General features: G+C 70.8%; 47 protein-coding genes and 4 tRNA genes. 32 read left to right on the top strand and 19 right to left on the bottom strand.

The features are described 5' to 3' along the window. Nucleotides 1-50: 50 nt before the first annotated feature. A complete protein-coding gene (locus EPD65_RS11880) occupies nucleotides 51-707 on the bottom strand; it encodes a response regulator (RefSeq protein ID WP_131584400.1) in 657 nt (218 codons plus the stop codon). Further along, a complete protein-coding gene (locus EPD65_RS11885) occupies nucleotides 704-1,945 on the bottom strand; it encodes a sensor histidine kinase (RefSeq protein WP_131584402.1) in 1,242 nt (413 codons plus the stop codon). The genes EPD65_RS11880 and EPD65_RS11885 overlap by 4 nt, the downstream gene beginning before the upstream one ends. 172 nt (nucleotides 1,946-2,117) lie before the next feature. Here EPD65_RS11885 and EPD65_RS11890 point away from each other — a divergent pair, with 172 nt between their 5' ends. The 6 genes from EPD65_RS11890 (at nucleotide 2,118) to EPD65_RS11915 (ending at nucleotide 9,325) form a co-directional block, all read left to right on the top strand. After that, nucleotides 2,118-2,612: a hypothetical protein gene (locus tag EPD65_RS11890; protein ID WP_131584404.1), complete on the top strand. Its 495-nt coding sequence runs from the start codon at nucleotides 2,118-2,120 to the stop codon at nucleotides 2,610-2,612. Continuing rightward, nucleotides 2,612-5,581, top strand: a complete 2,970-nt coding sequence (locus tag EPD65_RS11895; RefSeq protein WP_131584406.1) for an efflux RND transporter permease subunit — start codon at nucleotides 2,612-2,614, stop codon at nucleotides 5,579-5,581. The genes EPD65_RS11890 and EPD65_RS11895 overlap by 1 nt, the downstream gene beginning before the upstream one ends. A 19-nt stretch (nucleotides 5,582-5,600) precedes the next feature. Next, the gene (gene purD, locus EPD65_RS11900; RefSeq protein WP_131584408.1) at nucleotides 5,601-6,899 is read left to right on the top strand and encodes a phosphoribosylamine--glycine ligase; all 1,299 of its coding nucleotides are present in this window, start codon (nucleotides 5,601-5,603) and stop codon (nucleotides 6,897-6,899) included. Between the two features lie 184 nt (nucleotides 6,900-7,083). Next, complete coding sequence (gene purB, locus EPD65_RS11905; protein ID WP_131584410.1) at nucleotides 7,084-8,502, top strand: adenylosuccinate lyase; 1,419 nt, start codon at nucleotides 7,084-7,086, stop codon at nucleotides 8,500-8,502. 110 nt (nucleotides 8,503-8,612) lie between these two features. Continuing rightward, complete coding sequence (locus EPD65_RS11910) at nucleotides 8,613-8,939, top strand: Rieske (2Fe-2S) protein (protein WP_131584412.1); 327 nt, start codon at nucleotides 8,613-8,615, stop codon at nucleotides 8,937-8,939. Beyond that, nucleotides 8,939-9,325, top strand: a complete 387-nt coding sequence (locus tag EPD65_RS11915; RefSeq protein WP_131584414.1) for a nuclear transport factor 2 family protein — start codon at nucleotides 8,939-8,941, stop codon at nucleotides 9,323-9,325. The genes EPD65_RS11910 and EPD65_RS11915 overlap by 1 nt, the downstream gene beginning before the upstream one ends. Before the next feature lies 1 nt (nucleotide 9,326). Here the strand turns inward: EPD65_RS11915 and EPD65_RS11920 are convergent, their stop codons facing one another. The 5 genes from EPD65_RS11920 to EPD65_RS11940 all read right to left on the bottom strand — a co-directional run bounded on the left by EPD65_RS11920 (nucleotide 9,327) and on the right by EPD65_RS11940 (nucleotide 15,653). Next, on the bottom strand, nucleotides 9,327-9,644 hold the full coding sequence (locus EPD65_RS11920; protein WP_131584416.1) for an antibiotic biosynthesis monooxygenase family protein: 318 nt from the start codon (nucleotides 9,642-9,644) through the stop codon (nucleotides 9,327-9,329). 58 nt (nucleotides 9,645-9,702) lie between these two features. Then, nucleotides 9,703-10,926, bottom strand: a complete 1,224-nt coding sequence (locus EPD65_RS11925) for an oxygenase MpaB family protein (protein WP_131584418.1) — start codon at nucleotides 10,924-10,926, stop codon at nucleotides 9,703-9,705. 122 nt (nucleotides 10,927-11,048) lie between these two features. After that, entirely contained in the window at nucleotides 11,049-12,623 is a 1,575-nt protein-coding gene (locus tag EPD65_RS11930; protein WP_131584420.1) for an AMP-binding protein, read from the bottom strand. 14 nt (nucleotides 12,624-12,637) lie between these two features. Next, the gene (locus EPD65_RS11935; protein ID WP_131584422.1) at nucleotides 12,638-14,329 is read right to left on the bottom strand and encodes an aldehyde dehydrogenase family protein; all 1,692 of its coding nucleotides are present in this window, start codon (nucleotides 14,327-14,329) and stop codon (nucleotides 12,638-12,640) included. A gap of 121 nt (nucleotides 14,330-14,450) precedes the next feature. Further along, nucleotides 14,451-15,653, bottom strand: coding sequence for a DUF2306 domain-containing protein (locus EPD65_RS11940; protein WP_165872987.1), 1,203 nt, complete (start codon nucleotides 15,651-15,653; stop codon nucleotides 14,451-14,453). 144 nt (nucleotides 15,654-15,797) lie between these two features. Between EPD65_RS11940 and EPD65_RS11945 the strand changes: the two genes are divergently transcribed. The 8 genes from EPD65_RS11945 to EPD65_RS11980 all read left to right on the top strand — a co-directional run bounded on the left by EPD65_RS11945 (nucleotide 15,798) and on the right by EPD65_RS11980 (nucleotide 25,463). Further along, entirely contained in the window at nucleotides 15,798-16,430 is a 633-nt protein-coding gene (locus EPD65_RS11945) for a TetR/AcrR family transcriptional regulator (protein WP_165872988.1), read from the top strand. 151 nt (nucleotides 16,431-16,581) lie between these two features. Further along, the gene (locus EPD65_RS11950; RefSeq protein ID WP_207891530.1) at nucleotides 16,582-18,504 is read left to right on the top strand and encodes a fatty acid desaturase; all 1,923 of its coding nucleotides are present in this window, start codon (nucleotides 16,582-16,584) and stop codon (nucleotides 18,502-18,504) included. Between the two features lie 92 nt (nucleotides 18,505-18,596). Beyond that, entirely contained in the window at nucleotides 18,597-19,088 is a 492-nt protein-coding gene (locus tag EPD65_RS11955) for an SRPBCC family protein (protein ID WP_131584430.1), read from the top strand. Between the two features lie 33 nt (nucleotides 19,089-19,121). After that, entirely contained in the window at nucleotides 19,122-20,012 is an 891-nt protein-coding gene (locus tag EPD65_RS11960; RefSeq protein WP_131584432.1) for a phosphoribosylaminoimidazolesuccinocarboxamide synthase, read from the top strand. A gap of 185 nt (nucleotides 20,013-20,197) precedes the next feature. Next, nucleotides 20,198-21,319, top strand: a complete 1,122-nt coding sequence (locus EPD65_RS11965; RefSeq protein ID WP_131584434.1) for an oxygenase MpaB family protein — start codon at nucleotides 20,198-20,200, stop codon at nucleotides 21,317-21,319. Then, the gene (locus EPD65_RS11970) at nucleotides 21,316-23,043 is read left to right on the top strand and encodes an aldehyde dehydrogenase family protein (RefSeq protein WP_131584436.1); all 1,728 of its coding nucleotides are present in this window, start codon (nucleotides 21,316-21,318) and stop codon (nucleotides 23,041-23,043) included. The genes EPD65_RS11965 and EPD65_RS11970 overlap by 4 nt, the downstream gene beginning before the upstream one ends. Before the next feature lie 51 nt (nucleotides 23,044-23,094). Beyond that, entirely contained in the window at nucleotides 23,095-23,799 is a 705-nt protein-coding gene (locus EPD65_RS11975) for a TetR/AcrR family transcriptional regulator (protein ID WP_165872989.1), read from the top strand. A 92-nt stretch (nucleotides 23,800-23,891) separates the two neighbouring features. Continuing rightward, on the top strand, nucleotides 23,892-25,463 hold the full coding sequence (locus tag EPD65_RS11980; RefSeq protein ID WP_131584440.1) for a long-chain-fatty-acid--CoA ligase: 1,572 nt from the start codon (nucleotides 23,892-23,894) through the stop codon (nucleotides 25,461-25,463). A gap of 144 nt (nucleotides 25,464-25,607) precedes the next feature. On the opposite strand, the gene EPD65_RS11985 is transcribed toward EPD65_RS11980, so the two are convergent. Next, nucleotides 25,608-26,504 carry an alpha/beta fold hydrolase gene (locus EPD65_RS11985; protein ID WP_131584442.1) on the bottom strand — a complete coding sequence of 299 codons (897 nt, stop codon included), beginning with the start codon at nucleotides 26,502-26,504 and terminating at the stop codon, nucleotides 25,608-25,610. A gap of 119 nt (nucleotides 26,505-26,623) precedes the next feature. Here EPD65_RS11985 and purS point away from each other — a divergent pair, with 119 nt between their 5' ends. From purS to EPD65_RS12000, 3 genes are read left to right on the top strand one after another with little or no spacing between them, the layout of a single operon-like run. Next, the gene (purS, locus tag EPD65_RS11990) at nucleotides 26,624-26,881 is read left to right on the top strand and encodes a phosphoribosylformylglycinamidine synthase subunit PurS (RefSeq protein ID WP_131584444.1); all 258 of its coding nucleotides are present in this window, start codon (nucleotides 26,624-26,626) and stop codon (nucleotides 26,879-26,881) included. Further along, nucleotides 26,878-27,546 (top strand): phosphoribosylformylglycinamidine synthase subunit PurQ, encoded by a 669-nt coding sequence (gene purQ / locus EPD65_RS11995; RefSeq protein WP_131584446.1) that lies wholly within the window; start codon nucleotides 26,878-26,880, stop codon nucleotides 27,544-27,546. The genes purS and purQ overlap by 4 nt, the downstream gene beginning before the upstream one ends. Continuing rightward, entirely contained in the window at nucleotides 27,546-27,878 is a 333-nt protein-coding gene (locus EPD65_RS12000; protein WP_131584448.1) for a DUF3817 domain-containing protein, read from the top strand. Before purQ ends, EPD65_RS12000 begins: the two co-directional genes overlap by 1 nt. A gap of 78 nt (nucleotides 27,879-27,956) precedes the next feature. On the opposite strand, the gene EPD65_RS12005 is transcribed toward EPD65_RS12000, so the two are convergent. Continuing rightward, entirely contained in the window at nucleotides 27,957-29,351 is a 1,395-nt protein-coding gene (locus EPD65_RS12005; RefSeq protein ID WP_131584450.1) for a glycoside hydrolase domain-containing protein, read from the bottom strand. A 235-nt stretch (nucleotides 29,352-29,586) separates the two neighbouring features. On the opposite strand from EPD65_RS12005, the gene purL reads away from it, so the two are divergent. The 4 genes from purL (at nucleotide 29,587) to EPD65_RS12025 (ending at nucleotide 34,151) form a co-directional block, all read left to right on the top strand. After that, nucleotides 29,587-31,860 (top strand): phosphoribosylformylglycinamidine synthase subunit PurL, encoded by a 2,274-nt coding sequence (gene purL / locus EPD65_RS12010; protein ID WP_131584452.1) that lies wholly within the window; start codon nucleotides 29,587-29,589, stop codon nucleotides 31,858-31,860. Nucleotides 31,861-31,978: 118 nt separating this feature from the next. Next, nucleotides 31,979-33,277 carry an MFS transporter gene (locus tag EPD65_RS12015; RefSeq protein ID WP_131584454.1) on the top strand — a complete coding sequence of 433 codons (1,299 nt, stop codon included), beginning with the start codon at nucleotides 31,979-31,981 and terminating at the stop codon, nucleotides 33,275-33,277. After that, nucleotides 33,270-33,692, top strand: coding sequence for an alternative ribosome rescue aminoacyl-tRNA hydrolase ArfB (gene arfB / locus EPD65_RS12020; protein ID WP_131584456.1), 423 nt, complete (start codon nucleotides 33,270-33,272; stop codon nucleotides 33,690-33,692). The genes EPD65_RS12015 and arfB overlap by 8 nt, the downstream gene beginning before the upstream one ends. 99 nt (nucleotides 33,693-33,791) lie before the next feature. After that, a complete protein-coding gene (locus EPD65_RS12025) occupies nucleotides 33,792-34,151 on the top strand; it encodes a sterol carrier family protein (RefSeq protein WP_131584458.1) in 360 nt (119 codons plus the stop codon). A gap of 27 nt (nucleotides 34,152-34,178) precedes the next feature. On the opposite strand, the gene EPD65_RS12030 is transcribed toward EPD65_RS12025, so the two are convergent. Continuing rightward, a complete protein-coding gene (locus EPD65_RS12030) occupies nucleotides 34,179-35,573 on the bottom strand; it encodes an MFS transporter (protein WP_131584460.1) in 1,395 nt (464 codons plus the stop codon). 113 nt (nucleotides 35,574-35,686) lie between these two features. On the opposite strand from EPD65_RS12030, the gene EPD65_RS12035 reads away from it, so the two are divergent. From EPD65_RS12035 to EPD65_RS12060, 6 genes are all read left to right on the top strand, one after another. Further along, nucleotides 35,687-36,247, top strand: a complete 561-nt coding sequence (locus EPD65_RS12035) for a TetR/AcrR family transcriptional regulator (protein WP_131584462.1) — start codon at nucleotides 35,687-35,689, stop codon at nucleotides 36,245-36,247. Nucleotides 36,248-36,294: 47 nt separating this feature from the next. Further along, nucleotides 36,295-37,647 carry a dipeptidase gene (locus EPD65_RS12040; RefSeq protein ID WP_131584464.1) on the top strand — a complete coding sequence of 451 codons (1,353 nt, stop codon included), beginning with the start codon at nucleotides 36,295-36,297 and terminating at the stop codon, nucleotides 37,645-37,647. 62 nt (nucleotides 37,648-37,709) lie between these two features. Further along, nucleotides 37,710-39,287 carry an amidophosphoribosyltransferase gene (gene purF / locus EPD65_RS12045; protein ID WP_131584485.1) on the top strand — a complete coding sequence of 526 codons (1,578 nt, stop codon included), beginning with the start codon at nucleotides 37,710-37,712 and terminating at the stop codon, nucleotides 39,285-39,287. A gap of 26 nt (nucleotides 39,288-39,313) precedes the next feature. Further along, nucleotides 39,314-40,384: a phosphoribosylformylglycinamidine cyclo-ligase gene (gene purM / locus EPD65_RS12050; protein ID WP_131584466.1), complete on the top strand. Its 1,071-nt coding sequence runs from the start codon at nucleotides 39,314-39,316 to the stop codon at nucleotides 40,382-40,384. Between the two features lie 215 nt (nucleotides 40,385-40,599). Then, nucleotides 40,600-40,788: a DUF3073 domain-containing protein gene (locus EPD65_RS12055; RefSeq protein WP_131584468.1), complete on the top strand. Its 189-nt coding sequence runs from the start codon at nucleotides 40,600-40,602 to the stop codon at nucleotides 40,786-40,788. A gap of 221 nt (nucleotides 40,789-41,009) precedes the next feature. Further along, nucleotides 41,010-41,207 carry a BldC family transcriptional regulator gene (locus tag EPD65_RS12060; protein WP_131584470.1) on the top strand — a complete coding sequence of 66 codons (198 nt, stop codon included), beginning with the start codon at nucleotides 41,010-41,012 and terminating at the stop codon, nucleotides 41,205-41,207. Here EPD65_RS12060 and EPD65_RS12065 read toward each other — a convergent pair. The 3 genes from EPD65_RS12065 to EPD65_RS12075 all read right to left on the bottom strand — a co-directional run bounded on the left by EPD65_RS12065 (nucleotide 41,159) and on the right by EPD65_RS12075 (nucleotide 45,609). Next, nucleotides 41,159-42,493 (bottom strand): glycoside hydrolase family protein, encoded by a 1,335-nt coding sequence (locus EPD65_RS12065; RefSeq protein ID WP_131584472.1) that lies wholly within the window; start codon nucleotides 42,491-42,493, stop codon nucleotides 41,159-41,161. The genes EPD65_RS12060 and EPD65_RS12065 overlap by 49 nt on opposite strands. A 22-nt stretch (nucleotides 42,494-42,515) precedes the next feature. Then, nucleotides 42,516-45,440, bottom strand: coding sequence for an SCO7613 C-terminal domain-containing membrane protein (locus EPD65_RS12070; RefSeq protein ID WP_131584473.1), 2,925 nt, complete (start codon nucleotides 45,438-45,440; stop codon nucleotides 42,516-42,518). 92 nt (nucleotides 45,441-45,532) lie between these two features. Next, nucleotides 45,533-45,609: transfer RNA gene (locus tag EPD65_RS12075), tRNA-Phe, on the bottom strand. Between the two features lie 111 nt (nucleotides 45,610-45,720). On the opposite strand from EPD65_RS12075, the gene EPD65_RS12080 reads away from it, so the two are divergent. The 3 genes from EPD65_RS12080 (at nucleotide 45,721) to EPD65_RS12090 (ending at nucleotide 46,608) form a co-directional block, all read left to right on the top strand. Then, a tRNA-Glu gene (locus EPD65_RS12080) sits at nucleotides 45,721-45,793 on the top strand. A gap of 206 nt (nucleotides 45,794-45,999) precedes the next feature. Beyond that, nucleotides 46,000-46,073, top strand: a tRNA-Asp gene (locus tag EPD65_RS12085). A 193-nt stretch (nucleotides 46,074-46,266) separates the two neighbouring features. After that, nucleotides 46,267-46,608, top strand: a complete 342-nt coding sequence (locus EPD65_RS12090; RefSeq protein ID WP_207891529.1) for a metallopeptidase family protein — start codon at nucleotides 46,267-46,269, stop codon at nucleotides 46,606-46,608. 164 nt (nucleotides 46,609-46,772) lie between these two features. Here the strand turns inward: EPD65_RS12090 and EPD65_RS12095 are convergent, their stop codons facing one another. The 3 genes from EPD65_RS12095 to EPD65_RS12100 are packed head-to-tail and all read right to left on the bottom strand — an operon-like array spanning nucleotide 46,773 to nucleotide 48,447. Further along, nucleotides 46,773-47,096 carry a fluoride efflux transporter FluC gene (locus tag EPD65_RS12095; RefSeq protein ID WP_131584477.1) on the bottom strand — a complete coding sequence of 108 codons (324 nt, stop codon included), beginning with the start codon at nucleotides 47,094-47,096 and terminating at the stop codon, nucleotides 46,773-46,775. Further along, complete coding sequence (locus tag EPD65_RS16320; protein WP_165872990.1) at nucleotides 47,096-47,512, bottom strand: fluoride efflux transporter FluC; 417 nt, start codon at nucleotides 47,510-47,512, stop codon at nucleotides 47,096-47,098. Before EPD65_RS16320 ends, EPD65_RS12095 begins: the two co-directional genes overlap by 1 nt. Then, complete coding sequence (locus EPD65_RS12100) at nucleotides 47,509-48,447, bottom strand: ATP-binding protein (protein ID WP_165872991.1); 939 nt, start codon at nucleotides 48,445-48,447, stop codon at nucleotides 47,509-47,511. Before EPD65_RS12100 ends, EPD65_RS16320 begins: the two co-directional genes overlap by 4 nt. A 197-nt stretch (nucleotides 48,448-48,644) precedes the next feature. Here EPD65_RS12100 and EPD65_RS12105 point away from each other — a divergent pair, with 197 nt between their 5' ends. Beyond that, complete coding sequence (locus tag EPD65_RS12105; protein WP_131584479.1) at nucleotides 48,645-50,090, top strand: NAD(P)/FAD-dependent oxidoreductase; 1,446 nt, start codon at nucleotides 48,645-48,647, stop codon at nucleotides 50,088-50,090. Nucleotides 50,091-50,183: 93 nt separating this feature from the next. Here EPD65_RS12105 and EPD65_RS12110 read toward each other — a convergent pair whose 3' ends face one another. From EPD65_RS12110 to EPD65_RS12120, 3 genes are all read right to left on the bottom strand, one after another. After that, nucleotides 50,184-54,059, bottom strand: a complete 3,876-nt coding sequence (locus EPD65_RS12110) for a coiled-coil domain-containing protein (RefSeq protein ID WP_131584481.1) — start codon at nucleotides 54,057-54,059, stop codon at nucleotides 50,184-50,186. A gap of 230 nt (nucleotides 54,060-54,289) precedes the next feature. Then, nucleotides 54,290-54,751 carry a DUF5994 family protein gene (locus EPD65_RS12115; RefSeq protein ID WP_131584483.1) on the bottom strand — a complete coding sequence of 154 codons (462 nt, stop codon included), beginning with the start codon at nucleotides 54,749-54,751 and terminating at the stop codon, nucleotides 54,290-54,292. Between the two features lie 122 nt (nucleotides 54,752-54,873). Continuing rightward, nucleotides 54,874-54,949: transfer RNA gene (locus tag EPD65_RS12120), tRNA-Lys, on the bottom strand. Between the two features lie 334 nt (nucleotides 54,950-55,283). Here EPD65_RS12120 and EPD65_RS12125 point away from each other — a divergent pair. After that, entirely contained in the window at nucleotides 55,284-55,487 is a 204-nt protein-coding gene (locus EPD65_RS12125; protein WP_107698594.1) for a cold-shock protein, read from the top strand. Nucleotides 55,488-55,570: the final 83 nt, after the last annotated feature.

Consider the following 55,570-nt stretch of genomic DNA (forward strand, 5'->3'; position numbering starts at 1 on the left):
TGTGCCCGGCACAGGCCCCGTCTCGGCGCGGCACAAGGCCCGTCTCGGCGTTACTGGGGGCTGACGACGCCGGCGTCGAAGGCGTACACGATCGCGGCGGCGCGGTCGCGCAGGTCGAGCTTGGTGAAGATCCGGCCGACGTGGCTCTTCACGGTCACCTCGGAGATGACCAGTTCGTCGGCGATCTCGCCGTTGGACAGGCCGCGGCCCATCAGCCGGAGTACGTCGATCTCGCGCGCCGTCAGCTGGTCCGGCGTCACGCCGGGCGCGGCGAGGCCGGTGCCCTCGCGGTAGGCGGCCAGGACGCGCGCGGTCACAGCCGGATCGAGCAGCGCCTGCCCGGCAGCGACTGCGTGCACAGCGCGCACCAGGTCCTCGGCGGGGGAGTCCTTCAGCAGGAATCCCGCGGCGCCGGCCCGCAGCGCACCGGACAGCAGTTCGTCGTCGTCGAACGTCGTCAGCACGAGCACCGGGGGCGAGTCCTGCGCAGCCCGGAGCCGCTTGGTCGCCTCGATGCCGTCGACGCGGCGCATCCGCAGGTCCATCACGACGACATCCGGGGACAGAGACGCGACCGCAGCCGGCACCTCGTCGCCGTCGCTGCACTCGCCGACGATCTCGAAGCCGTCCTTGCGACGCAGGATCCGGCGCAGGCCGGAGCGGACCAGCTCCTGGTCGTCGACCAGCAGCACGCGTACGTCGTTCACCGGGTCTCCGTTGCGCTCGAGGCCAGCGACTGCAGGCTCCTGGTCGACAGCCCCTTCGACGGGATCCCGAGCCGGCACCGCAGGGCGGACGGCGTCTGGAGCTCGACCAGCCAGCCGTGATCAGCCGGGCCTGCTGTGAGGGCGCCGCCGAGCTGCAGTGCCCGCTCCTGCATGCCGCGGATGCCGGCACAGTCCGGACGGGGCGCCCCGACCGGGCCGGTGAGGGAGTTCCACACGCGGACTCGCTGCCTGGTCCGGCGTACGTCGACGACGACGCGGGCCGAGGAAGCGGGAGCGTGCTTCGCGACGTTCGCGAGCGACTCCTGGACGATCCGGTAGAGCCCGAGGCCGACGGCTGGTGTCACGAGAGCGGGATCGCCGGTGAGGTCGAGCGTCACCTGCAGGCCGGCGTCCGCGAACTGCTGGACGAGTGCCGGGATGTCCCGCGCGTCCGGTGTCGCGTGGACCTGGCCGGCAACGACCCCGAGCAGGCCGACGGTCTGGCGGATGTCGGCCATCGCCTGACGCCCCGTGGACTCCGCGTCGCGCAGCGCGTCGGTGGCCTCGGCGAGATCAACGTCGTCGTCCTCGAGCGAACGCCGGGCGGCCGACAGGTGCAGCAGGGTCACCGAGAGCGAGTGCGCGATGACGTCGTGCACTTCGCGGGCGATGCGCTGCCGTTCGGCGAGGACGGCCCGCGACTGGCGATCGGAAGCGGCCCGCTCCTGCTCGTCGATCCGGAGTTGCTGGAAGCGCATGATGAAGCCGATGTCCCAGCCGATGACGAGCGTGGTCAGCCAGAAGCCGACACCCGGCAGGTGCCCGGTCAGGCTCAGCCCGACGAACGTCGCGGCCATCAGGCCGACGCCGATCGCGCTGTCGATGAAGCGCTCGAGCGAGCCGAGGTGCCCCGCGAGCATGACCAGGGCGAAGAGCGCGAAGTCGTAGTCGACCGGGTAGAGCACCGTCAGCACGGCGACCGGGGCGGTGGCCAGGACGACGGTGGGCAGCCAGTGCAGGCGGCCGCCGAGGGCGTCGACGAGCCAGGGAAGCGAGGCGACCGCGACGAGCCCCCAGGCGGGGAGGACGGCGTCCTGCCCGGCGCGCTGCACGATCGCGGCGACGAAGGCGAAGGTGCTCGAGACGTACATGACGGCAGGGATCCACCAGACGAACTGGGGGTAGCCCTGACGCGCCCACCGGTCGGCGAGCGAGGCAAGGAGGGTCCGTGCGGTCACCGCTCCAGCGTAGGGGCGCACGCCGGCGGTCACATCCGTCCGTGGGAGGAGGATCACGTCGGCTCCTCCGCCTTCAGGAGGACGCGCAGAACCCGTCCGTGGAACGCTGTGTCACGCACAGTCGGCTCCGTAGCGTCCGGGACATCGAGCCGTCCCCGACAAAGGAGTCGTCATGAACGCCTGGGAGATCCACCACCGCCGCACCGCCGCACTCGGCGACGTCATCACCGTCGTCGACGCGGGTGCCGACCTGCCGTGGTCCGATGACCTGGCTGAGGTCTTCGGGGACCGCGCCGGCCTTCTGGTCGAGCTGCACGGGCTCTTCGCTCGTCGCGTCACCGGCCGGATCGAGCTCGCGCTCGACCTGCACGACCTCCCCGGCGCCTCGGTCGCCGAGGCCTGGCAGGCCGTCGTCGCGGAGTTACCCGGCGTCCACCGCACCCTCCAGGCGTACGCCGACGAGCCGGCCCTCGCGCGCCCGGTCGCCAACCTGCACCGCACCGTCGCGGTCGCGGTCGGCCTCGCGGCCCTGGACGCACCCCTCGCGATCGCCGCCGACGCCGGCCGCGCGTTCGTGGCCAACGCCGCCCACATCGACATCCCGGCCCGCCGCGACGGCTGGCTCCGGGAGCGCCTCTCCTACCGACTCATGAAGGCCACTGCCTGATGCACAACCTTGCCCGCCTCGCCGTACGCCGAGCGCCGTTCGTCATCCTGCTGTGGCTGGCGGTGATCGTCGGTCTCAACACCGCCGTGCCGCAGCTCGAGGACGTGATCGCGCGCGACAACACGGCGTTCGTGCCGGACTCGGCTGCCTCGATCGCGGCCTACCGGCACATGGACGACGCCTTCGGCACGGGGACGACGAACTCCGTCGTCTTCGTCGCGGGTGAGCGCCCGGGCGGGCTCACTGCGGCCGACCGGCAGTGGTTCGGCGAGCTGTCGCAGCGGATCCGGGCCAAGGACTCCGATGTCACGCAGGTCGCCGACCTCGAGTCGGAGCAGATCTGGAAGGGCACGGTCAGCCGCGACGGCGAGGCCGTCTACCTGCAGGTCGGCTTCCCCGGACAGGTCGGTACGCCGCAGAGCGCGCGCGAGATCCACGAGCTCCGCGAGACGGTCGATGCGCAGGTCCCCGACGGGCTCTCCGTGGCCGTCACCGGACCGGCCGCCACGATCACCGACACGCAGGACACCATCGAGCACGACCTCGGCCGGATCACCGCCATCACCCTCGTGCTGATCGGCATCATCGTGCTGCTGCTCTACCGCTCGGTGGCGACGCTGGCCGTGATCCTCGGGTTCATCGGCGCCTGCCTCGGCGCGGGACGCGGCATCGCGGCGACGGCTGGTCACCTCGGGTGGTTCCACGTCTCGACGTTCACCGCGTCGATGCTGACCGCGATCGTGCTCGGTGCGGCCACGGACTACGCGATCTTCCTGCTGAGCCGCTTCCACGAGCTGCGTCGTGAGGGCTTCGAGCCGAAGGACGCGGCCGAGATCGCGACCCGTCGCGTGGGCTCGATCATCGTCGGCTCTGCCGTGACGGTGGTCCTGGCGACGGCCGCCATGGGCCTCGCGCAGATCGGCTTCTTCAACACCGTCGGCCCGGCGATCGCGCTGGCCGTCACGCTCTCGCTCTTCCTTAGCCTCTCGCTGCTGCCGGCGGTCATCGCGCTCATCGCACCGCGCGGCTGGCTCGACCCGCGGCCCTCCCGCCGCGACGGTGCCGGATGGGCCGGCGTGGCGGCGTACGTCGTCGCGCAGCCCGCGAAGGTGCTCGCGCTGGGTCTGCTGCCGCTGATCCTGCTCGCGTCGGTCTTCCCGCTCATGGATCTCGGCTACGACCAGCGTCGCGTCCAGCCGCACGACACCGAGAGCAACGTCGGCTACCGGCTGCTCGCGGACCACTACCCGGCCAACGAGGTGCTCGCGGACTACGTCCTGATCACCAGCGACCACGACATGCGCAACGCCCGCGACATCGCGGCGATCGAGCAGGCGGCGGCCTCGGTCGCCCGGCTGCACGGCGTCGAGTCGGTCCGCACCATCTCCCGCCCCCTCGGTACGCCGATCAAGCAGGCCTCGCTCGGCTACCAGATGGGCGTCGCCGGCAAGCGCCTCGGCAAGGCCTCCGACCAGGTCAGCTCTGGTGTGAACGACGCCTCGCGCCTCGACCGCGGTGCCTCGAAGCTGAGCGACGGCGCGGGCCAGGTGGCGTCCGGTGCCTCACGTGCCGTCGACGGCGCCGACCGCTTGCTCGCGGGGGCGAATGACCTGTCGAGCGGCATCTCCCGCCTTGCAGCTGGTGCCGACGACGCGCACGCCGGATCGCAGCGACTGCGCGCGGGTGCCGCCCGCCTCGCCGACGGGCTCTCCGACGGCCTCGACAACGCCCAGATCGCGGTCGACGGCCTCGGCATGGCCTACAACGCGCTGAAGACCAAGAGCCTGACCTGCAACGTCGACCCGGCGTGCCGCAAGGCCCGCGACGGGATCTATCAGATCTGGGTCGGCGAGCGGGACCAGCTGATCCCGGGCCTCCGCGACGCTGTTGCCGGTGCGCGTGCCATCGCGTCCGGCTCCGTCGACCTCGAGACCGGTCTCGCCCGGATCCAGGCCGGCCTCGACAAGGCCGACGCCGGTGCCGCCCAGCTGCGCGCCGGTCAGGCCACGATGGCGGACAAGCTCGGTGACCTGTCGTCGGGCGCTGGCAAGGTGGCCGATGGCTCCCGCCAGGTCGCGGACGGCACCGGCCAGATCGCCGGCAAGATGGGCGAGCTGGGCAGCGGCCTGGGCGACGCGTCGGCGTACCTCTCGAAGACGGCGGAGGCGACCGGCGACGGCTCGATCGGCGGCTTCTACCTGCCGCCGGCGGCGTTCAACGACAAGCGGTTCGCGCTCGCGCGGGGGCTCTTCATGAGCAAGGACGGCCACTCCGCCCGCATGGTGGTGGTCGGCGCGACGGACGCCTTCGGCAACGCCTCGCTGGACCGCACCCGCAGCCTCCGTACGACGACCGAGGACGCCCTCTCGGACGGCCCGCTCGCCGGGGCGACCGTGGAGTCGGCCGGCATGCCGTCGAGTCTCGACGACATCCGCCACCTCTCGACGATCGACTTCCGCCTCGTCGCGGCGATCGCGCTCGCGGTCGTGCTGCTCGTGCTGCTGGTCCTGCTCCGCAGCATCGTCGCGGCGGTCTTCCTGCTCGGCACCGTCGTGCTGTCGTACGCCGCTGCGATGGGCCTCGGCACGCTCGTGTGGCAGGTCCTGCTCGACAAGCCGCTGGACTGGTCGGTGCCGTCGGTTGCCTTCGTCGTGCTGGCCGCCGTCGGAGCGGACTACAACATGCTGCTGATCAAGCGGATCCACGAAGAGTCGCCCGACGGCTCGCCCGCGGGCGTGGCCCGCGCACTGGCGGTGACCGGCTCCGTCATCACCGCGGCCGGCCTGATCTTCGCCGCGAGTGTCTTCGCGATGATGTCCGGCCACGTGATCACGCTGATGCAGGTCGGCTTCACGATCGGCATGGGCCTGCTGCTCGACACGTTCGTCGTGCGGACGCTCGTCGTGCCCGCGTTCGCGGCCCTCGTCGGCCCGCGGCTGTGGTGGCCGGGAGCGCCCAAGGCGCACTGACACGTAGACTCCCGCGCTTGTGAAGACCCTTGTCATCGGCACCGGCGGCCGCGAGCACGCGCTCGCGCTCGCACTCTCGCGCGACCCCCAGGTGAGCGAGGTGCACGCTGCTCCGGGCAACCCGGGCATCGGCGCGATCGCCACGCTCCACGACGTCGACCCGATGGACGGCGACGCGGTGGCGGCGCTGGCCGTGCAGATCGGCGCCGACCTGGTCGTCGTCGGTCCCGAGGCGCCGCTCGTCGCGGGGGTTGCCGACGCCGTCACCGAGGCCGGCATCGCGGTCTTCGGTCCCTCCAAGGAGGCGGCACAGCTCGAGGGCTCCAAGGCCTTCTCCAAGGGCGTCATGGAGGCGGCCGGCGTACCGACCGCGCGGTCCTTCACCTGCACCACGGTCGACGAGGCCGCCGCGGCGCTCGACGAGCTCGGTGCGCCGTACGTCGTCAAGGACGACGCGCTCGCTGCCGGCAAGGGTGTCGTCGTGACCAACGACCGCGCCGAGGCGCTTGCCCACGCGGAGGCGTGCGGCCGGGTCGTCATCGAGGAGTTCCTCAAGGGCCCCGAGGTCTCGGTCTTCGCGGTCTGCGACGGCGCCACGGCGTACGCGCTCCAGCCGGCCCAGGACTTCAAGCGGATCTTCGACGGCGGCCGTGGCGGCAACACCGGCGGCATGGGCTCCTACAGCCCGCTGCCCTGGGCGCCGGCCGACCTGCGCGAGACCGTCATCGCCGAGGTGGTCCAGCCGACCCTCGACGAGATGGCCCGCCGCGGCACGCCGTTCCGTGGCTGCCTGTACGTCGGCCTCGCGCTCACCGACGCCGGCCCCCGCGTGATCGAGTTCAACGTCCGCTTCGGCGACCCGGACATCCAGCCGGTCCTCGCGCTGATCGAGTCGGGCGTCGGCGAGCTGCTCAAGGCCGCTGCTGAGGGCCGCCTGCACGAGGTCGACGCGCCTGTCTTTGCTGACGGTGCTGCGGTGACGGTCGTGCTCGCCTCCGCCGGCTACCCGGAGTCCTCCTCCAAGGGCGACGTCATCTCGGGCACCGGCAACGCCAACGGTGTCGACTCGGTGGACGTCATCCACGCCGGCACCGAGATTGTCGCGGCGCCGTCCGCGGCCGAGCCGGACCACAAGCACCTGGTCACCGCCGGCGGCCGCGTCCTCGCGGTCCGCGCGACCGGATACGACATCGCCGACGCCCGCGCCCGCGCGTACGCCGCCGCGGACCTGATCACGTTCCCCGGAATGCAGCGCCGCTCCGACATCGCCGCCGAGCCGCTCGGCGTCATCGAAGGTGCCGCCGTCCTCGAAGGCTGACCTGTCACCGCCCAGGCGGGCGGAGCCGGGCAGTGCAAGGAACGTAAGGGGGCTTGGCCGCGGCGCGCGCCGCGAAGAGTGACCAGGCAGGTGTCGTCCGCGCGACGCGCCGCCCCAGTGACGGCACTGTCCGGCGCAGCCCGGCGGAGCCGGGCGCGCGGGCCATCGTGGGACAATTGCGTCCGTGACTGTGCCCAACGTTCTCGCCACCCGCTACGCCGCCGCCGACCTCGCCGCGATCTGGAGCCCCGAGCACAAGATCGTGCTCGAGCGTCAGCTCTGGATCGCCGTGATGAAGGCCCAGAAGGACCTCGGCATCGAGATCCCGGACGGTGTCATCGAGGCGTACGAGGCCGTCGTCGACAAGGTGGACCTCGACAGCATCGCCGCGCGTGAGCGGGTCACCCGCCACGACGTGAAGGCGCGCATCGAGGAGTTCTGTGCGCTCGCCGGACACGAGCACATTCACAAGGGCATGACCTCCCGCGACCTCACGGAGAACGTCGAGCAGCTCCAGGTCATCTCCTCTCTAGCGATCGTCCGCGACCGCGCCGTCTCCACGCTGGCCCGCCTCGCGCGCCTGGCCGCCGAGCACGAGACCACCGTCATGGCCGGCCGCAGCCACAACGTCGCCGCGCAGGCCACGACCCTTGGCAAGCGCTTCGCGACGATCGCCGACGAGATGCTCGTCGGCGTCCAGCGCATCGAGGAGCTCATCGCGCGCTACCCGCTCCGCGGCATCAAGGGCCCGGTCGGCACCGCGCAGGACATGCTCGACCTCCTCGACGGCGACGCCACCAAGCTGGCCGACCTCGAGGGCCGCGTCGCCGCGCACCTCGGGTTCAACAACGTCTTCACGAGCGTCGGTCAGGTCTACCCGCGCTCGGTCGACTTCGACACGCTCTCCGCGCTGGTGCAGATCACCGCGGGCCCGTCCAACCTCGCCACGACGATCCGCCTGATGGCCGGCATCGAGCTCGTGACGGAGGGCTTCAAGGAGGGCCAGGTCGGCTCCTCCGCGATGCCGCACAAGATGAACACGCGCTCCTGCGAGCGCGTCAACGGCCTTGCCGTCATCACCCGCGGCTACCTCTCCATGATCGGCGAGCTCGCCGGTGACCAGTGGAACGAGGGTGACGTCTCCTGCTCCGTCGTACGCCGCGTGGCCCTGCCCGACGCGTTCTTCGCGGTCGACGGTCTCTTCCAGACCTTCCTCACGGTGCTCGACGAGTTCGGCGCGTTCCCGGCGGTCATCCAGCGCGAGCTGGACCGCTACCTGCCGTTCCTCACGACCACCAAGGTCCTCATGTCCGCCGTCCGCAACGGCGTCGGCCGCGAGACCGCCCACGAGGTCATCAAGGAGGCCGCCGTCGGCACCGCCCTCGCGATGCGCCAGGGCCAGGTCGAGAACGACGTCTTCGCCAAGCTCGCCGCCTCCGAGGAGCTCGGCCTGACCCGCGAGCAGATCGATGCGCTCGTCGCAAACCCGATCGAGTTCACCGGTGCCGCCGTCGACCAGGTCAAGGCGGTGGTCGCCAAGGTCGAGGCGCTCGTCGCGCGCTTCCCCGAGGCAGCCGCCTACAACCCGGGCGCCATCCTCTGACCCCAGACGTACGACGAGGGCCCCGGCGCGATGCGTCGGGGCCCTCGTGCTTCGTGGCTGGTGCGGCTACGGTGCTGATCACACCGTTATCGCCCGCCCTGGAGGCTGCCGTGGCCATCGTCCGTATTCGTCTGCCCCTGCCGCGCAAGGTCGTGACCCGCGTGGGCATGTGGGCTGTTGGCAACACCGGCGAGGAGCACTTCGCCGTCGACCGCGTCTGCCGCCACCTCGGTGGGCCGCTCGACAAGGGGGCGATCAACCGCGACGGCTGCCTGGTCTGCCCCTGGCACGGCGCGGCGTACGACGTGCACACGGGCCGGATGGTCCGTGGGCCGCAGGGGATCTTCGCCAAGATTCCGGGGCTCGGAGCCGCCTTCCGTGGACTCAGTGCCGTGGTGCCGCTGCGCCGCGCCACCGTCGAGATCGAGGGCGAGTGATGCAGGCGTTCCGTGAGGCTGTCGAGGCCGGAGACCACGCGCGCATGGCGGCGCTGCTCGCCGACGACGTGCGTTTCACCAGCCCGGTTGCGTTCGCGCCGTACGACGGCAAGCCGATCACCGCGGCGATCCTGGCTGGCGTGATGCGGGTCTTCGAGGACTTCCGCTACGTCCGTCAGATCGAGGACGGTGCCGACTCCGCGTTGGTGTTCACCGCCACGGTCGACGGCAAGGCGGTCAACGGCTGCGACTTCCTGCATGTCAACGACCACGGCCTGATCGACGACTTCCTCGTCATGGTCCGCCCCCTGTCGGGTGCGCAGGCCCTGGCCGCCGCCATGGGTGCCCAGTTCGAGCAGATCGTCGCGGACGCGACCGCCGGCTGAGTCAGGCCGGCTTCACGTCCAGGACGACCTCGAACTCGAGCAGGTCAGCACCCGTGGCAACGGGACGCTTCGGCGCCTCGCCCGGAGCGGTCGCGTGCGCGGTGCGCGCGTCGCCGTCGCGCCAGGCGGCGAACGCCTCCTCCGACTCCCACTGGGTGACCACGAAGTAGCGGTCGTCGCCCGCGACGGGGCGGAGCAGCTGGAAGCCGAGGAAGCCGGCGGACTTCTCGACCGCGCCGGCTCGCGCAGCGAAGCGCTTCTCGAGCTCGGCGCCGGCCTCGGCGGGGACGTGGATGGCGTTGATCTTCACGACGGACATGACCTCAGCCTAGGCAGGCCTGCGGCAGGTACAGCGTCGTGTCGCGCGCGGGTCGAGATCAGGCTGCCGGACGCGCGCCCTCGTCTGTGGGCGTGCCGGCGACCGGCGTGCCGCGGTACTCCGGCTTCACGCCACCCAGGCCCTTGTTCACCACGCCCTCGAGGATCCGCATGCTGTAGCGGTCGTAGAGGCTGCGGACGAGCGGAATCCGGATCACTTGATGCACGTTCCGCAGGACGAAAGCGAGCACGGAAATGAGTGCCTGGGAGCGGAGGTCTCGCTTCACGCCAAGGTCTGTCGGGACGTCGTGGAGCGGCAGGAGTTCAAGCATCTTCGGCTGCATGATGTTGCGGACGACCGCAGCATGCATCCGAGCCGACAGGGGAAAGGCCTTCATGCTGGCCGAGCCACGGATCAGGTCGGCGGTCAGGGTGGCGGCCTTTGTGGACTTGCCGTAGAGGAATTCGTGGTTGGCAGCCTGGAGGGCGTACTGCTCTTCACGGGTTCGGCCCAGAAGCTGGTTGTTGCTGCCCTCGATCCGGGCGACCCAGCGCCACATCAGGTTGAAGCTGTCGGCCTCGGCGTCGCTGACCGGGCCGCCGAAGTAGCGGATGATGTTGACCCGGTAGTACCCGAAGATGTGGGCGGTGCCCGCCGAGGCGACCTGACTGATCGGAGTCGCTACATCACCGCGGGCCCATCGACCGCTGCGGTGGATGCCGAGCCGGATCATGGTGTGCAGGAAGCGGATGCGGACCCACTGGATCCAGCGCTCGCCGCCCGGCTTCATCCCCTCCACGTCGAGTGCTCCCACGAAGCCGGTGGCCGTTTCCCAGAAACGACGCTCGTAGTCTCCGCCGCGTGCAAAGCGGCCGGTAGCACCCATGACCTCGGCGGTCGAGGGGTCGATGTAGGTGTACGGCAGGCCGCCGTGCATGCCGAAGATCATGCCGATCGGGTTGCGCCTGGCCATGGTGGCGCCGAGGTGCAGGGCATCGAAGTCGAGCCATGACGGGATCGTCTCGACATCCTTGAAGAACGCGACCGCCTCGGCGACGCCCTCGGTCTCGAGCCTGCGTGCATTGGCGTAGAGGTCGCCACCCATCAGCTTGCGCTCACGCATCAGCGTGATCAGCGCCTCGCAGAGCGGGTCGCCGACGTGGTTCCACGCCTCGAGGTCGAGCTCGTCGGCGGGCACGTAGACCTCGGCTCCCGGCGTCGCTGCGAGGGCGGTGAGCGTGTCAACCCGGGCCTGGAGGTCGGGGGCGAGCGTCGTAGTCATGACACTGTTATATCCGGGTCGTGGAGTCGCGCACAACCGCCTGAGAGCAACGGCACAGACCAGGCCCGTGGAACGCGAAACGGGGCGGTCGCTGCGTGCAGCAACCGCCCCGTGCCGCCCCCTCAGGGAAGCGGAAGGACCTTCAGGTCCTTCCGCAGGATCTTGCCTGCGGCGCTCTTCGGGATCGCGTCGATGAACTCCAGGAGTCGAATGCGCTTGTGCGGCGCGACCTTCGCGGCGACGTATGCCATCAGCTCCTCGCCAGTCGCAGTGGCTCCGGCCTGGCGGACGACGAAGGCCCGCGGGATCTCGCCGGCGTCTTCGTCCGGGTAGGGGACGACGGCCGAGTCGGCGACGGCCGGGTGGGTCAGCAGGATCGCCTCGAGCTCGGCCGGCGGCACCTGGTAGCCCTTGTACTTGATCAGTTCCTTGAGCCGGTCGACGACGTAGACCTCGCCCTTGGGTCCGACCTCGACGATGTCGCCGGTGTGCAGGAAGCCGTCGGCGTCGACGGTCTCGGCGGTGGCTGCGTCGTTACCGAGGTAGCCCTTCATGACGCCAGGGCTGCGCACCCACATCTCGCCGGGCGCCGTACGACCGCCGGGGGCCTCGGCCACCTCCTCGCCGGTTTCGACATCGACGACCTTGAACTCGACGTTGGGGATCGGCAGGCCGATCGAGCCCACCGGCATGTCGGGGTCGTCCCACGGGGTCACGTGCGAGACCGGGCTGAGCTCGGTCATGCCGAATCCCTGCAGCAGGTGCGAGGGGATCCGGGTCGTGAGGGCGCGGCCCAGGGCGTCGTCCATCGGCGCGGCGCCGCAGACGATGACCTTGACCGACGAGGTATCGAAGCCGTCGACCAGCGGGTGCTTGGCCAGTGCGACGGCGATCGGCGGCGCGATGAAGAGGTACGACGCCCGGTGTACCTGGATGGCGTTGAGGAACTGCTCGAGGTCGAACTTCGGCATCGAGACGATCTTCGCGCGGTGCCGCAGCGAGAGGTTCATGATCACGTTCATGCCGTAGATGTGGAAGAACGGCAGGATCGCGATCACTGTGGCCGCGCCATCGATCCGCAGGGCGGGTGTGCACTGGGCGATGTTGGCCACCAGCATGCGGTGGGTCAGCATGACGCCCTTGGCCTTGCCGGTGGTGCCCGACGAATACGGGAGCACCGCGAGCGAGTCGGGGTCGACGGTGACCTCGGGAGCCGCCCGGCCCTCGCCGAGCACGTCGGCGAGCGAGGCGTAGCCCTCGGCGCCGTCCAGGACGATCACTGTCGTGATGCCCGCCTGCTCGCAGGCGGGAATCGCGGTCGGCATCAGCATCGACAGCGTGATGTACGCCGACGCCCCGGAGTCGGCCAGCTGGCTGGCGATCTCGCCCGGCGAGTAGAGCGCGTTGACGGTGGTCGCCGTCGCGCCGCTGCGCAGGATGCCGTGGAAGGCGATGACGAACGCGGCGCTGTTGATGCAGTGCAGGGCGACCACGTCGCCGACACCGATACCGCGCGCGGCGAGGCCGCCGGCGAAGGCGTCGACGCGCGCCCGCAGCTCGGCGTACGTCAGGGTGGTGCCGGTGGCCGTGTCGACAATGGCGACCGTGTCGGCGTCGGTGGCGGTCAGGGTGCCGAAGACCTCGTCGTAGACGGAGCCGCTGGGCAGGACGACGTCAGCAAAGGGGCTGGTGTACATGGCGGATGGTCCTCTCAGCCCTTGAACGCATGGGCGAAGATGCCGGGCAGCTTGCCCCAGCCGGGCTTGGCCGCGAATTGCGTCAGGCGCTTGCTCACCTGGTCGCCGGTCTTCGCGGTCACGAACCAGGCCGGCTTGGGCGACAGCGCGAATTCGCCATGCGTCAGCGCGCGGTGCGCCGGGCGGAACGGGCCCCACAGAACGCTGCGCTCGACGTCCTCGAGCAGGTGGGCGTTGTGGACGATGCCGATGCCGGAGCCGACCGCCTCGAGCGGGTTGCCCGGGTAGGCGCCCCACGAGAGCGACGGCACGAGGAAGCCGATGGCGCTCCAGACGTTGACGCCGATGGTGCCGTACCGCAGCTCGGCGAGGATGCCCTCGAACCGTCCGCCCATCTTCTTCCGGTCAGACGGCTTCACGATGATGCTGGCGCCGAGGGTGCCGTCGAGGCGCTCGTTGGCGAAGTCGACCGCGTTGGCGAAGAACTCCTCGCCCATGCCCGGCAACTCGGTGTAGCCGAGGACGGGGCCGAAGTACTCGGTGGTCAGCAGGTCCTGCGAGGTCGACCCGTCGACCTTGATCAGCGTGCGACCGTTGATCTTCGCGGCCTCGGGATACGACGCGTCGGCCAGGGCAATCTTCTTGTCCGTGCCCGGGTACCACGGGTCCCGCGGAGCGAGGCTGGCGAGCACCTCACCGATGACCTTGATGAACTCGTCCTTCTGGGCCCAGTCCTTGCTCAGGACCAGCGCCTGACCGGCGATGCAGTTGTGGCCGCCGTTGTGCAGGCGCTGCGTGACGACGTGCTCGGCCTGGAAGCGCAGGTCGGCCTTCGACCAGTTGCCGGGCACGACGATGATCGGGGAGACGCCACCGAGCTCGGAGCTGATCGGCTTGTCCAGCTTGCGCTCGCTCTTGTCGGTGGTCGAGCCGAAGACGATCATGTCGTGCGTCAGGCCGGATCCGGTGATGTGCACGTGGCAGATGCCCGGGTGCGACGTGAGGTACTGGCCGACCTCGGCCGCGCCGTTCACGATCCGGAGCACGCCGGCCTCGATGAGCGGCGCGAACGCCTTCTCGTACGCCGCGGTCAGACCGCCGAAGGTCGGGTTCAGCTTGAGGACGCTCACGCGGTTGAAGGCGAGGAGCTCGTACAGAACGTCGAGCGGACCGATCGCGGAGATGTTGCCCGCGCCGAGGACCAGGCCGACACCACCGTTCTCGCCGAGGCGCTTCTGGCCCAGGCCCGCCTTCTCGACCGCGAGCTCGGGCGCGACGCCCGGCGTCAGCCACAGGTCTGCGGAGAAGCCGTGGAAGAGGTTGTACTCGAAGAGGTTGCTCGGCAGCATCCGGAACTTCGTGCGGCCGCCGGCTGCCTTGCCCGCCTTGAGGCCAGCGGCCGGCGACTTGCCCGTGGCCATCTGCTCAAGCGTCTCCGCGGCCGCGGCGAACCCGGAGAGGGACGCGTACGGACCCGACATCCACTCCTCGCCCTCGAGGGAGCCGCGCGGGGTGCCCTTGGCGACGACGGCCGCCTCGGTCCACTCGTCGGCCGCGGCGGCGATGGCGGCGTGGGTCCGCTTCATCAGCTCGGCGCGCTCGTGGAGGCTCTTCGCGGCCCAGCGGGCCGCTCCCTGCGTGAGGGCTTCGATGTCGGCGTCGATCTCCGCCTCGGTGGCGAACTCGAACGTCAGGGCGGCGGTCATGCGGGCTCCTCGGGAAGTGGCTGCTACAACACTGTTATACCCGGGATGGCGTGGCCCCCGCCACACCTGCCAATGCAGACGGCGCCGCCCCACAAGGGACGGCGCCGTTCGTGGTCGTGCATCAGGCTGGCTGCAGCTCCTGCGTCAGGGCGGGCTTTGTGACGGCCTTCTTCGCCCAGCGTGTCGTGATGGTCGCGTGGGCGGCGTACGCGATCACCAGGCCGACGCCCCACAGGTAGCCGACCATGAACCAGGCCTGCTGCAGCGGCATGCCGTGGATGCCCCACGCGAAGCCGAGGCCGAGCGCCCCGATCGCAGGACCGGCGAGGCCGCCGACGAGGTACGTACGCCACGCGGCGTGGGCCGCGACGTCGCCGCGGCGGCCGGCGCGCGCTGCCATCCAGGCGAGCCAGAGCGTGTGCAGTGCCCAGGGGATGACGGCCCCGATCACGATCGGCCACGGGCCGGCGGTGAACCAGTTCGGGTGTGCGGCGTGCCAGTCGGTGTTGGCGGCGACGATCGCCAGCACGACGACGCCGCCGACGCCGGCTGCTGCAGCGATGCGGACCGCCTTCGACGAGGCGAGGGGGCTGTCGGCGCCACGCTTGCCGCGCCAGAACTTCCGCACGTAGACCATCGCGCAGGTGATGAGGAACGCCGCGGCGAACTGGATGCCGAAAAGGTTGTCCATCTCCTTGCCCATGTGGGCGACCGGCTCGACGGTGAGCCACATGGCGCGCAGCCAGCCGGCCGAGCAGATCAGCGCGAACGCGGCGGTGGCGAACTCGCGGTGCGCGACGAGGTCGCGGCGCCGGATCGAGACGAAGGCGAGGATCGCCAGGCCGCCTGTGCCGGCCGCGAGGATCCAGAGCACCTCCTCGAAGGCAGCGCCCGAGAAGACCAGGCGCGAGTCCGTCTGCAGCAGGTACGACGAGGCCGTGGCGAAGACGCCGAGGCAACCGAGGATGAAGACCTTGCCGAGCGTGCGGTGCAGCTTCATGTTCCACCGGCGGAGGCGCTCGGAGAACTGCGACAGGCCTGCGACGAGCGTGAGCGAGCCGATCGTCGAGTGCAGCCACATCGTCGTGTACGTCGTCGCGAACGTCTCGAAGTGTGCCGGCGAACCATCGGCGCGCAGGTCGTGGCCCGACCCCAGGCCGAACGCGAAGCGCGGCGAGATCAGGAACTCGAAGATGTGGTCCTGGAGGTTCGGGCCGGCGTGGCCGTTCCAGAAGTAGGTGGCGGTCATCGGGGCGTAGAACGCGACGAGGGCGACGAGGAGCCACCCTGCGGCGGTGCGGGTTCGTGCGGCGAGCCTGGACATTCTGAGCCTCCGGATAACAGTGCAATGCGCATGCCAAGGGTATGCGTTGCGCGGCGTACCAGATACCTTGAACGACGTGGTGCTGGGCACAGTCGCGGTGTGCTGCGCCACACCGCTGCGACCGCCGGCACTAAGGTCCATCGTGTGACCACCGCACCCGAGAACCGCCGGCAGGAGCTGACGCGCATCGCGATGAACCTGCTGGAGGCGGAGGGTCCCGAGGCGGTCTCGACGCGCAAGGTCGCTGCGGCGTATGGCGCCTCGACGATGGCTGTCTACTCCGAGTTCGGCTCCTTGGGCGGCCTGGTCTCCAGTGTCGTCGACCAGGGCTTCCGGTTGCTTGAGGCGACTGCCCGTGGCGTGCCTGGCACGGATGACCCGGTGGCCGACCTGGCGAGACTGGCCAGCGCCTATGTGGCGTTCGGGCGCGAGCACCCGCACCTCTACCGGGTGATCTATGCGGTCTCGCCGCTGGCCGGGCATCGGCGCTCGGGAGAGGAGCTGCTCCAGGGAGCAGAGGCATTTGCGGCGTGGGGCGAGACCGTCGCCCGTGCGTACCGTGCGGGAAGGCTGAGTCGTGGTCGTCCGTACGACGCCACGATGCAGCTATGGCTCGCACTTCATGGGCAGGTGCTGGCAGAGCTTGCAGGCTATCTCGGCGCGATGCGGATGCCGGATGAGCCGCTGGTCGACGGGCTCGTCCACGCGCTGGTGATTGCGTACGGGGACGACCCTGCCGCGACGGCCGTCTCGCTGGCCACGGCGCGCAAGGCCTGATCTGCACTCGCCCGGAGCGGCGGCGTGTGGGCTGCGCGGGCATGGCCCCCACGCTCGGCTTTACAAACAGCAGGCATTTGTCGACACTGCCGAGGTGTCGACACGCGAAGTCTCCCCGTCGGTCCAGCCTTCTGGCGTTGCCCGGCAGCCTGTGCTGGGCTTGCCGGACCCCGGGGAACGGGTGCCCGCGCTGGCGTGGCCGACGGTCCTTCTGTGGGGCGCAACCCTCGCGCTCTTCGTGGGCGAGATCGCCGGCATCAGGGCCGGCTGGTCGCCTCTGGCGATCGTCCCGGTCGGTGCCGCCGTCACGTTCCTGATGTTCACTGTGCTTCACGAGGCGACACATCACGCGGTGAGCACCAGCACCCGCGTCAACGATCTTTTCGGGCACCTGTCGATGCCGTTCGTGGCGCCGTACACGATCTTCCCGATGCTCAAGTTCGTGCACATCGAGCACCACCGCAACACCAACGAACCGAAGCTCGTCGACCCTGACCACTGGACCAGCGAGGGTCCGTGGTGGCAGTTGCCGTTCCGCTGGATGACGCTCGACCTCTGGTACGTCGTCTTCTACGTGCCCCGACTGCTCCAGCGGCCGCGGCGTGAGGCCGTGGCCACGCTCGCTGTCTTCGTCGGCGTGCTCGGCGGCTTCGGCTGGCTCGCAACCCATGGTCACGGCGCTGAGCTGCTGGTGTGGGCGATCGGGCAGCGGCTCGGCGTCGCGATCCTCGCCTGGTGGTTCGACTACCTGCCGCACCACGGACTCACCTTCACGCAGCGCCAGGACAAGTACCGGGCGACCCGGGTGCGCGTGGGTGGCGAGTGGTGGATGACTCCACTCTTCGTCTACCAGAACTACCACCTGGTGCATCACCTGCACCCGAGCGTGCCGTTCTACCGCTACCTGATTGCGTGGCGGCGCAACGAGCAGGCCTATCTGGACCGCAACGCTGCGATCTCGACGTGGTTCGGGCGCTCGCTCACGCCGACGGAGTACCGCACCTGGCGACGGGTCACCGAGGACTACGCGCTGACCCCGGACCGCGCGTCGGCGCAGCGGCCCGTCTTCCACCCGCTGCGCGTCAGCGCGGTCGAGCGCCTCACGGATGACAGCGTCACACTCACCTTCGACGTCCCGTCCGACCTCGCCCACGAGTACCGCTACGTCCAGGGCCAGCACCTCACGCTGCGCGGCATGGTCGACGGCAACGACGTCCGCCGCAGCTACTCGATCGTCGAGCCGGTCTCAGCGAGCACCCTGCGGGTCGCGGTGAAGCAGGTGGAGGGCGGTGTCTTCTCGACCTACGCCAACACCGTGCTGCAGCCTGGCGACATCCTTGACGTGATGTCGCCGACCGGTCGGTTCCACACCGCGCTCGAGTCTGGCAGCCGACGGCAGTACGCCGGGGTGGCGGCGGGCTCGGGCATCACGCCGCTGATGTCGATCATCGCCACCACCCTCGAGGTCGAGCCCGAGAGCACATTCACGCTGGTCCTCGGCAACCGCACGCCCGAGAGCACGATGTTCCGTCAGCGGCTGGCCGAGCTGGAGGAGGAGGCCGGCGACCGGTTCACCGTGCACCACGTCCTCTCGCGCACTCCGGAAGCGCCGCGCGCAGGCCGGATCAGCGCCGAGCTGGTGCGCGAGCTCGTCCCCGGGCCGATCGATGCGTGGTTCCTCTGTGGGCCGCAGCAACTGGTCGACACCCTGGATGACGAGCTCGGCAGCACCGAACGGGTCTTCACCGAGGTCTTCCACACCGAGCGCGTCCTTGCGGGCGAGATCGTGGACATCGACAGTCAGGTCACCGTGGCGCTGGACGGTGTGGAGACGACGTTTGCGCTGAACTCGACAGGCGACACCGTCCTCGACGCTGCGCTCCAGGCGGGGATCGACCCGCCGTACTCCTGTGCAGGCGGCGCGTGCGGGACGTGCAGGGCCAAGGTCCTGCTGGGCCGTGCGGTGATGGACCAGAACCACGTCCTCGACGACGCCGAGGTGGCCAGCGGCTATGTGTTGACGTGCCAGGCCCACCCGGTGACGGACGAGGTCCGTCTCGACTACGACGCCTGATCTCCGGATTCCGTTCGCCACCTGACGCGACGCGACGTACGCCACGGGCCCGGTGACTGCCCGTGGCGGCGCGGCTCTGCCACGATGCACCCATGCCGTCGTTCTCGCTGCAGCCCGTGACCGACGCCGACTTCGAGGTCGGCCGCCCGTTCACCCACCGCTTCACGGTTCGCACCAGCCGCTCTGCGGACGAGGTCTTCCGCGAGATCCACGGCAGTCGCCCGCTGCACTGGTGCACCGGCATCCGCCGGATCACCTGGCAGAGCCCGAAGCCCTTCGGGGTCGGCACCGAGCGTGAGGTCGCCGTCTCCAGCGGCCTGGTCGTGCAGGAGCGCTACTTCCTGTGGGACGAGGCCACGCGGGTCACGGCGTTCCTGGTCGAGTCGGCGAACCTCCCGCTCTTCCGCCGCTTCGGCGAGCGCTACACGGTGACGCCGACGTCCGACGGCGGCTGCGAGTTCCTGTGGGAGTTCGTCGTCGAGCCCAAGGTGCCGGGTCCGCTCCAGGGCCTCGTGCTCGGTCTCGTGAAGCGCCTCGACCTGGCACGTCTCGAGAAGGACACCCGCGCGTACTTCCCTGCCTGAGTCCCGGGGCTCGTGCGCGGATAGGCTGCGCGCATGCTGAACATCCCCGAGGCCCCGGCGATCGAGGGCACCACGCACCTCCACTCCGGCAAGGTCCGTGACCTCTACCGGATCGACGAGGGCGCGTACGCCGGCAACCTGCTGATGGTCGCCAGCGACCGCATCTCGGCGTACGACTTCGTGCTGTCGTCGACGATCCCGGACAAGGGCGAGATCCTCACGCGCATGTCGCTGTGGTGGTTCGACCAGCTCCAGGAGATCGCGCCGAACCACCTCGTCTCCACCGACGTCCCGGAGGCCGTCAAGGGTCGCGCGGTGATCGTGCAGAACCTCGAGATGTTCCCGGTCGAGTGCGTCGCTCGCGGCTACCTGACCGGCTCGGGCCTGAGTGACTACAACGCCACCGGCGAGGTCTGCGGCATCGCGCTGCCGGCCGGTCTGGTCGACGGCAGTCGCCTCGAGGAGCCGCTGTTCACCCCGGCGACGAAGGCCGAGGTCGGCGACCATGACGAGAACGTCTCCTACGAGGCCGTGGTCGCGACCGTGGGGGAGAAGGCCGCCGCTGCCCTCAAGCACCAGACGCTGCTCGTCTACAAGCGCGCCGAGGCGATGGCCCGCGAGCGCGGCATCATCCTGGCCGACACGAAGTTCGAGTTCGGCAAGCTCAAGGACGGCACGCTCGTGCTGGCCGACGAGGTGCTCACGCCGGACTCCAGCCGCTTCTGGCCGGCCGCGGAGTGGAAGCCGGGCCAGACCCAGCCCAGCTTCGACAAGCAGATCGTCCGCAACTGGCTGACCTCCCCGGCATCCGGCTGGGACAAGAGCTCCGGCGAGCAGCCCCCTGCGCTCCCGGCTGAGATCATCGAGAAGACGCGCGCCAAGTACATCGAGGCCTACGAGCTGCTCACCGGCGAGACCTTCTGACCGGACGCAGCGCCTCGTGAGAAGGCCCCGATTCCCTTGCCTGCAAGGGGATCGGGGCCTGTTCCGCCTGTTGTCGATGTGACGAGCGCCGCGCCATCAACGGGTATCCGCGTCGTCCTGTACCGCTTATCTTGGTACGCGGTGCGATTCGCACCGGGAACTTCGCTGGACACAAGGAGACTGACATGACCGAGGCGTACGCCGGCAACACGGTCGAGGCGCGTGACGCGGTCACGCCGATGCGCGACAACGGATTCTTCGCGGCGGACTCGGTCGCTCGCCGGGTCTGGATCTACCCGACGTCGTTCCTGATCGGCTTCGCGCGCGCCGTCACCATCGAGCACCTCGACCCGCACCTTGCCGCCGCTGTCGTGGCCTCGGGTCAGGTCAAGCAGCGCACGCCGCTTCGCTTCGACCGCACGATGCAGTACTTCGCGACCATCCTGTACGGCGACGCGCAGTCCGTGCTGAAGTCGTCCGACATCCTGATGAAGGTGCACAAGCGCGCCATCGGCATCGACCCGGTCACCGGCCAGGAGTTCTCGGCCAACAACCCCGAGTCGCAGAAGTGGATCCTGCTCACCGCGTGGCACTCGATCCTGATCACCTACGAAATGTTCGGCCCGGGCAAGCTCTCGGAGGCCGAGGAGCTGGAGTACTGGCGCGAGTGCGCGGTCGCCGCCCAGTTCCAGACGATCGACATCGACTCGATGCCGCGTACCCGTGCCGAGGTCGTGCAGTACTTCGAGGACTTCCGCCCGAAGATGGTTGCGTCCGAGCCGGCGCTCGACATGTTCGAGTTCCTGGTCAACCAGTACCGCTCGTCGCTGCCGCACTCGATCCCGCTGCCGATCCGCAACGTGGTCAACGCCTTCACCAGCCGCGCCGTGCTCGCCACGATGCCGCAGTGGATGCGCGAGATGGGCGGCACCCCGCAGAGTCCGGTGACCGACGTCGCGATCCGCGCCGTGATGAAGCCGGCCCTGTTCGCGCTCCACAACGCCGGCCCGCTCAAGGTCGCCGCGGTCAAGTTCATGACGCCGCGCACCTTCCCGATCGTCGCGCCGTACGTCATGGACGTGGCGCCCGACAGTGACACCGTCTGGGACCTCGACGCCGCCCGCAAGGAGTTCGGCTTCCCCGACGCGCCGCGCGACATCTGGCTCCAGCAGGTCGAGGAGCGCAAGGCAGGCAAGATCAAGGGTTACGAAAAGAACCACAAGGACGAGATCATCGCCTTTGACACCGCTGGCGAGTCCGGCGGCACCATTCGCAACCGTGAGCAGAAGGACAAGGTCGCCCGATGACCGCTGAGGCCGTTTACGACATGAAGGCCGCGACCACCGACGAGCTCGACGTCGCCATCGCCGAGCTCGCCACGGGCGCTGCCACCTGGGCCGAGCTCGACCTCCAGACCCGCGCCGACCTGCTCCGCGCTACGCAGGCCACCATTGCCGCCAACGCCGGTGTGTGGGCAGGCGCTGCCGCCACCGCCAAGCAGGTGCCGTCCGGCGCCTACGAGGGCGAGGAGTGGATGAGCGGTCCGGCCGCCACCGCCCCGATGTTCGGCGAGTACGCCATCTCCCTCGAGAAGCTGGCCAAGGGCAAGTCCCCGATCGATGGCCTGAAGATCACCGAGGGTGCCGGCCGCACCAAGGTCCGCGTCCTGCCGGAGGACCTCAAGGACACCCTCCTCTTCAACGGCTTCGTGGCCGAGGTCTGGCTGCAGCCGGGCGTCACCGCGGAGCAGGCCAAGGCGAGCGCCGGCCTCGGCGCCCGGGTCGCGGGCGAGGCGCCCGAGAACACGCACGGCGTCGGCCTGGTCCTCGGTGCGGGCAACATCTCCGCCATCGCGCCGCTCGACGCGGCGTACGAGCTGGTCGCCTTCAACCGCGCGTCGATCATCAAGCTGAACCCGACGTTCCAGCACCTCAAGCCGGTGTACGACGCCGCGCTCGCGCCGCTCATCGCCGCTGACCTGGTCCGCGTCGTCAACGGTGGTGCCGAGGCGGGCAGCTACCTGGTCGGCCACCCGGGCATCAACCACGTGCACATCACGGGCTCGGCGCGCACCCACGACGCGATCGTCTGGGGCGTGGGCAAGGACGCTGAGAAGAACCGCAAGGCTGGTGCCCCGAAGATCGCCAAGGAGATCACCTCGGAGCTGGGTGGTGTCTCGCCGATCATCGTGGTCCCCGGCAAGTGGGCCAAGAGCGACCTCGTCTACCAGGCCGAGCACGTCGTCACGCAGCGCCTGCACAACGCGGGCCACAACTGCATCGGCGGCCAGGCCCTGCTGATCTCCTCCGACTGGGAGCAGAAGGACGCGTTCCTCGAGGCGATCCGCACCGTGCTCGGCGAGATCACCCCGCGCGCCCCGTGGTACCCCAACGCGCAGGCGTCGATCGACCGGGCCAAGGCGACGTACGGCGACGCGGCCGAGCAGGTCGGCAGCTGCACCATCGTGACGATGGGTGCGGACAGCCCCACCGAGCTGTACGACGGCGAGTACTTCGCCGCGGTCCTCGGCATCACCGAGCTCCCGGGCCTGGGTGCCGAGTTCCTCGCCAACGCGGTGGAGTTCTCCAACGACCGGCTCGACGGCACGCTCGGTGGCTCGATGATCGTGCACCCGCGCGACATCAAGAAGATGGGCGCCCGCTTCGATGAGCTCGTCGCGGACCTCCGCTATGGCGCCGTCGGCATCAACGTGTGGAGCGGCATCGCCTTCCTCCTCGGCGGCGCGACGTGGGGTGCCTACCCGGGTCACACGCTCGAGCAGGTCGGTTCGGGCATCGGCGTCGTCCACAACACGCACCTGATCGCGGACTCGGAGAAGACGGTCGTGCGCGGCCCGTTCCACCCGTTCCCGACGTCGTACTTCAAGGGCGAGTTCACGATGGCTCCGACCATGCCGTGGTTCGTCACCGCCAAGACGGCTGCGAAGTCCGGCAAGGCGCTCGCGGCGTACGGCGGCAAGCGGTCGTGGGGCAACCTGCTGAAGATCTTCCCGCCGGCCCTCCGCGGCTGATTTGGTTCACCGCTGAAGCAACCAGGGGGCACGCGTGGCAGACTGCCACGCGTGCCCCCTGTCGCTTCCTCCGTCGAGCCGATCCGCGACGGCCGCAACGCGCGCTGGGACGCACACCGCGAGCAGCGCCGTCGCCTGATCCTCGACGCGGCGAGCGCGGTCGTCGAGGACTCTCCGGTCGGGGCCGAGCTCACGCTGCAGGACGTCGCCGAGCGGGCCGGCCTGGTGCGCACGGTCGTGCAGCGCCACTTCGGCGGTCGGGTGCAGCTGGTCCGGGCCGTCCAGGCCGATGTGCTGGACCAGGCCTTCGCGCTGATCACGGGACCCGTCGACTTCACCGGCACGCTGCGCGAGGTCGTCGCGCACATGGTCGGCACCGCCGTCGACTGGGCGGTCGGGCATCCCGCGCTCCACGCCCTGGTCGAGCGCGAGCTGGGCGACGGCGAGGTCAGCGAGCTCAACCGGATCATCGCGACGTACGCCGAGTACCTCTCCAGCATCCCGCGCGGCGTCGCTGCCGGTCGTGGCATCGAGCTGGCGGACGAGTCGGTCGCCGAGATGCAGCTCGTCTTCGCTGGCGTCATCGGGCAGGTCCGCGCGACGCTCGGACACTGGATGGGGCAGCACCCGCAGCTCGTCTCGCGCGACGGCGTGGTGAGCGTGCTGGCGGATGCGATCGCGGCCCAGATCGCGCAGCGTTCGCGGGTCTACGGTCTTGACCTTGATGCGGACTCGCCCCTGCTGCCCGCGACCTGACGGATCCTTCGCCGCCGTAGTAAGTGGTGCGCTCCGTCTCGGACAATACGGATGGCCCGCGCCGTGCGGTGGGTCACGTTAAAGTGCCCGCCATGGCCACCCTGAACCTCGCGTCGATCCTCGACGACTCCGCTGCGGCGTACCCGGAGCGCACCGCGCTCGTCCTCGGTGACACCCGTCTGTCCTACGCCCAGCTCAACGGCGCCGCCAGCCAGGTCGCGAACCTGCTGGTGGAGCGCGGCATCAAGCCGGGCGACAAGGTCGCGCTGAGCTGCCCGAACCTGCCGTACTTCTCGATCGTCTACTTCGGCATCCTCAAGGCCGGCGCGACCGTCGTCCCGCTCAACGTCCTGCTCAAGGGCCGCGAGGTGGCCTACCACCTCAACGACTCGCAGGCGAAGGCCGTCTTCGCCTTCCAGGGCACCCCGGACCTGGCCATCGGTGCTGAGTGCTTCGAGGGCTTCAACGGCGCCGAGGGCTGCGAGCACTTCTTCATGATCACGGCCGACCCGACGGCGGCCTCGCCGATCGAGGGCACGGAGACGCTCGGCCAGGGCATGGCCGGCAAGTCGCCCGTCTTCGAGACCGTCGCGACGGACGAGGACGACACCGCGGTCATCCTCTACACGTCCGGCACGACCGGTCAGCCCAAGGGCGCCGAGCTGCGCCACAGCAACATGTTCTCCAACCAGGCGACCAGCCAGGAGCTCTTCGGCTTCGACGCCGAGCGCCCCGAGACCGGCCTGTGCGTGCTGCCGCTCTTCCACTCCTTCGGCCAGACGGCGATCCACAACGCGACGATCGCGACCGGTGGCACGCTCGTGCTGCTGCCGCGCTTCGAGCAGAACGCCGCCCTCGGCCTCATGGTCAAGGAGAAGGTCACCCTCTTCGGTGGCGTCCCCACCATGTACGTCGGCCTGCTGGCCGCCGCTGCGGAGAACCCCGACGCTGCCGCCCACGTCAAGGACACCCTGCGTGCCGCCGTCGCCGGTGGCGCTGCCCTTCCGGTCGCCGTGCACCAGCAGGTCGAGAAGGTCTTCGGTGTGACCGTGCTCGAGGGCTACGGCCTCTCCGAGACGTCGCCGGTCGCGTCGTTCTCGCCGTACGGCGAGCCGGTCCGCCCGGGCTCGATCGGCGTTCCGATCAAGGACGTGTCGATGAAGCTCATCGACCCCGAGACGGGTGCGGACCTTCCCGACGACCCCGACACCGTCGGCGAGATCGCGATCAAGGGCCCCAACGTCATGAAGGGCTACTACAACCGCCCGGAGGCGACCGCCGAGGCGATCGACGCCGACGGCTGGTTCCGCTCCGGCGACCTCGCCAAGAAGGACGCCGACGGCTGGTTCTACATCGTCGACCGCTCCAAGGACATGATCATCCGCGGTGGCTTCAACGTGTACCCGCGTGAGCTCGAAGAGGTCCTGCTGACCCACCCGGCGATCGCGCTGGCCGCCGTCATCGGCGTCCCGCACGACACCCACGGCGAGGAGATCAAGGCCGTCGTCGTGCTCAAGCCGGGTGCCGAGGCCGACGCCGAGGAGATCAAGGCCTGGATGAAGGAGGAGGTCGCGGCGTACAAGTACCCGCGCATGGTCGAGATCGTCCCGGCGCTGCCGATGACGGCCACCGGCAAGATCCTCAAGCGCGAGATCCCGCGCTGACCTGACCTACGTCGAAACCCGGGTTTTGGTCCGCCGAAACCCGGGTTTTGGCGTCTCCAGACGCGGGTTTTGGCGCCACGACCCGGGACTCAACGTGCCAAAACCCGGGTTTCGACGGGGAAAAACCCGGGTCTCGGCGGAGGGTCAGAAGAGCGGGCGGTCGGCCTTCCCGGAGTTCTCGTCGACGAACCGCGTTACGTGGGCGGCGATGACCTCGGGGGAGTGCTCGACAACCCAGTGGTTGCCGTTGACCTCGTGCGTGGCGAGCGACTCGCACCACGGTGCGGGAGCGGTGCGCTGCATCTCGGAGTCGACGTGCAGGTCGCCGGTCGGCGCGAGCACCTGCACCGGCACCGTCGTACGTCGGGGAGCCGGCCGCACCAGTCGCGGCACGAAGTTGGCCCGATAGAGCGCGAGCCCACGCTCCGCGTCCGACCGGCTCTTGTCGCGCACCGTCGCGCCGGCGGACAGGCCGTGCAGGGCCGAGTGCCGCACGAGTCGGTCCAGCACGCCGATCCGGATCACCGCCTCGGGGAGCAGCGGCAGCTGGAAGAGCGCGACGTAGTAGGAGTCGAGCAGCTGGCGGGCGATCGCGCGCGGGCGCTGGCGGATGCCACGCAGCCAGACGCCGACCATGTCGAGGTCGGGGCCGGAGACGGACGTGTAGGACAGGATCCGGTCGGCCCATGCCGGGTCGGTCACCAGGCCCCAGGTCTGGATCGAGCCCCAGTCGTGCGCCAGCAGATGCACCTGCTCATCGCCGACGACCTCGGAGATCACCTCGCCGAGGTCGGCTGCCAGCCGGGCGATCGTGTAGTGACGGCGGCCCGAGGGCGTCTCCGACGAGCCGGCACCCCGCACGTCGTACGTCACGACGTGGAAGCGGCCCGCCAGCCGCTCGGCGACGCCGTCCCAGACGTGGTGGTCGTCGGGGTAGCCGTGGATCGCGACGACCGTCGGGTTCGCCGCGTTGCCCCGCTCCTGCACCGCCAGCCGCACGCCGTCGGAGGTCGTCAGGGTTCGCTGTCGCGCCACAGTCATGGCGTCATCCTGCCAACCGGGGCCGGGTGCTGAGCACCACACCCGACCGGTGGGCGCGCGCCCGTAGGATGAGCGTGCCCGGAACCACGGGCACAGCCGCACTTCTCTAGGAGCTCATCGTGGCCCGTGTCGTCGTCGACGTCATGCTCAAGCCGGAAATCCTCGACCCGCAGGGCAAGGCCGTCCACGGCGCGCTGCCGCGCCTCGGCTTCTCGGGCGTGACCGACGTCCGCCAGGGCAAGCGGTTCGAGCTCGAGGTCGAGACGGCCGACGAGGCCACGCTCGCCGAGATCGAGAAGATGGCCGAGACCCTGCTGGCCAACACGGTCATCGAGGACTTCGTCGTCCGCGTCGAGGACGAGGCGAGCGCCAAGTGAAGATCGGCGTCGTCACCTTCCCGGGCACGCTCGACGACGTCGACGCCTCCCGCGCCGTCACCATCGGTGGCAACGAGGCGGTCGCGCTCTGGCACGGCGACCACGACCTGAAGGGCGTCGACGCGGTCGTCCTGCCGGGTGGCTTCTCCTTCGGCGACTACCTGCGCTGTGGTGCGATCTCGCGCTTCTCGCCGGTCATGACCGAGGTCATCGAGGCGGCCCACAAGGGCATGCCCGTGCTCGGCATCTGCAACGGCTTCCAGATCCTCACCGAGGCGCACCTGCTGCCCGGCGCGCTGATCCGCAACGACCACCGCAAGTTCGTCTGCCGCGACCAGAAGCTCCGCATCGAGAACAACGCGACCGCCTGGACCAGCGCCTACGCCAAGGACCAGGAGATCACCGTCGTCCTCAAGAACGGCGAGGGTTCCTACGTCGCCGACGTCGAGACGCTGGACATGCTCGAGGGCGAGGGCCGCGTCGTCGCCCGCTACCTCGACGTCAACCCCAACGGCTCGCTGCGCGACATCGCCGGCATCACCAACGAGCGCGGCAACGTGGTCGGCCTGATGCCGCACCCCGAGCACGCGGTCGAGGAGCTGTGCGGTCCGGGCACCGAGGGCCTCGGCTTCTTCACGTCGCTCGCTGCGTCGGTCTTCGCCTGATGTCGCCGCTCAAGGCGTTCCGCATCGTCGCGATCGCGGAAGCGGTCTCGTGGACCGGGCTGCTGATCGGCATGTTCTTCAAGTACGTCGTCGTCAAGGACGAGATCGGTGTCCAGGTCATGGGACCGATCCACGGCATCGCGTTCATCGCGTTCGTGATGGTCACGCTCCGCGTGGGCCTCGACCAGAAGTGGTCGAAGAAGCAGCTCGGCCTCGGCCTGCTCTCCTCCATCCCGCCGCTCTTCACGGTCGTCTTCGACGTGTACGCCGAGAAGGCCGGTCTGCTCGGTGACAGCTGGAGCGACGACGCCGTGGAGACGGCGCAGGGCTGACCTGCCGCTCGACACCTCAGACGTAGCGAGGCCCCGCCACCCGATCCGGGTGGCGGGGCCTCGTCGTTCGTCCGGAGGTCACTTGCCGGCGAGGAGGACCTTCCAGGTGTCCGGCGTGACGACGCCGGTGGTCGGCATCGACCGGGCGGACTGGTAGCTCTTCACGGCGTTGGTCGTGGCGTAGTCGAAGACGCCGCTGACGGGGGCATCGATCTTCTTGGCGTTGAGGGCCCGCTGGAGGCGCCACACGGACGCGCCGCTGGAGCCCTGCTTCTGCCAGCCGCTGCCACCGCGGGCGAGCAGCGCCGTCCAGTGCCCGCGGAGCCACTTGTCGGTCGGGGTGAAGCCGTTGCGGGACTGCCACGTCCGCATCGCAGTGCGCAGGCCGGTGCCGAAGTAGTCGTTGAGCCGAAGGCCGGTCATGCCCTGCTCGCGCAGGAGGCACTTGAGTGCGCGGACCTCCGGGCTGCTGGTGCCGGGGGAGAGCTGCGGGTAGTCGGGGAAGTCGACCGTGACGCCTCCGCAGTGGGTCTCCGTGGCCGCGCGCGAGCCGCCGCCGACGTTGAGGAAGTTGCGGTCGATGTTGATGGTCGTGCCGCCCCAGGTCTCGTCGTGACCGCCCTGGTACTGCTTGACCCGGCTGCCGCCGGTCCAGCCGGTGGAGCGGAGGTAGCTGGAGTCGACCGAGGTGTTGGCCTGACCGTCCCAGCGGGCGACCCACAGGACGTCGGGGAGGTTGAAGGTGCCGGGGTGGTTCACGCGGGCGTCGTCCACCATCTTGATGCCCGAGCTGGCGCTCGAGTAGAAGCCCGAGACGTAGCCGAGCTCGTGCAGGCGGCCGGTCCACGCGTGCACGAAGCGCAGCGCTGACTCGCGGCAGTTGGTGTTGCTGAGGTCGAAGCCCTCGAGGTCGTAGAAGAGCGTGCTGCCGGGCACGATCCCGAGCCCCTGCGCGGCGGTCACCGCACGCTCGGCCTCGAGGGTGCCCTGGGCCTTTGCCTTCGACCACCAGCTGGCCGGGTCGGGGTTGATCGTCGGGTCGTCGTTGTAGCGCGGGAAGCGCGGCTGGCAGCTGGCCTGCGGTCCGAGCGTGATCGGCAGCAGGCGCCAGCCCTTCGCGAGCTGCGTGGAGACCCAGGTCGGGGTGAGGTTCGGCTGCGATCGGCAGGCGCGCGAGTTGCCGCTGATGTAGATGCCGACCGAGAGGAACGGCGAGTTGTCCAGCCAGGCGTCCATCTTCGACTGGGTCGGCGCGAGGCACTGGTCGAAGCCGTAGCCGGTGAACGAGCCGGGCGTCGCCGGGTTGCTGCTGGCCGCCAGCGCGGCGCTGCCACCGTCCCGGGTCAGCGCGAAACCGCCGAGGCCGAGGCCGAGGAGCGCCACGAAGGCGACCAGGGTCGTGGTCAGGCGGGTGCGGATCAGTGCGGTCTGCGGGGTCCGCAGGTCCGTCCGGGTCCGGGCAAGGGCGCGCATGAGAGGTCTCCGAGCGTGAGGCGAGGGACCACGTTAACCACTCCAGTCACATCAGCAACAGGGGTCACGGAGAACTACAAATATGTAGTTTCCGCAGGTCAGCGGCGTGCCCGCCCCCGCCGAGACCCGGGTTTTGACGTGTCGAGACCCGGGTCGTGGCGGAGTGAGTCCCGGGTTTTGGCCAGCCCCGGACGCGCGTCACGGCGGCTCGTCGTACGCCCGTAGAATCTGGCCCGTGACTGAGAGCCGATCTGCCCTGGACACCGTCGCCGTCGCGAGCACCGACCCCGAGCGGGAGCAGCCGTGGGCTGACCTCGGCCTCAAGGAGGACGAGTACGCCCGCATCCGCGAGATCCTGGGCCGCCGCCCCACGTCGTCCGAGCTGGCGATGTACTCCGTCATGTGGTCCGAGCACTGCTCGTACAAGTCCTCCAAGGTGCACCTGCGCCAGTTCGGTGAGCTGAAGCAGGAGACCCCGCGCGGCCCGATGCTCGCTGGCATCGGCGAGAACGCCGGCGTCCTCGACATCGGCCAGGGCTACGCCGTGTCCTTCAAGGTCGAGTCGCACAACCACCCGTCGTACGTCGAGCCGTACCAGGGCGCCGCGACCGGCATCGGCGGCATCGTCCGCGACATCATCGCGATGGGCGCGCGCCCGGTCGCGGTCATGGACCCGCTCCGCTTCGGCCCGCTCGACGCGGACGACACCCACCGCGTCCTGCCGGGCATCGTCGCCGGCGTCGGCGGCTACGGCAACTGCCTCGGCCTGCCCAACATCGGTGGCGAGGCCGTCTTCGACGAGACCTACATCGGCAACCCGCTCGTCAACGCGCTCGCGGTCGGCGTACTCCGCCACGAGGACCTGCACCTCGCCAACGCGACCGGCGAGGGCAACCTCGTCGTCCTCTACGGCGCCCGCACCGGTGGCGACGGCATCGGCGGCGTCTCGGTCCTCGCGTCGGAGACCTTCGACGCCGACGGCCCGGCCAAGCGCCCCGCCGTCCAGGTCGGCGACCCGTTCATGGAGAAGCTCCTCATCGAGTGCACCCTCGAGCTGTACGCCGCCCACGTGGTCGCGGGCATCCAGGACCTCGGTGGCGCCGGTCTCTCCTGCGCGACCTCCGAGCTCGCCTCCGCCGGTGACGGCGGCATGCACGTCCACCTCGACAAGGTGCCGCTGCGCGACTCCACGCTCTCGCCCGAGGAGATCCTCATGAGCGAGTCGCAGGAGCGCATGATGGCAGTCGTCGAGCCGAAGAACATCGACGCCTTCCTCGCGATCTGCGCGAAGTGGGACGTCGAGGCCGCGGTCATCGGTGAGGTCACCGAGACCGGCCGCCTGATCATCGACTGGCACGGCCAGACCGTCGTCGACGTTCCCCCGGGCACGGTCGCGCACGAGGGCCCGGTCTACAACCGCCCGTTCGCCCGCCCGGACTGGCAGGACGCCCTGCAGGCCGACGGCGCCGAGAAGCTCGAGCGCCCGACCACCGGTGCCGAGCTCCGCGAGACCGTCATCAAGCTCGCTGCCTCCCCGAACCTCTGCGACAAGTCCTGGATCACCGACCAGTACGACCGCTACGTCCGTGGCAACACCGTGCTCTCGCAGCCGGAGGACTCGGGCATGATCCGGATCGACGACGAGACCAACCTCGGTGTCTCCGTCTCCACCGACTGCAACGGCCGCTTCGCCAAGCTCGACCCGTTCGCGGGCGCGCAGCTCGCGCTGGTCGAGTCCTACCGCAACGTCGCGACCGGTGGCGCGCAGCCGCTGGCCGTCTCCGACTGCCTCAACTTCGGCTCGCCCGAGGACCCGGCCGTCATGTGGCAGTTCGCCCAGGCGTGCACCGGCCTCAAGGAGGGCTGCCAGGAGCTCGGCACCCCGGTCACCGGCGGCAACGTCTCCCTCTACAACCAGACCGGTGAGGTCGCGATCCTCCCGACGCCGGTCGTCGCTGTGCTCGGTGTGATCGACGACGTCACCAAGCGCACGCCGTCGTCGTTCCAGGCCGAGGGCCAGGCCGTCTACCTGCTCGGCGAGACGCGTGAGGAGCTCTCCGGCTCCGAGTGGGCGCACGTCGTCCACCAGCACCTCGGTGGTCTTCCGCCGAAGGTCGACTTCGCCGCGGAGAAGGCGCTCGCTGCGTTCCTCTTCGAGGGCGTCGGCCTGCTCGCGTCGGCCCACGACCTCTCCGACGGCGGCCTCTCGCAGGCGCTCGTCGAGTCGTCGCTGAAGAACTCCATCGGTGCGACCGTGACCCTCGAGGGCGACGCCTTCCTGGGCCTCTTCGCCGAGTCGACCGCGCGCGTCCTCGTGACGGTGGCTGCCGACAAGACCGCCGAGCTCGAGGCGCTGGCCGCGAAGCACGGCGTCCCGGCTGCCGCGCTCGGCACCACGGGCGGCGACTCGCTGATCGTGGGCGGTTCGTTCGAGGGTGGCCAGTTCGAGCTCCCGATCGCCGAGGTCCGTGCGGCCTGGAGCGCCACGCTCCCGACCGCGATGGCCTGATCCACGCTTCACCGCGAAGGCCCCTGCCCGGTCCGGGCGGGGGCCTTCGGCGTTCGCGGGATGCCGTCGTGAAGGAAAAGGTGTGGATGCCAAGCAGCGGCCATGACAGGGTGATCGGGTGACTTCCGACCTGGCTGGTGCCGCAGGGGCGGCCACGCCGGGCGTGCCGCGGGCCGACCCGCATCTCGGCCCGGGCTTCCGGGCGTTCTGGGCCGGCGAGACGGTGTCGGTCTTCTGCCGCGAGATCGGTGTGCTCGCCCTTCCTGTCGTGGCAGTGGTGCTCCTCCACGCAAGCAGCTTCGAGGTCGGCGTCCTCAACGCGGCGACGACTGCGGCGTTCCTGCTCGTGGGACTGCCGGCTGGTGCCTGGGTGGACCGCTGGCTCAAGCGGCGGGTGATGATCGCCGCCGACCTGGTCCGGGTGGCGGCCTCGCTCGTCATCCCCGTGCTGTGGCTCAGTGATCACCTCGCGATGTGGCATCTGTACGCCGTCGCCGCGGTCATCGGCGTGGCCACCGTCTTCTTCGACGTGGCCTACCAGTCGTACGTGCCGTTCCTCGTGCCGTCCGCACAGGTGCCGCGGGCGAACTCCCGGCTCGAGGGCACGGCGCAGATCGCCCACATCGCTGGTCCGGCCGTGGGCGGCCTGCTGCTCAAGGTGGTCAGCGCCCCACTACTGATCCTCGCTGATGGCGTCGGCTACGCGGCGTCTGCTCTCCTGTTGACCCGGGTCCACGACCGTGAGGTGCCGACCTCGCCGGAGGACCACGAGCCGCTGCGGCGCGCGATCCCTGAGGGCCTGCGATTCGTGCTCGGCCACGACCTGCTCCGGCGGATCGTCGGCAGCACAGCGATCGGAAACCTCGGCAACACGATGATCTTCACGCTGATGCCGGTGCTCTTCCTCCGTGAGCTCGCGCTCGAGCCGTGGGTGATGGGTGCTGTCTTCGGCGTCGGCGCGGCCGGCGGCGTCGTCGGCGCGCTCCTTGCGGCCCGACTCGGCCGGCTCGTGGGGGAGGGCACGCTGATCCCGCTCAGCACGGTCGCGATCGCACTGGGCGTCGTCATCTGGCCCGTCGCACCGATGCTCCCGCTCTGGCTCGCGCTCGTGTTGATGGTGGCCTCGGAGTTCCTCCTCTCCTTCGCGATCCTCGCCTACAACATCACCCAGGTCAGCATGCGTCAGCGGGTCTGCCCACCACGTCTCCTGGGACGCATGAACGCCTCCGCCCGCTTCGTCGTGTGGGGCGTCATGCCGATCGCGTCACTGCTGGCAGGTGTGCTCGCCGAGGGGATCGGGCTGGTGCCGACCCTGTGGGTGGGTGTCGTGCTCTCGGTGGTCGCCATTGCCCCGGTCTGGTTCTCCCCACTGCTCGGAATGCGCCGCCTGCCCAGCGGGAGCACCGACGATGCCTGAGCTCGTGGTCACCTCGCGCTTCGTCGTACCGGAGACGGAGCTGAGCGAACGCTTCTCGCGCTCGTCGGGTCCCGGCGGTCAGGGCGTCAACACCGCCGACAGCCGCGTCGAGCTCTCGTACGACGTCGCGCGGTCGCCGTCGGTCCCTGACCACCTCCGCGACCGGCTGCTCACGCGCCTGGACGGGCGCCTGGTCGACGGCGTTCTCACGATCGCCGCGAGCGAGCACCGGAACCAGCTGGCCAACCGTCGTGCCGCACGGGAGCGGCTCGCGCAGCTGCTGCGCGAGGCGGCCGCCCCGCCGCCGCCGAAGCGTCGCCCGACGAAGCCGACTCGGGGGTCGCAGCAGCGGCGCCTCGACACGAAGAAGCAGCGCGGCGCGATCAAGAAGGGTCGCCGGACCACCTTCGACTGACTCGACACGGATGTGCTGTCACTGCGCGGATGCAATGACGTCGGCAGAGTGCCGGTATCTGGTTGTGAAGCACGCAGCGATCCCGGGGAGAATGACCGCATGCCTCCCCGCCAGCGCCCTGTCGACCCAACGGCCCTCGCGGCCGCGTGGGCGGCCCATCGCACCGGCACCGCCGGACGGGCCGAGGTCAAGATCCTGGTCAAGGACACCCTCGGCCTGCTCGAACGCCGTGCGCCCGGCTACTCCGTCGAGGTCCGCGTCCCGCCGTACGGCGCGGTGCAGGCCGTCGAGGGTGGCCGCCACACCCGTGGCACCCCGCGGGCCGTGGTCGAGACAGACGCGGACACCTGGCTGGCCCTCGCGACCGGCGCCATTACCTGGGAGGCCGCCGAGGCGAGCGGCGCGCTCCGGGCGAGCGGCGAGCGCACCGACCTGTCGGCGTACCTGCCGCTCGCCTGACCGGTCCCCTCACCGGTGCTGCAGCGCTCAGCGGCGGCGTGCGAGCGTCAGCGCGCTGGCGAAGGCGAGGAGCGAGAGGACGAAGCCAGCCACGATGCCGGCGTGCCCACCGGCGGTGAAGTCGCCCTCGACGTGGAACGCCGCAAGCACGCTGGCCACGACAGCCAGGCCGATCGCGCCACCGAGCTGCTGCATGGTCTGGAGCAGGCCCGACGCCGATCCGGCGTACTCGTGGGGGACGCCGTCGAGCACGGTCGCGGTGATCGGCATGAACGTCAGCCCCGCACCCACGCCGAGCATCGCGACGGAGGGGAAGATGCCCGAGAGCCAGGTGCTGTCGGCATCGAGTCGCAGCAGCAGGGCGTACGACGCGGTCAGCAGGCCGACACCGGTCAGGATCAGCGCGGTGCGCCCGACGGCCCGGACCAGGCGCGGCGTGATCCGCGACATCGTGAAGACGCCGACCGGGAGCGGGAGGAAGGCGAGTCCGGCCCGGAGCGGGCTGTAGCCGAGCTGCAGCGCGAACCACGAGGCGAGCACGAAGAAGACCGCGAGCATGCCGGCGTAGACGTTGGCCATCACGACCAGGGCCGCGATCCTGCGTCGGTCGGCGAGCAGGGAAGGACGCAGCAGCGGGTGCGGGTGGCGCCGCTCGGCGATGGCGAGCAGGCCGAACAGGAGGACCGCGGCACCGAAGCCGGCAAGCGTCTGCAGGCTGAGCCAGCCGACCGAGTCCGCGCGGGTCAGCGTCCACACCAGCGCCACGGCGCCTCCGGTCGCGGTGACGGCGCCGAGCACGTCGAAGCGGTCGGTACGCCGCGGCGTCTCCTGCACCAGCCGGGAGACGAGGGCGAGGACGACGAGCCCGATCGGCACGTTGATGGTCAGGGTCCAGCGCCACGACAGGGTCTCGGTGATCGTGCCGCCGAGGATCAGGCCGAGTGCGCCACCGCCCGAGGAGACGGCGGAGAAGAGGGCGAGGGCTCGTGTGCGGGCGTACTCGTCGGGCGCGTTCGTCGTCAGCAGCGCCAGGACCGCCGGGGCCGACAGGGCGGCGCCGACCCCCTGGAATGCGCGCGCGGTGACCAGCAGCCAGCCCCACGGTGCGAGCCCGCCGGTGAGTGATGCGGCCGTGAAGATCGCGACGCCGACGAGGAAGGTACGCCGCCGCCCGAGCACGTCGCCGAGGCGACCGCCGAGCAGGAGCAGGCCGCCGAACGCGAGGGCGTAGGCGCTGAGCACCCACGACAGTGAGGCGGGGGAGAAGTGGAGGTCGGTCGCGATGTGGGGGAGCGCCACGTTCACGATCGTGGCGTCGAGCACGAGCATCAGCTGGGCGACGAGGACGGCGCCCATGCCGATCGCGGAGCCCCGGGTCGGAGCGGAGCGCACGGCGGGACTGGTGGTGAGGGCGGTGGCCACGGAGGAGTCCTGTTCCGGCCGGTGGGCCTGTCGTAGACTTGGCGATACGGAGGGTTCCTCCGGTTCGACATCCACGATACGGAGACTGTCTCCGTTTAGCAAGTGAGGTTCTGGTGCGGGCCGACGCCAAGCGCAACTACGACAAGCTGCTCCAGGCTGCGCGCGAGGTCTTCCGGGAGCGTGGTCTCGAGGCCCCGCTCGACGAGGTCGCCCGCCGGGCCGGTGTCGGCGCAGGCACGCTGTACCGCCACTTCCCGACGCGCGACGACCTGCTCAACGCCCTCATGCAGGCGTTCATCGACCGTCTCGACGCAGCCGCGGAAGCCGCGATCGCCGTCGATGGCTCGCCCCGGGAGCGCCTGCTGTGCTGGATCCGCGGCGGAGTCGCCGAGGTCACCTACAGCAAGGGTGCCGCGGCCAAGCTGACCGCGGCCCTCGGCGACGACGAGTCCCGCATCGCCACCAAGGCGGCCGCCTTCGCGCAGGCAAGCGGGCGCGTCGTCGAGGCGCTCGGCGTCGACCTGCGGCCGGGGCTCGACGGTGTCCAGCTCGCCCGGCTCGTGGGCGGCCTGGCGATGGTCGTCGACCAGGGCGACCTCGACGAGTCGTCGTTCGCTCCGCTCGCCGACGTCCTCGTCGACGGTCTGCTTGCGCCAACCGTTGTCGGGTCGTGACCGCCGCGGCGTCCTGCCGCAATGACCGCGCCGCTAGCCTCGGCGGCATGACCGACAGCAGCGCCGTCCGCTCCGCGATCCAGCAGCTCATGCCCCAGCTCCGCCAGGACCTCGAGGCCCTGATCCGGATCCAGAGCGTGAGCGCCGATCCGGCGCGTGCAGGTGAGGTCGAACGCAGCGCGGAGGCGACGGCCGGCCTCTTCCGCGCCGAGGGGTTCGACGCGCGGATCGTGCGTACGCACGACGGCGCCCCGCCGGCCGTCATCGGTGAGAAGAAGGGTCCCGAGGGCGCGCCGACCGTGCTGCTCTACGCCCACCACGACGTCCAGCCGGAGAACGACCACGCCGAGTGGGACACCCCGCCGTGGGAGCCGACCGAGCGCAACGGCCGGCTCTACGCGCGCGGGGCCGCGGACGACAAGGCCGGCATCATCGCCCACGTCGCCGCGATCCGTGCGCTGGGCGACGCCCTGCCGGTGACCGTCAAGCTCTTCATCGAGGGCGAGGAGGAGGTCGGCTCCGAGACGCTCCCCGAGCTGCTCGCCACCCACAAGGACGAGCTGGCCGCCGATGTCATCGTCATCGCCGACTCGGCCAACTGGGACATCGGTGTCCCCGCGCTGACCACGAGCCTGCGCGGTCTGGTCCGTGCCGACGTCGAGGTGCGCACGCTCGAGCACGGCGTCCACTCGGGCATGTGGGGCGGTCTCGTCCCGGATGCGCTGATCGCCCTGAGTCGACTGATCGCCACGCTCCACGATGACGCCGGCAACGTCGCGATCGACGGCCTGCACTCCGGCCCCGCGGCGGACATCGACTACCCCGCGGACCGGCTCCGCGCAGAGTCGGGCATCGCCGCGGGCGTCGACTTCATCGGTGAGGGCAGCGCCGTCGCGCGCCTCTGGACGAAGCCGAGCCTGAGCATCATCGGCCTCGATGCCCCCAAGGTTGACGGCGCCTCCAACACGCTCGTTCCGGCCGCGCGCGCGAAGATCAGCCTCCGCGTCGCGCCCGGCGACTCCGCCGCCAACGCCCTTGACTGCCTCGCCCGGCACCTCGAGGCCAACGCCCCGTGGGGCGCCCAGGTCACCGTGACGCCGGTCGACACCGGCGAGGCCACGCAGATCGACGCCACCGGTCCGGCGTACGACGCGGCGCGCGACGCCTTCACCGAGGCCTGGGACGGCACCGCCCCGGTCGACATGGGAGTCGGCGGATCGATCCCGTTCATCGCGGAGTTCCTCGACGCGTTTCCGCAGGCCAGCGTGCTGGTGACCGGTGTCGAGGACCCGGACACGCGGGCTCACGGGGCCAACGAGGGCCTGCACCTGGCGGAGTTCGAGAGGGTCTGTGTGGCTGAGACGCTCCTGCTCCAGAAGCTTGGGTCGACCACCTTGTGACCGACAGCACCCGAGACCGGTCGGCGCGCCTCCGCTGACCACCTAGGATTGCCCCTGTGTCCATGGTCTCCCAGCCCCGCGCGCGCAAGGGTGGCGACGGTCGACTGACCGCAGCCCTCGATCCCCAGGACCAGGGTCCTCAGGACCAGTGCGGGGTGTTCGGCGTCTGGGCGCCGGGTGAAGACGTCGCCAAGCTGACGTACTACGGCATCTACGCGCTGCAGCACCGCGGCCAGGAGTCGGCGGGCATCGCGGTCTCCAACGGCAAGCAGATCCTCGTCTACAAGGACATGGGTCTGGTCTCGCAGGTCTTCGACGACGCGACGCTCGACGCCCTCAAGGGCCACGTCGCGATCGGCCACGCGCGCTACTCCACGACCGGCGCGAGCACCTGGCACAACGCCCAGCCGACCTTCCACCCGACGGCCAACGGCTCGATCGCGCTGGCGCACAACGGCAACCTGACCAACACCGCCGACCTCGCCGACAAGCTCGTCGAGATCGCCGACGCCGAGGGTGGCCTCCCGTCGGACCTGCGTGGTCCCGGCGGCGCCACCAACGACACCTCGGTCCTGACCGCGCTCCTGGCGCTGCACAAGGACGGCACCGTCGAGGACAAGGCCGCCGAGCTGCTGCCGCAGGTCCACGGCGCGTACTGCCTCGTCTGGATGGACGAGAACACCCTGTACGCGGCGCGCGACCCCCAGGGCATCCGCCCGCTGGTCCTCGGCCGCCTCGAGCGCGGCTGGGTCGTCGCGTCGGAGACCGCCGCCCTCGACATCGTGGGTGCGTCGTACGTCCGTGAGGTCGAGCCCGGCGAGATGATCATCATCGACGCCGACGGCCTGCGTACGCGTCGCTTCGCCGAGGCCAAGCCGAAGGGCTGTCTCTTCGAGTTCGTCTACCTCGCGCGCCCCGACACGATCATCTCCGACAAGCGCGTCCACAGCGTCCGCGTCGAGATCGGCCGCAAGCTCGCGCAGGCGTTCCCCGCGGACGCCGACCTGGTCATCCCAGTGCCCGAGTCCGGCACGCCGTCCGCCATCGGCTACGCCGAGGAGTCGGGCATCCCTTACGGCGTCGGCCTGGTCAAGAACTCCTACGTCGGCCGCACGTTCATCCAGCCGAGCCAGACGATCCGTCAGCTCGGCATCCGGCTCAAGCTGAACCCGCTGCGCGACGTCATCGAGGGCAAGCGCCTCGTCGTCGTCGACGACTCGATCGTCCGTGGCAACACCCAGCGCGCGCTGGTCCGCATGCTGCGCGAGGCGGGTGCCAAGGAGGTCCACGTCCGGATCTCGAGCCCGCCGGTCAAGTGGCCCTGCTTCTACGGCATCGACTTTGCGACGCGTGCCGAGCTGATCGCCAACGGGCTCTCGCCCGAGGAGATCGCCACCTCGATCGGTGCCGACTCGCTGGGCTACGTCTCGCTCGAGGACCTCGTGGACGCCACGACGCTGCCGATGGACTCGTTCTGCCGTGCCTGCTTCGACGGCGAGTACCCCGTGCCGCTGGCCGAGGTCCGCGGCAAGGATGTCCTCGAGCTCCAGCAGGACCCGTGCTGCGTCGTCGACCCGCTCGACGGCGTCTCCACCACCGCTGCCGCCGGCGGCGCCTCCGACGCGCTCTCGCGCCCCTGACCGCCCTTCAAGCGAAAAGAGATCCCGTGACGAACTCCCAGGCTGGGACCCCCAACGCGTACGCCGAGGCCGGCGTCGACATCGTCGCGGCCGACCTTGCCGTCGAGCTCATGAAGGAGTCGGTGGCCAAGTCGCGCCGTCCCGAGGTCATGGGTGGTCTGGGCGGCTTCGCGGGTCTCTTCGACGCCTCCGCGCTGAAGAAGTACGAGCGCCCGCTGCTCGCGACCTCCACCGACGGCGTCGGCACCAAGGTCGACATCGCGCGGAAGATGGACAAGCACGACACGATCGGCTTCGACCTCGTCGGCATGGTCGTCGACGACCTCGTCGTCTGTGGCGCCGAGCCGCTCTTCATGACCGACTACATCGCCACCGGCAAGGTCGTCCCCGAGCGGATCGCGGCGATCGTCAAGGGCATCGCCGAGGCGTGCACCGAGGCCGGCTGTGCGCTGGTCGGCGGCGAGACCGCTGAGCACCCGGGCCTCCTCGCCCCCGACGAGTACGACGTGGCCGGCGCGACGACCGGCGTCGTCGACGCGCACCGCCTGCTCGGCGCGGACAAGGTCGTGGCTGGCGACATCGTCATCGCGATGAAGGCCTCCGGCCTCCACTCCAACGGCTACTCGCTGGCCCGCCACGTCTTCTTCACCAAGCTCGGCTGGGAGCTCGACCGTCAGGTCGACGAGCTCGGCTCGACGCTGGGCGAGGAGCTGCTCATCCCGACGAAGATCTACGCGAAGGCGTGCCTCGCGCTCGCCGACGCGACGGGCACGCACGCGATGGCTCACATCACCGGTGGTGGCCTCGCCAACAACCTGGCCCGCGTCATGCCGAAGCACCTCTCGGCGACGCTGGACCGTGCGTCCTGGACGCCGCAGCCGATCTTCGATGTCGTCCGCACCGCCGGCGGCGTCGACCAGGCCAGCCTCGAGGCGACCCTCAACTGCGGCGTCGGCATGGTCTCCCTGACCCCTGCTGGCGACGTCGACACCGCCATCGCCACGCTCGCCGCGCACGGCGTCGAGGCGTGGGTCGCGGGCGAGGTCGTGGCCGGCGACGGCAGCGTGACGCTGACGGGTCAGCACCCCGGCTGGTGATGGCCCCGGGACCTCCGGAAGCGCCGTCAGGGTGCTTCCTGGGGCGTCTGCCACTCGGCGTACCGGTCGTGTGGGGTTGTCCACGTCCAAATAGGACGCCCTGGTTCGCGGGAACGACCGGGGACCCGGTAGCGTTGCTCCCACGAGACATTGAACCCAGACCGGGTGCGCTGGCGTCAGCCGGGCCCGGCAGATGCGCGAGGGGGTCGGCTCCTATGGGACGCGGCCGTGCCAAGGCAAAGCAGACGAAGGTCGCACGCGACCTGAAGTACCGCACTCACGAGACGGACTTCGGGGCGCTCGCCAACGAGCTGCACACGCAAACGCCTACTCACAGTCAGACCGACTCGTCCTCGGAGGACGAGTACGGCGACTGGTCGGAGTACTCCGACTCACGCGACTGACGCCTCCGGCGTCGTCCTGACCGTCCTGCGGTCAGCGTCTTCAGCATGCCCGGGCGGCGGGTGACCTCGGTCACCCGCGCCGGTCGCAAATGGCAACTTCCGCGACCCATGTGGCAGTCTGGATGTGTTGCGGGGGTCGGTTGCCTGCGGGTGACCGGTGCGACAACGGGTGGGACTCGGGTTCCGCTCGACGTGAACCAACTCGGGAAGGTGTGCACCCCATGACTGCGACTTCTGTCGACAATGATCCGCTGCTGACGCCGGCGGAGGTGGCCTCGCTCTTCCGCGTTGACCCCAAGACCGTCACGCGCTGGGCCCAGGCCGGCAAGATCGGCTCCATCCGTACGCTCGGCGGCCACCGGCGCTTCCGTCAGTCGGAGGTCCGTGCGCTGCTCGACGCGGCGACCGACGACGACTGAGCCGACGTCAGCACCACGACGTCGCCATGCGTCCCGTAACCGGGTAGTCGGCCGCCGTACGGCGTTCCGTCGAAGGTGATCATCGACCACGCATCGCTGTGGTGGACGACGCTGGGCCACGGGATGTTGCTCCCGTACGCCGCATCCAGCGCGCCCACCTCGCGCAGGTCCAGGTCGTACGCCGGATAGCGCTCGCGCTTCCCGGCCGGGTTGTCGAGGCCGTCGCTCGCGAGCAGGCGCCAGCCGTCCTCGGTCTCCACGATCACGCAACCCTCCGTGGCGGTGCGGTCCTCGACCGTCCCGACGAGCTCCCAGGGGCCCGTCGGGGAGGCTGCTCGCGCCAGGGCCGGCCGGAAGTCGAAGAAGCTCCGTGCGGCCACCCAGGCGAGGTGCCACTGCCCGTCGACACGGGTCAGGTGGGGATCCCAGGCGCCGACGTGCGGGCCGGGAGGCGTGGGCAGGTCGATCTCGGTGGAGGCGAGGACGTGCTCGCCGGTCAGCAGATCGGTGGTCGTCGCCGTGTGCGTGATCGCCATCCGGGTGCGGTCGAAGTCGCCCCAGGTGCTGGCCAGGACGTGCCAGTGTCCGTCGTCGCGCAGGAGGTGCACGGCGTGGTCGCCCTGCACGAGTCCGTTGCGCGTCCACCAGAGAAGTGACTCGGGGCGCAGGTCGTCCGTGCCCGGCAGCCAGGACCAGACCCCGGTCTGCGCCGCCTCGGCGAACCCCGGGCCGGCCTGGGTCGCGGTCAACCAGTGCCGCCCTTCGCGCACGTACGCCGACCCGTCGGCGTTCGTGATCAGGTGGAGGTCGCGCAGCCCGATCTGGCCGAAGGTTCCGGCTCGCCAGGACATGGCGCCGCGTGGCTCCGGCACCTCGAGGTCGGCCAGGAACGCGGGATCGCGGACCTCGACGAGCTCCGTGGCGTCGACCTTGCACCGCGCGCGCCAGGGGCCGTCGGCGGTGTCGCGGCTCCACGCGGTCAGCCAGCGCCCGGTCAGGGTCAGCGCCAGCGCCTGGGGAGTGGTCTTGAGGCGTCCGTGGCGCCGGGCGTAGAAGCCGGAGGTCTCGCCGGGGACCTCGACGTACAGCTTCAGGCGTCGACGGTCGGTGTCGTAGCGGAGCGACAGTGCGTGCCTGCCTGACACGAGCGCCACGTGGACGTGTGCCGCGGCCGGATCGGGCGTTGCCTCGACCCCGACGAACGGTGCCTGGAACCCGGTGCGCCGTTCGTGCTGGACCAGCTGCACGGGTCGGAACCTGTGCGCCAGAGCCAGCGGCGGGATCATGCCGTGAGGTTAGCGGTCCCGCTCAGCGCAGGCCGCGCACGTAGCCGGCCGCGGTGCGGACGTTCGCGAGCCGCTTCTCCCACGTGAGGCCCACGAAGGTGAGGGCGACGCCGGCGAGGCCGATGAGCGCCCACTGCGGCAGCACCTGGGCGATCGTCATCTGCCGCAGCACGAGCAGGGTCAGCGCGGAGCCGCCCGCCAGGAGGGGAGCCGCCCAGCGGCGCTGGACGCCAACCGCGACGAGGGCGATGGCGCCTGCGCCCAGCAGCACGGCGCGCAGCGCGACGGGCTCGGCGAGCACCTGCAGCAGGCTGGGCACCAGCGCCAGCCCGAGCCCGGCTCCCTGCGTCTGCAGGGTCGACCGGTCGCCGCGGAGAAGTGCCACCGTGCCCACGACCAGCAGGACGACCGCCAGCGGCAGGGTGTACGCCTCGACGGTGCCCACGCCGAGCTGGTCCAGGCGGAGCCACGTGGCCAGCGTGAGCAGGGTCAGGCCGACCCAGCCGAAGCGGCGCCGGTCGGCGTGGAGCAGTGCGGACACCGTGAAGGCAACGCCGCCGAGCGTCAGGTAGACCGCCGTCCAGGCCTGCGGATCGGCCAGCGGTGCGACCGCGGCGAGGGCAGCCCAGCCGCCGACGACACCAGCAGGGACCTCGCGCACGGGGTCGGCCCGCCACGCCAGGAGAGCGCCCAGTGCGGCCACCGCCGGAACGCCGATCCACGCGCCAGACAGGCCGACGAGGTCAGTTGCGGACCAGAGCAGGGCACCAGCGGCGACGGGCGTTGCAGCGCGGGCGACGACGTCGGCGGGTGCCGTGCGGCGTACCTCGTGGAGGACGGTGACGGCGAGGCCCAGGGAGAGCACCACGACGGCCGTGGCGGTGTCGGGCCAGGCCGCCAGCCCGGCGGCGCCGAGGAGCGCCATGCCGGCGAGCGAGCCCTCCGGCCGACGGAGTACGCCGACGAGCGTCGCGACCAGTCCGGTGGCCGCCAGTTGCCCGGCGACGATGCGGAGGTCGCCCGGCTCGAAAGCAGCCGAGACGGTGATCGCGACGAGTGCGACACCGAGCCCCGAGACCTCCGGTGCCGCGCCGGGGCGGCTGAGCGCTAGCACGGCGACGGCCGCGATGACGGGCGCGGCGCGCCAGGTTCCGTCGAGCCCGGAGGCCGAGGCGATCGCCCAGGTGGTGGCACCGAGCGCGACCGGCAGTGCCCATCCCGAGACCTCCCGGAGCCAGCCGGGTGCTCGCTCGGTCGATGCCGCGGCGAAGGCAGCCGTCAGCAGTGCGAGGACCGCGATCGTCAACCCGTCATCGGCCAGCGCCGTGCCCAGGGCGAGGATGCCGAGGGGCGGGACCGCGATCCAGGCGACGTTCTCCCGCCGGGCCAGGGCCCAGGAGGCGAGGCCGCCGGCGGCGACGACGAACGTGGCAACCGCCGTGTAGCGCGGGACGCCGAAGATCACGGGGGAGAGCGAACCGGCCGCGACCAGGACCGTGATCGCCGGTGCGAGCAGCCTGCGCGGGGGCACGAGGCTCGACCCGCGGGCGAGGCTGATCAGGGCGGCGAGGGCCGCAGCCGTGGTGAGCGGCAGCAGCGCCGACCAGACCCCGTCGACGGACCACGGCATGACGTAGCCCGTTGCGTCGTCGGTCCACAGGCCGTGGTCCAGCAGGTCAGAGTCGACCACCGTGGACAGAGCTGCCATGCAGGCGAGCAGGGCGGTGGCCGCTCCGGCGAGGGTGAGCGGGGCCGCCGTGACGATCCGCCAGGGGTGCGGCAGGAGCCACGCGGCGACGGTGTGGGTGGCCACGACCGCAACGAGAGTCAGCGTCACCGGGGCGAGGGCCTCGTCGAGCCCGGGCATGCATGCGGCCACGGTCAGCAGCAGGACCGCGGCCGAGGCAGCCCCGGTGCGGATGGCGGCCGGCACGCGGCGTACGGCGAGGGGTGCGGCGGCGAGGACGGCAGCAGCGACGAGGGGCCAGGCGTGGCCCTCCGCCCAGAGGCCGGACCACGAGGCGTGCAGGGCCGCACGGGTGATCCCTGCGGCGACCAGTCCGATCCAGGCCATGCCTGCGACGGCGGCGATGCCGATCGCGGGGGCGGCCAGGCGCAGGGACCGGAGACCCAGTGCGAGGGCGGCGCCGGTCACGCTCGCCACGAGCGACCAGCGCGCGGGGGTGGCCCAGTCGAATCCGGCCGTGGCCAGCAGTGCAGCCGTCGTGCCGAGGAAGACGACGACCTCTGCGCTGACCAGCCGTGGTTCCTTCGTACGCCGCGTGGCAACGGCCGCCGCGGTGCCGGCGCCGGCCACGAGGGCGCCGGCCAGGACGGCGAACCCGGTCGAGCCGAGGTCACCGAACCAGCCCGAGCTGTGCGCCCCGGTGAGGTCGAGCAGGAAGAGCCCGAGGGCCACGGTCGTCAGAGATTCGGCTCCGGCCCGCAGTCCGCTCCGTGCGCTCCAGGCCGCCAGACCACCGGCGGCGGCCGTGAAGCCGACCAGGACGGCCGTGCGCCCGCCGACGCCGAGGGCGCTCCACGCCACGGCCAGGAAGACCAGGGCGGCGACCACGAGGCAGAGGGCGCCCAGGCCGAGCAGGATCTTCGGCACCGTCAGGCCGGACATCACCGGGCGGACCGCTGCGGGGCGGTCGATCGGGAGCGGAGCCCGCATCCGGAGGTCCGCCGCACGCTGCTGCATCGCCGGGCCCGGGGGCACCGGCGGCGCCGCGCCAGCCGGCACCGTCACGGCGGGCACCCCGGCAGCCACCAGCGGGCGGTCGGACAGCTGGCCGACGAGACGGTCGACGGTCTGCAGCGCGACGAACACGTCGTACGCGCGAGAGTCGTCGAGGGCGGCGCGACACTGGTCGCACCCGTCGGCGGCGACGGGAAGCGCTGCGCGGCAGCGCGGGCACACGGTGCGGTCGGCGTACAGGAACATGCGCCCATCGTGCAGCCCCGTGGGCGGCCGCGGCGTGCGTCGACCTACTCAGAAATGGCGACAGCCGCAGGTCCGAAGACCTGCGGCTGTGCTGGTGGCCAGGGGCGGGGTCGAACCGCCGACCTACCGATTTTCAGTCGGTCGCTCGTACCAACTGAGCTACCTGGCCGGGCCGTCGAGAACCATACAGCAGGAGGGGCTCAGCCATGAAAACGGCCATTTGGGCGTCCCTCGCGGCTGGCCCTATGCTGAGCGGGCTCGAGCGCCTGCGCCCGAGTGGGCCCCCTTCGTCTAGCGGCCCAGGACCCCGCCCTTTCACGGCGGTAGCGCCGGTTCGAATCCGGTAGGGGGTGCGACGAGGAGAGAGAATCTCCGCGAAGCAGAGGGTCCGGCGCAGGCCGGACCCTCGTCTGTTTCGTGGAGATTCTCTCGACGAGGAGTGCCCCAGCAGCGAGCGAAGCGAGCTGCCGGGGGTGCGGTTCGTCCTCGTCAGAGGACCTCGATTGTGAGGTCCGGCGGGAGATGGGCTAAGGTTCCACTCGCTTCACCACGAAGCAATGGCCCCGTAGCGCAGTTGGTTAGCGCGCCGCCCTGTCACGGCGGAGGCCGCGGGTTCGAGTCCCGTCGGGGTCGCCGATCATCAGCCCGGATCTCTCAGAGATCCGGGCTGATGTCATTTGGTGGCCGAGGCGCGACTGGACAACCATCCGGACGCACTCTGCTCACGTCATGACATCCGCATGGCGCGCTGGTGTGGTTGCACAGTGGGCTCGAGCAGCTCGATGGGCGACCGGCGGTTTGGTTGGATGACCGTGTGCCGGTCGAGATGAGCAACGAAGCCTTCGATGCCCTCGTCGACGAAGCCCTCGACGGCATTCCCGACGAGCTGGCGGCGCTGGTGCGCAACGTCGCGGTCCTCGTGGAGGACGAGGCGCCCGCTGACGATCCCGACCTGCTCGGTCTGTACGACGGCGTCGCGCTCACCGACCGCAGCCTCCAGGACGGGTTCGAGCTGCCGGACCGGATCCTGCTCTTCCGCGCCAATCTGCTCGACATGTGCGACTCGCAGGAGGAGGTGGCCGACGAGGTGCGGATCACCGTGGTGCACGAGATCGCCCACCACTTCGGCATCGACGACGAGCGGCTGCACGCGCTCGGCTGGGGCTGACCCCAAGCGCGTGTCTGGCAAACCTGCGCCTGCTACGCGTCGCCCGGCACGTGCCCTGGCTGCGTTGTCGTCAGTCGCCGTGGCTCCGCCACGGCTCCCTCCTCCGCCTTGCCAGCCCACGCACCGGCCGCCGCTCGCGACGGCGACGGTTTGTCAGACACGCCCTAGGCGAGGACGAAGCCGGCCTGGGCAGCTCCCAGGGCCAGCAGCACCGTGCCGAGGGCGTACGCCGTGCCCGTGACGCGCCCCAGCTCGACCGACTTGACCGTGAGCGCCGAGTACGTCGTCAGGGCGCCGCAGAAGCCGGTGCCGAGCAGTGCCATCAGGTGACCGTCGAGCGTGAGACCGGCGAAGAGCCCGAGCAGGAAGGCGCCGACCACGTTGACCAGCAGGGTGCCGAGGGGGAACCGGCCGTCGAGGTAGTGACCGGCGGTGTAGCGCAGCGGAGCGCCGACAGCCGCGCCCGCGACGACGAGGACTGCGTCCATCACTCGTTGCCCTCCTCGGCCTCGAACTCCGCCTGCGAGGCGGGGGAGGACCACACATGGGCCAGCCGTACGGCGAGCACGCAGGCGATCAGCGTCGCCGCCATGTAGCTGAACGCCAGGTCGCTCGAACCATGGGCGAGCAGCGCCCGGCTCTGGTTGGCGTACGTCGAGAGGGTGGTCCAGCCGCCGAGCAGGCCCGTGCCGAGGAGCACGGGCAGCACCGCGTGGCGGCGTACGACCGCGAAGGCGGGGAGCAGGGCCAGCAGGAAGCTGCCGGTGACGTTGATCGTCAGCGTGCCCCAGGGAAAGCCAGTGCCGGCGGGCCAGGTCGTGTCGACGCCCCAGCGGGCGAGGGCGCCGAGGGCGCCACCGACAGCGGCCGCCAGGAGGAAGAGCGGCTGCGGGGGCTTGGTCACTCCGCGGACTCGTCCCGCTCGAGGGCGAGCAGCTCGTCGCTCCACGGCAGCGGCGACTCGCCGTCGCCCTGGCGGACGAACTCGCCGAGGTACCACCTGCGGAAGGCGCGCTGCTCGGGCGAGGTGGCCAGGGAGAGCAGCCGCTCGGAACGGCAGAAGGTGTCGGCGAGCTCGAGCATGTCGATCATTCTGCTCGCGGTGTGCGGCAGCGTGGGCGGTACGACGAGCGTGGCGTCGATGGTCTTCGTCTCGGCCTCGCCCTCGAGTGCGGCGTCCAGCGCGTCGGCCCCGCCCGAGCGGCGCAGCTGGTCGTCGAAGCTGTGGAAGACCCGCGAGATGCTCGAGGCGATCGGGTAGCTGTCCCCGTGCGCGAGGGCCAGGAGGCGCAGCTCGCGGCGCAGCTCCTGGTGATGGACGTACGTCGCGGCGTACAGGTCGACGGGCAGGTCCTGGAAGCGGACCGGAAGCCCTTCGTGTACCTCGGCCGCCGTGGCGACGAACGGCTCGGCCTCGAAGATGTCGCCGGGCAGGGACGGCTCCTCCGCCATCGACGGCGCCGGCTCGAACCAGACGACCTTGCCCTGCCGTTCGATCTCCGCGCCCCAGGCCGTGGCTGCCATGGCGACGATCTCGAGGCCGCGGCCGATGGTGGTCAGGTGGTCGCCCTCGGCAACGCGCACGGGCGACGCCGGTGGCTGGAGCGAGCCGTCGAGGACCTCGACCCGCGGGTGCTCCCGGGTGCCACGCATCCGGAGCCGGACCGGCGCCCGTGCGTGCAGCAGGGCGTTGGCGACGAGCTCGGACACACCGAGCTCGGCGGTCTCCACGAGCTCCGCGCGTCCGAGGGTCCGCAGCGACTCGCCGACCCAGAGGCGCGCCTGCTTCACACACCCGGGACCGGGGTCCAGGTGGATTGCTGGCTGGCTCAGGGGCACGCGAACGACTCCGTCTGCGATGGGTTGCGTTACGTCCCTCACACTGGGACGCACTCCATGCTTGCACAAGCGACATCTCGGACGGTGGACGGCAAGGGGTGGGCCGCTGGACGAGCACCCGGTGGGAGGTGGCAGGCTAGGGCTCGCGCCCGCGGGGAGGGCGCCCACGGGAGGGTCTGCCCAGGAAAGGCCAGTACATGTCTGACACTGCCAAGCGCCACCACGTCGTGGTCATCGGCTCCGGCTTCGGCGGTCTGTTCGCGACGAAGGGGCTCAAGCGCTCCGACGTCGACGTGACGATGATCGCGAAGACCAACCACCACCTCTTCCAGCCGCTGCTCTACCAGGTGGCGACGGGCATCCTGGCGCCGGGCGAGATCGCGCCCGCGACCCGCGACGTGCTCTCGGGCCAGAAGAACGCGCGCGTCGTTCTCGGCGAAGTCACCGACATCGACCTCGTCAACAAGACGATCACGTCGAAGATCCAGCGCCGCGAGACGGTCACGTCGTACGACTCCCTGGTCGTCGCGGCTGGCGCGGGTCAGTCGTACTTCGGCAACGACCACTTCGCCGAGTTCGCGCCCGGCATGAAGTCGATCGACGACGCCCTCGAGCTGCGCGGCCGCATCTTCGGTGCCTTCGAGCTGGCGGAGCTCGCGGAGACCGAGGAGGAGCGCGTACGCCGGATGACGTTCGTCGTCGTCGGCGCGGGCCCGACCGGTGTCGAGATGGCCGGCCAGATCGCCGAGCTCGCCCACCGGACGCTCCGCAAGGACTTCCGCAGCATCGACACGAGCAAGGCGCGGGTCATCCTGCTCGACGCGGCGCCGCAGGTCCTGCCGCCGTTCGGCAAGAAGCTCGGCGAGGTCACCAAGAAGTCGCTGGAGAAGCGCGGCGTCGAGGTCATCCTCGGTGGTCTCGTCTCCGACCTCGACGAGCGCGGCCTGACCGTGCAGTTCAAGGACGCCGAGCCGATGCGCATCGAGTCCGGCTGCAAGGTGTGGGCCGCCGGTGTCCAGGCCAGCTCGCTCAGCACCACGCTCTCCGAGCAGACCGGTGCTGCACTCGACCGTGCCGGCCGCATCGCCGTCAACCCCGACCTCACGCTCCCGGGCTACCCCGAGGTCTTCGTCGTTGGCGACATGATCGCCCTCGACAACCTGCCGGGTGTCGCCCAGGTCGCGCTCCAGGGTGGCAAGTACGCCGCCAAGACGATCGACGGCCGCCTCGCCGGCAAGGCCCCGCTGAAGCCGTTCAAGTACTTCGACAAGGGCTCGATGGCCACGATCTCGCGCTTCAGCGCAGTCGTGAAGATCGGCAACTTCACCCTGAGCGGCATCATCGCCTGGTTCATGTGGCTCGCGGTGCACCTCGCCTACATGACCGGCTACCGCAACCGGGTCTACGCGCTCGGCCACTGGCTGGTCAGCTTCCTCGGCCACGGCCGCTCCGAGCGGGTCATCACCGAGACGCAGATCTTCGCCCGGCGTGCGATCAACCGCCTCGACGGCGGCACGGCGGCGGTGGCCTCGGCCCCCGCCGACTGGAACAAGGTCCGCGCCAAGCTCGAGGCCAAGGCCGAGCAGGAGTCGACCCTCACCGATTCGCGCAAGCGCGGAACGCACGAGTCGGCGGCCGGCTGACCGGCGTACCTCCTCAGCGACGAAGGGCCGCGGACACCGTGAGGTGTCCGCGGCCCTTCGCGTTGGTCGGCTGTCGTGCTGCCTGGCTACCTGTCAGAGGTCCGGGCGGAACTGGCGGAGCACCTCGGTGAACTGCTGCGGGTCGACCAGTCGGCCATCGATCTCGTACGGCGCCATGCTCGCGCGGTGGATGAGGACCTTCCACTTGCGGCTGCCGGGCGGGTTCGGCATCTCCAGCACGACGCGCGGGTTGGTCAGGTCGAACTTGTAGCGCGACTGGTCCTCGACGACCTCGAGGATGCCGTCGTCGATGCGCACGTGCGACTGGCCCTTGCCGGACCGGAACGCGAAGAAGATCAGCGCCAGCGAGAGCGCAGCGGCGACACCGATGGTCACCTTCGACGGGTCCTGGTACGCGATGTAGCAGCCGGTGAGCGCCAGCGCGAAGAGCGTGAGCTGCAGCATGCCGTTGACCAGCGGCGACGGACCGCGACGGCCGAAGTCCACCGCACCGCCCGGTGCCTGGACCCTGGCGGCCGGAGCAGTCGCGGGTGCTGCCGCCGGGACCTCGGCGTGGACCTCCGCGGGCACGGCCGGGATCGTCGCGGTGGACTCGGCCGGCGTCTCGGCGAACGCCGCGGCCGGTGCCTCGGGCACCGGAGCCCCGGGGGCTTCGTAGGTCACGGGGGTCGGCGGAGCAAAGACTGCCGGGGCCGCCACTGGCGGCGCGAACGCTGCGGGCGCCGCCGGAACGGGCGGAAGGTCGCCGGTCGGTCGGTCGTCGCGGTGCCGGGCGCTCCCGGCGAACGCCGTCACCTCGCCCGTGTCGGCCGGGATCGGCAGCGCGCGGGATCCGGTGCGCTCCGCGGGCGTCTCGGCCTGGGCCGCATCGAACCGCTCGGCCTCCTCAGCCTCGGCGATGCGCTGTGCCTCCGCAGCCGCTGCCTGTTCCGCTGCGACCCGCTGGGCTTCGGCCTGCTCGGCGGCGAGGCGCTCGGCCTCGATGCGCTGGGCTTCGGCCTGCTCGGCGGCGAGGCGCTCGGTCTCGGCCTGCTCGGCGGCGAGGCGCTCGGCCTCCGCCTGCTCGGCGGCCGCTCGCTGGCCCTCGGCACGCTCGGCGGCGAGGCGCTCGGCCTCGGCGCGCGCGGTCTCGGCTGCTGCGAGGCGCTCGGCGTCGTCCTTCGCTGCCTGCTGTGCGGCCAGGCGCGCGGCCTCGCGGCGATCGGCCTCGGCACGATCGGCGGCCAGGACATCGGCCTCCGTGCGTGCGGCGGCCATGCGAGCCTCGAACTCGGAGCGTGCCTTCTCCTGCGTCGCGCGCAGCGTCTGGGCGGCCTCCTCAGCGAGGGCGGCCTCCTCGGCGGCGCGGCGCTCGGCTTCCAGGCGGACGGTCGCGAAGTGGGCGGCCTCGCTCGCGCGCTGGCGGGCTGCCTTCTCCTCGATGAGTCGCTGGGCCGCGAGCTCCTCGACCTCGGCCGAACGACGCTCTGCCTCGGTCGCCCGCGCCTGCGCGGCCTGCTCGGCCTCGATCCGGGCCCGGGCCACGCGCTCGGCCTCGGCGGCACGCTCGTGGGCAGCCCGCTCTGCCTCGGCACGCTCGACGGCGAGGCGCTGCGCCTCGGTCGCCTGCTCGTGGGCAGCCCGCTCGGCTTCGACCCGCGCAGCGGCGAGGCGCTGGACCTCGGCGACATGCGCCTGAGCCGCCTGCTCGGCGCTGATGCGGTCGGCCTCGGCCTGCTGGGCGGCACGAGCGTGCTCGGCCGCGATCCGCTGCTGGAACTCGAGCTGCGACTGCTCCTCGACGGCCCGGTTCGACTGCGCAGCCTCCTGCGCCAGATTGGCCTCCTGAGCAGCGCGCTGCTCAGCCTCGAGACGCATGGTGGCGAAGTGGGCGGCCTCGTCGGCGCGCTGGCGGGCGGCGTTCTCCGCGGCAACACGCTCGGTGGCGAGGCGCTCGGCCTCGGCGGCGCGAGCCTGCGCCTGGCGCTCGAGCTCGATGCGGGCCTGGGCAGCGCGGGCAGCCTCGTCGGCCTGCGTCTGGGCAACCCGCTCCGCCTCGATCCGCGCGGCCGCGAGGCGCGCAGCCTCCTGCGCCTGCTCGGCGGCGGCGCGCTCGGACTCGATGCGGGTCTGCGCGATGCGCTCCGCCTCGGCAGCCTGCTCGGCTGCGCGGCGTTCGGCTTCGACGCGCTGGGCGGCAAGCTGGTGGGCCTCGGCCGCGAGGGCAGCGGCGGCCTGCTCGGCTGCAGCGCGCTGAGCCGCGGCGACGCGCTCGGTCTCGCTGTGCTCGGCGGCGAGGCGCAGGGACTCCGCGTGGGCAGCCTCGTCGGCGGCGAGCGAACGGGCCTGCTCGTGCCGGGCCCGCTCGACCTCCTCGGCACGCGCGACGCGGTCGCGCTCGGTCTGCTGGGCCTCGGCAAGCCGGGCGTTCTCGGCAGCGATCCGCTCCTGGAGCTCGGTGCGGGCCTGCTCCTCCGCGGCGCGACGTGCCTGGGCGGCGACCTCGGCGAGCGCGGCTTCCTCGGCGGCGCGGCGTTCGGCCTCGAGGCGCACGTTGGCGAAGTGGGCGGCCTCGCTGGCCCGCTGCCGCGCGGCCTTCTCCTCCGCCAGACGCTCGGCGGCGAGGCGCTCGGCCTCGGCGGCCTGGACCTGAGCGGTCTTCTCGGCTTCGATCCGGGCCCCGGCGAGTCGCTCCGCCTCGGCGGCCTGCTCGACGGCGCGGCGTTCGGCCTCGACGCGCTGGGCGGCGATCTGCTGGGCCTCGGCGGCGTGGGCAGCGGCGGCCTGCTCGGCTGCCGCGCGCTCCTCGGCGGCCTTCTTCTCGATAGCAGCCTGCTTGGCGGCAGCCTTCTCGGCAACGACGCGCCGTGCGGCGGCCTTCTCCGCGGCGCGGGCCTGGTTCTGGGCGGAGAGCTCGAGCGCCGTGCGCTCGGCAGCGGCCTGCTCAGCGATCTGGGCCTGCTCGTGGGCTGCCTGCTCGGCGAGGGCCCGCTCGTTGGCGGTCTTCTCGGCAACGGCGGCCTTGTCGGCAGCGCGACGCTCGGCGGCGGCACGCGCGGTGGCTTCCTCCTCGGCATGCCGGGCGCGCTCGGCGGCGGCCTGCTCGGCAGCCAGACGCTCGGACGCAGCGGCTTCGACGCGGGCTGCGCGCTCGGCAGCGGAACGCTCTGCCGCGGCGGCACTCTCCAGCGCGCGCTGCTCCTGCGCGAGGCGCTCGGCGGCGACGCGCTCCGCCTCGGCTGCGCGCTCGGCGGCAGCACGGTCGCGGTTGGCCTTCTCGGCGGCCGCCAGAGCCGCGGCCTCCTGCTCGGCAGCGGCGCGCTCGGCTGCGGCCGCGAGACCCTGCGTGGCACGGGCCACGGCGGCCTTGCGCATCGAGTCGACGTCGTCGCCACGGAAGTCGGGAACGACGGCGCGGGCCTCGGTCGGCGGGATGTACGGCGGGGTCGCCTCGGTGGGGACCGGTGCCGGCTTGGCAGCGGGACGCTTCGGCGTACGACGCGTACGACGCTTGTCGGTCGTCTCCGGTGCGTCGGTGCTCGCCTCGGCAGGGGCGCCGGCGGTCGGCGCCTGCTCCGCAGGCCGGTCGTGATGCGTCAGGCGGTCGAGCCAGGACGCACGGTCCTCGGTCGGCTGCGTGCCGGCGTCGGGGTCGTCGAGGCCGGAGCGTGCCTGGCCCAGGATGCGGTCGTCGCCCAGCGGAGCGTCGTCGGCCGACTCGTCGAGGTGCAGCGGCGCGGAGGGCAGGTCGGCGGGGAGCCACGGCTCCTCCGGCTGCTCCTCGGGCTCGGCCTCGTCGTCCGCTCCCGTGACGCCGCGAACACGGCGCCAGAGTGCGGTGCGCGGGTTGACCGGCATCTTCGGCGCGGCGTTCTCGCCGGTGTCCACGGCCTGCTGCGCCATGCGCAGGACGATGTCGTCAGGCGACTCGTCCACGTCGTGCGTGGGCTCAGTGCTCTCCGCCGACATGGCGTCTTCGTCCTCCCGAAACTGCGGTGTGGCCTTCCCGCCGTCGCGCGGCGTGCCCTTGCCGGGCGGTGTGGTCGGCCTCATACATGCCGAAACTACAGCGTCCGGCAGCGGTTACGCAGTACCGCCCGACAAATGGCAGTCAGCGTCCCGGCGTACCGGGGAGGTCGGCGACCAGGGCCTCGATCCGCACGCGGATCTCGTCGACGATGCCGGACCGTCGGGCGACCTCAGGAGGTGAGGGCGGCCGCGACTGCAACCGGTCGCAGGGCAGCCGGGCCGAGCGTCCGCATGACCAGGGCCGGCGAGAGCCGGGAGCTCGAGTGGGCTGCGAGGCGCAGTGCGCGCTTGCCCAGGGTCAGGGTCGCGGTCGGAGGGACGACGAGCATGTGGAGTCGACCGTGTCCTGCGGTGCGGATGATCAGCAGGTGCGTGTCTGCGCCGCCCGGAAACCTGCTGACCTCGACGCGTCGGTCGCGGGTGGCGATGTGGCTCGCGGGATCGTCGCTGTCTTCCCAGTCGGGTTGCGAACAGATGACGCCGACGATCCGGCCGGCGGCGCCGGGGAAGTGGTCGATCAGGTCGCGCAGCTCGACCTCGAGATCGCGGCTCTGTGGCCACCAGCCGCCATCGAGTCCGCCGAGGCCGGGTCGCTCGGCGAGGGAGATGCGGAGGGCGACGCGGTCGTCCACGGCATGAATGGCACGGACCACGACGGCCGCCCTTCGTGGCCACCCCGCCCTCCCGGCGGGAGCACCAGGGTCGGCCTGTTGCCCTCAGTGTAGGTCGGGTGGCATCGCGGCCGCCCGCGCTTTGGTAGGCCCTGTGGGACTCGAACCCACAACCCGCGGATTAAAAGTCCGATGCTCTGCCAATTGAGCTAAGGGCCCGTGCCACGAGCAGGCTCCGGCACGGGTCGGGAGTCTACGACCAACCCGTCGCCGTGACCGGTTCGTCCGGGCCGGTCTGGTTCGGTGAGGGCGTTACATCGGTGTTCCCCAGAGTTCACCGCATTCGGGGGTTCCATCAAGGCCGTTCGTTGCTAATGTTTCCAACGCAACAGGTGCAAGTTCCAGCAGGTGTGACGCCCGCGGAGTTTGTGATCCAACGGCGTGTCTTCCTCGGGGTCCCAGCATTTCGAGTCGGAGCGACGTGTCACCGCATGTGTTGTGGGGCCGTTGATCAGGGCGGCCTCTCGCCCCGATTACAGAAATGAGTAGAGCAATGGCTCAGGGCACCGTGAAGTGGTTCAACGCCGAGAAGGGCTTCGGCTTCATCGCGCAGGAGGACGGCGGCGACGACGTCTTCGTTCACTACTCCGCCATCCAGACCAACGGCTACAAGTCGCTGGACGAGAACCAGAAGGTCGAGTTCGACGTCACGCAGGGTCCGAAGGGCCCGCAGGCGGAGAACGTTCGCCCCGTCTGATTCCTTCAGTCTGAGGCACCTGTCCGAGACGCACCTGTCTCTGACGTCAGGAGTCCCGGACCCCAGCACGTGCTGGGGTCCGG

Source organism: Nocardioides jejuensis, from assembly GCF_004337475.1.
GTDB classification, from domain to species: Bacteria; Actinomycetota; Actinomycetes; order Propionibacteriales; family Nocardioidaceae; genus Nocardioides; species Nocardioides jejuensis.

What these genes read in the sequence shown, in the direction of transcription:
- EPD65_RS12110 (WP_131584481.1), bottom strand. Translation starts at nt 54,059, where the DNA reads ATGTCGGCGGAGAGCACTGAGCCCACGCACGACGTGGACGAGTCGCCT.
- arfB (WP_131584456.1), top strand. Translation starts at nt 33,270, where the DNA reads ATGCCTGAGCTCGTGGTCACCTCGCGCTTCGTCGTACCGGAGACGGAG.
- EPD65_RS11940 (WP_165872987.1), bottom strand. Translation starts at nt 15,653, where the DNA reads ATGTCCAGGCTCGCCGCACGAACCCGCACCGCCGCAGGGTGGCTCCTC.
- EPD65_RS12095 (WP_131584477.1), bottom strand. Translation starts at nt 47,096, where the DNA reads ATGGACGCAGTCCTCGTCGTCGCGGGCGCGGCTGTCGGCGCTCCGCTG.
- EPD65_RS11925 (WP_131584418.1), bottom strand. Translation starts at nt 10,926, where the DNA reads ATGACTACGACGCTCGCCCCCGACCTCCAGGCCCGGGTTGACACGCTC.
- EPD65_RS11960 (WP_131584432.1), top strand. Translation starts at nt 19,122, where the DNA reads ATGCTGAACATCCCCGAGGCCCCGGCGATCGAGGGCACCACGCACCTC.
- EPD65_RS11915 (WP_131584414.1), top strand. Translation starts at nt 8,939, where the DNA reads ATGCAGGCGTTCCGTGAGGCTGTCGAGGCCGGAGACCACGCGCGCATG.
- EPD65_RS11980 (WP_131584440.1), top strand. Translation starts at nt 23,892, where the DNA reads ATGGCCACCCTGAACCTCGCGTCGATCCTCGACGACTCCGCTGCGGCG.
- EPD65_RS12090 (WP_207891529.1), top strand. Translation starts at nt 46,267, where the DNA reads ATGAGCAACGAAGCCTTCGATGCCCTCGTCGACGAAGCCCTCGACGGC.
- EPD65_RS11970 (WP_131584436.1), top strand. Translation starts at nt 21,316, where the DNA reads ATGACCGCTGAGGCCGTTTACGACATGAAGGCCGCGACCACCGACGAG.
- EPD65_RS12005 (WP_131584450.1), bottom strand. Translation starts at nt 29,351, where the DNA reads ATGCGCGCCCTTGCCCGGACCCGGACGGACCTGCGGACCCCGCAGACC.
- EPD65_RS12065 (WP_131584472.1), bottom strand. Translation starts at nt 42,493, where the DNA reads ATGATCCCGCCGCTGGCTCTGGCGCACAGGTTCCGACCCGTGCAGCTG.
- EPD65_RS12025 (WP_131584458.1), top strand. Translation starts at nt 33,792, where the DNA reads ATGCCTCCCCGCCAGCGCCCTGTCGACCCAACGGCCCTCGCGGCCGCG.
- EPD65_RS11930 (WP_131584420.1), bottom strand. Translation starts at nt 12,623, where the DNA reads ATGTACACCAGCCCCTTTGCTGACGTCGTCCTGCCCAGCGGCTCCGTC.
- EPD65_RS12040 (WP_131584464.1), top strand. Translation starts at nt 36,295, where the DNA reads ATGACCGACAGCAGCGCCGTCCGCTCCGCGATCCAGCAGCTCATGCCC.
- EPD65_RS12000 (WP_131584448.1), top strand. Translation starts at nt 27,546, where the DNA reads ATGTCGCCGCTCAAGGCGTTCCGCATCGTCGCGATCGCGGAAGCGGTC.
- EPD65_RS11955 (WP_131584430.1), top strand. Translation starts at nt 18,597, where the DNA reads ATGCCGTCGTTCTCGCTGCAGCCCGTGACCGACGCCGACTTCGAGGTC.
- EPD65_RS12125 (WP_107698594.1), top strand. Translation starts at nt 55,284, where the DNA reads ATGGCTCAGGGCACCGTGAAGTGGTTCAACGCCGAGAAGGGCTTCGGC.
- EPD65_RS11935 (WP_131584422.1), bottom strand. Translation starts at nt 14,329, where the DNA reads ATGACCGCCGCCCTGACGTTCGAGTTCGCCACCGAGGCGGAGATCGAC.
- EPD65_RS11895 (WP_131584406.1), top strand. Translation starts at nt 2,612, where the DNA reads ATGCACAACCTTGCCCGCCTCGCCGTACGCCGAGCGCCGTTCGTCATC.
- EPD65_RS11920 (WP_131584416.1), bottom strand. Translation starts at nt 9,644, where the DNA reads ATGTCCGTCGTGAAGATCAACGCCATCCACGTCCCCGCCGAGGCCGGC.
- EPD65_RS12105 (WP_131584479.1), top strand. Translation starts at nt 48,645, where the DNA reads ATGTCTGACACTGCCAAGCGCCACCACGTCGTGGTCATCGGCTCCGGC.
- EPD65_RS11965 (WP_131584434.1), top strand. Translation starts at nt 20,198, where the DNA reads ATGACCGAGGCGTACGCCGGCAACACGGTCGAGGCGCGTGACGCGGTC.
- purF (WP_131584485.1), top strand. Translation starts at nt 37,710, where the DNA reads ATGGTCTCCCAGCCCCGCGCGCGCAAGGGTGGCGACGGTCGACTGACC.
- EPD65_RS12060 (WP_131584470.1), top strand. Translation starts at nt 41,010, where the DNA reads ATGACTGCGACTTCTGTCGACAATGATCCGCTGCTGACGCCGGCGGAG.
- EPD65_RS11890 (WP_131584404.1), top strand. Translation starts at nt 2,118, where the DNA reads ATGAACGCCTGGGAGATCCACCACCGCCGCACCGCCGCACTCGGCGAC.
- EPD65_RS12055 (WP_131584468.1), top strand. Translation starts at nt 40,600, where the DNA reads ATGGGACGCGGCCGTGCCAAGGCAAAGCAGACGAAGGTCGCACGCGAC.
- EPD65_RS11985 (WP_131584442.1), bottom strand. Translation starts at nt 26,504, where the DNA reads ATGACTGTGGCGCGACAGCGAACCCTGACGACCTCCGACGGCGTGCGG.
- EPD65_RS12070 (WP_131584473.1), bottom strand. Translation starts at nt 45,440, where the DNA reads ATGTTCCTGTACGCCGACCGCACCGTGTGCCCGCGCTGCCGCGCAGCG.